Below are 57671 nucleotides of genomic sequence, written 5' to 3'. Positions count from 1 at the left end.
AGATCAAGATTGGTCGAGTGCGGTTCTTGAGGCGATGGCTGAACAGTCATACAAGAAAGCGGCTCAGTTAGCGTCTCAAGAATACAGCCGCAGCAAGGATCTTCAAGCTCTCCACCAGCAGTTGATAGCGTTGTACCGGGACAATAGGCTCTTCGACTTTGAAAAAGTGGTCGAGAACAATAGGTCATGCTTACTTGAGGAAAAGCTTACTCAATCTGCTGAGTTGTATGAGCTGATTGTTAAGGCGAATCTGCAGTTAAGAAATATTAATCAAGCTCAATTTTGGTTGCTTCAGAGAAAGCAAGTCGGAGGCGAAAACTCCGCGACCATGTATCTAGAGTCTTCCATTCTTGGTCTTGAAGCCAAGTATCCAGAAGCGAGAGCATTGTTAGAAAAGGTTAACCAAGCCACGCCAAGAAAGCTTCACGTGCTCACTCAATTGATTCAGGTTTGTGAGCAAATGCGCGATTACTCTGGAGCGGTCGGTTATCTCAAAGCTACGCTGCGAATGTTCCCCGATTGTGCGCAACTGGCTGATAAGAAAAAACTGTATTCGAACCTAGGTTTACTCTAATGCGTTTTTAACTCACGTTGTAGTGGCACACTGAATTTGGTCACTTAGTTAGAGGTGATATCATCACCTCAGCTGTCGAAGATCTGCTTCTTGCTATTAAAGATATCTATGAACCCAGACATAACGAGTTATAAGTAAGGAAAACAAATTGGCAATATATTGTGGCGACAAGAATTCTACCCATTTACTATCCAATATGTCGGAGTTCAAAGAGCGTTGTTTAATTCAAGGTCGCTCTCTTTTCACGGAACTCACCGTGTGGAATTCACCAACGTGCCAAGAGCTCATTGATTACTTCGTTGAAAACTTAGATGAAGGTGACGGTGACTTTTTTGAAAAATTAGAAACTCAACTGGCAGATGCTTCCCCAGAAGCCAAAGTACTTGCGTCTGAAATGCTGTGGTTGATGTTTCTTTGCCCGAGCAATACGGGACCTGAGTCTAAGCGTAATAGTATTGAACGAGTATTTTCCTGGAGTGGGGACGAGATTACCCCAGAGCCCAAGCAAAAATTTCTTTCTGACAGCGCTTTAACTGGAATTGGCAGTGCTGGAACCGCATACAATACAGGTCGCTGGCGTGAGCTTGTTTATGTTATCCGGTTGGTTGAAGCTTTGCTAAAGCTCTCTGAACTGGAGAGAAAAGAGCTTTTGAATGATGTTGAGCGCTTGCCTCAGTGGCTGGAGTCTATTCCAGAAAATGGCACGAGACAGTTTCGTCATATGTTTTTATATCTGCTGTTTCCAGAGGGCCATGAGCGTATCTTCGGTAACACGGACAGAAAGTCTATTTTAACGACTTTAGCCGATATCACGAGTGCCCAATATAATCGAATGGATACAAAAGATGCTGACGCTAAACTGTTGGCACTAAGGCAATCTTTTGAAGCGGAGTTCGGGACCAAAGAACTTGACTACTATGTCGAGCCGTTGCGGTCTAAATGGAAGGTACCGAAGCCATCGTCCACCAATGAGGTCAATGATCCAGCACAGGAGTATGATGTGAAGAGTAATGATAAACCTCAACCGCTTAATACGATTCTTTACGGACCTCCAGGAACAGGTAAAACCTACAATACGATCAATAAAGCTCTAGAGATTGTTGATCCTGAGTTTTACTATTCACATAGCGATGATCGAGTCGCTATCAAAAAGCGATTCGATGAACTTCTAAAAAGCAATCGCATTGGTTTTGTTACCTTCCACCAGAGTTTTAGTTATGAAGATTTTGTGGAAGGCTTGAAAGCGACGACAGAAAACAATCAGGTCAACTACGAAATCGAAGATGGTATTTTTAAACGCTTGTGCGAATCTGCTCGTGCCAAACCAACAGTAAAAGCAGAGCAAGATTATGTTGATATTAGAGGTCGTAAAATCTGGAAGATGTCGTTAGGTGACATCGCTGGTGAAGATGCCTTTATCTATCAGCAATGTGTCGATAACGGCTACGTTCTTTTAGGTTATGGTTATGATATCGACTTTAGCCAGGCTGATAATCGTAAGCAAGTGGCTCAAACCTACCGTAGTCATAACGTAGTAATTGAGAACGAAAGCTATGACTATCAAGTTACATCAGTAAACAAATTCAAAAATGAGATGGCTATCGGTGACCTCATTGTCGTTTCAGATGGTAACCGTAAGTTTCGTGCTATTGCTGAAATTACCAGCGATTATTATTTTGATAACTCAGCTATTGATGATGTTAGCTATTCTCAAGCAAGAAAAGTTATTTGGCACAGAGTGTACGAACCATCACTACCAGTTGATGAATTGTTGAAGAAGAACTTGTCTCAAATGACTTTGTATCGACTATACGATTCCACCATCGATACTGAAAAACTCCAAACTATATTACAAGGTAGTGCTGACAGGGGGAACGTAGCGCCAGGGCGCACGCTAGGTAAGTATCAGATTGAATCAATTTCTGATGAGCTGATTACTATTCGCAAGCCTAATGGTTCTGATCTGCCAATGCCCAAATCGATTGTTGACGAGCTTTGTGATTTAGTTCGATCTGGTGATATTTCCATTGAAGATATCAAGCAAAAAAGGGTGTTTGATAAAGTAGATACGTTGATGGAGAAGTACCTAGTAAATGGCTACCCTAATGTATTGGGGCCATTAGTTGATGAGATAGTTAGCAAAGGAATGTCGCTATCGAATCAAGCATCCTCGGATAAGAGAGTGCTGATTATTGATGAGATTAACCGAGGTAATATCTCCAATATCTTTGGTGAGTTAATCACTTTGATTGAGCCAAGTAAGAGGGCGGGTGCTAAAGAAGCGCTATCGGTGAAATTGCCATATTCAAAAAAGCCTTTTTCAGTTCCTGATAACTTACACATTATTAGTACGATGAACACGGCTGATAAGTCACTCGCTCAGATCGATATTGCGTTGCGTCGTCGTTTTCAGTTTGAAGAAATGATGACTAACTACGAACTGCTTGCAGAAATTCCATTAATTAATGGTATTGACATTGAGCAGGTGGTTCGGGCTATTAATAAGCGAATAGAGTTACTGTACGACCGTGAGCACACGATAGGCCACAGCTTCTTTCTATCACTAAAAGATAACCCGTCGATTGAACATCTGGCTGAAATTTTTGAATTACAGATCCTTCCATTGCTGGAAGAGTATTTCTTTGAAAACTGGGAACGAGTAGCAATGGTATTGGGCGATCATCTTAAAACAGATGAGAGCTTACGCTTTGTTGTTGGACAATTTGACGCGAACGAAATTGCTCAGTTGATGGGAGATGATTGGGACCAAGTGGGCATACAGCCTTATGTTAGAAACGATCACGCTTTTAAAGTCGCCGCAGCTTATATCGGTATCTATTCTTAATGTTTGGTAGGAATCATGACTTCGTAATTGCCGTTCGTGAATTCGGCTTATTACTCAATGGTGGTAATGAGTCGAGTACCGACTGCCACTCAATACCAAGTAAAGCGTTTGAGTGGTTAATGGTTAACGGTCAAAGTAATAACCAACATTCAGTTGATCTTATAAAGGTCAAAAAGCATGGTAGATCGATTGCTTTGCAAGTGATCAATTATGTTGGAGTGTTAGAAACCCCTTGTGGTACCCGCATTGAGATTCTTCCTAAGATATCAGAACAGGAAGACAGTCAATCAGCAACGAAAGTGCTTCTTAAGATGCTTTCAACGGTTCATAAGCTGAACATGCATAGGTTTGAAAACACTTCCCTTCAAACGTTAAACAGACCTCTATTTGAAGCATTGATTGGTTTTTTCTTGAAAGAAGTCTCGGATGTAATTAAGAAGGGTATCCGTAGCCAGTACACTAGAGTTCAAGAGCGTAAGCCATATTTAAAAGGGCAGCTACAAACTTCAAAGCAACTCAACCAGAGGCCGGGTTGTCTCAATAGCTTCCACATTTCTTACGATGAGTTTTCACCGGATAGAGCGGAAAATAGATTGATACGCTCTGCGCTTAATCAAGTAATGAAGTGGTCTAAAAATAGCGATAACTTGCGTTTAAGTAGTGAATTACAATTTGCACTTGATGATATCCCTTGCTCTAAAAATTATGCATTTGACTTTCGACAGTGGTCCAAAGAACGTTCTCTGGTTCACTATCGCACTGTGAAGCCTTGGTGTGAATTAATTTTGAGTTATTGCTCTCCAGTATCACTATCAGGGTTGCACAATGGTATTTCGATGCTTTTCCCGATGGAAAATCTCTTTGAGCGATATGTTGCAATAAGGCTAGGAAAGTCACTACAACCTTCTCTTAAATTGAAAACTCAAGCAAACAGTTGTGCCCTAGTGACCCATAAGCCCCGTAGCGGAAAGTCTCAAGAGTGGTTTAGGCTCAAGCCTGATATTGTTGTTAGTGATAAGACTTCGCATGAGCCGCTTTATGTAGCCGATACAAAGTGGAAGCGAATTAACGAGAAGCAAGCTACAGCTAAGCAGAAGTATGGCATTAGTCAATCTGACATGTATCAGATGTTTGCTTATGGACAAAATTATTTAGGTGGGTCAGGCGTGGTATATCTTATCTATCCAGCATATGAGAACTTTAATAAGCCTCTGCCACCATTTAGATTTGATGAAAATCTAGTGGTGAAGGTTATCCCTTATGATCTCGTGGATGATGAATGTGAACTATTGGGTGTTGAATGCTCAGGAAAGTTATCATTTCCTGAGCTTTCGTGCTAAATCGCGTATCTTATTATCAACTCGATTAGATTGAAGTATCAAATCAAGTGCATCTTGTTCTCTGCTGTTTTCAAAGATCAGCTTTGCGTTACCAACCCTAATTGCGGCCCCGGCTTCGTTACTCACTTTATTCGTCACTAGAGTTTCGATTGCATCTGCTCGTGAAATTCTGCCATTAGTGAAATCTCGGAAAAGCTCATAGTGAGATACGAATGCGGCTTTGCCGACGGATTTTAGTTTTTTGTCTAAATCGGTATCATCCATGAAAATTGCCCACTTCTTGTAAGGTGCATTAGCAATGCTAAGATTATAGACATTGCTAGAGGAGCTTTGGATATTAGGAGAAGAAAAAGTGAAGATGCTTTTTATAGCATTTTAAAATGTAATGGCTTTCCTTAAGTAATACCCATGGTAATACTTTTATTTATGTTTTATTTATATGTTCAATTAAATCAAATGGTTGCATTTTTAAGTCTGCCGTCTCACTCCCGCCACATTCTATAAGGTCTGATTTATCAGGCCTTTTTTCATATCTGCACTAAAGTAATGCATCATTGAAAGTACATAAGAGTACTCAGAGTGCAAACGCAACTCTATCTACAAGCCAACTGTTCATATCTCACCTCGATACAACGCCAAAATTGAAGAAGCTATACAGAGGCAGCCATAATCTGATTGGTGCGGGTTAGCCCATCCGCTTTAATCTAGAATTTAGCACCCATATCACATGAGGTATGAATACGGCCACAAGAATGAACGTATTGCTACTAGATGCTAAGCAAAACAGCCATGAACACGAATACAACAGCAATCATAACAAAGAGATCTGTGTTTGGATTGAGGTCATCTGGGTTAAATTTTTCAATGCTTTGCGTCGTTTCGCATCGTATCTTCATGTTCTTGTCCTTATTTCATGTACTATTTCAACAGCAACATAACATGCAATTGAGTGTTCACAAGTCATAAAAAAGCATAAGTATACTTGCACCTCATTGAGCGCAAAAAAAATACTCAAAGCGTTTTAAAGTGGCGGTCTACCTTTTGTAACATCAAATGTTCTTTCTGTTTTTGTGCCTGTATCGCTATAGTTGAGAAACGGTTATCTCGTTCTAGTTAGGAACAAACTACTGGCTGCCGCTACATTCTCTCAGCGTTCCCACTCAGTCGCCTTGGGTAGATACTTTAGTCGTTGAGTACTGCAAAAAAAACGCCGCATGAGCAGCGGCGCTTTGTTGAGGAATTCCCTTTCCTACTTGTAGCTAAGTTCTGTCGCTTTGCCTTTGAAGATCCGGTATACCACAAAGGTGTAAAGCAATATCACCGGCATAACAATCATCACACCGTAGCCCACGATTATTAACGTCGCAGGCGAGGAGGCAGCTTGTTGTGCGGTCATTAATCCCGGCACAACTTCTGGGAAGAAGCTATACGCAAGCCCGAGAAAGCTCAACGCGAAAATGACGGTGACACCAAAGAAAGGCCAGCGCACACCCAGATCATTCACCATTGGAACCTGACGCAAATAGCGATCAACTAGGAAGATGGTTGCCAATACAATTAACGGAACTGGGGCAAGCAACAAGATTTCTGGGAAGCTGAACCAACGCAAGGCAACTTGTTGATTTACAATTGGGTTTACAACGCTAACCACCAAGATTCCTAAGGCTGCTAACCAACCAGCACGGCGAGACCAACGGGCCGAGCGTATTTGCAAATCACCTTCCGTTTTTAGTACTAACCATGCGCCACCGATGTAAACGTACGCCGCCGCTACACAAAGTGCGCTTAACCAAGCAAAGCCAAATGCTTCGGTTGATTGTTCAAATCCCATGATGTAACGACCCACCATGTAACCCTGAGTTAGTGCGGTGATTAGCGAGCCAATTCTGAAGCACCAATCCCAATGAGGTTTATGATCCGAGTTCGCTTTGGCTCGGAAATCGAACGCCACGCCACGCATTATCAGTGCGATAAGCATGATGGCGGTCGGCATATAGAGCTCCGTTAAAATCAAACTGTGAGCGGTAGGAAAGGCAATCAACAAAATACCAACGGCTAACACCAGCCACGTTTCGTTCGCGTCCCAGAAAGGGCCGATAGAGGCTATCATTCGGTCACGTTGCGCTTCATTATCACTTGGTAAAAGGATACCGACGCCAAGGTCGTAGCCGTCGAGCACGGCATACATAAAGACCGAGAAGCCAAGCAGCAGAAGATAAATTTCTGGTAGATAGTTGAGCATGATTAGGCCTCTTGTTGTGTCAGTGGGACTTCATGGGCTGCAACGTCTTTGCGCGCCAAATAGAATAGGGTATGGATGTACGCAACCAGCAATGCAGCATAAATGGCTAAGTACATAATGAGCGAAGTCATCACGCTACTGCTCGCAACCGTGGTGACGGCTTCGGATGTTCGCAATACACCGCTGACCAACCAAGGTTGTCGACCAATCTCAGTAACATACCAACCCGCCAGTGTGGCTATCCAACCAGAGAACGTCATGGCTAATACCGTGTACAGGTAAGGTTTAGGTAGCGCTTTTTTGCGTGCTAGCTTCACCGCGCCATACCAGCTAACCAGCAGCATAAGGACACCTACACCAACCATCACGCGGAAGCCAAAGAACAAGGGCTTGACTGGCGGGTGGTCAGGCGCAAACTCGTTGAGGCCTTGGATTTCTCCGTCTAAGTCATGAGTAAGAATCAAACTCGCTAACTTCGGGATGCCCACTTCAAAATCATTGCTACGAGTTTCTTTATTTGGCATCGCAAACAGTAGAAGAGGCGCGCCTTGCTCGGTCTCCCACACACCTTCCATCGCTGCAATTTTTGCAGGTTGATGTTCAAGCGTGTTTAACCCGTGAAGGTCACCGACAAAGATTTGTACCGGGATGAACCCAGCCGCCGCGAACAGCGCGACTTTTAGGCCAAGTTTGGCTGAGCGGTGATCTGGCTTTTTCATTATTTGATAAGCTGAGATACCCGCAATCAAGAAGCTGGCAGTCAGCGCCGATGCTAATAGCGTGTGCAGAAGACGGTAAGGTAAAGAAGGATTGAAAATAACTTCCTTCCAACTGGTTACATGAACAATGCCGTCAATCACTTCATAGCCACTTGGTGTGTGCATCCAGCTGTTAAGCACTAGAATCCAAAATGCGGACATACTTGTCCCAACAGCAACCAGAACGGTGGCGAGAGTATGAACCCATTCCGGTACGCGTCCTCGTCCAAAAAGCATTACACCCAGGAAGGTGGCTTCCATAAAGAAGGCGGTCATCACTTCGTATCCGAGCAATGGTCCAGCTACGTTTCCGACTCGTTCCATAAAGCCTGGCCAGTTGGTACCAAACTGGAAACTCATCGTAATGCCGGATACCACACCCAAGGCGAAAGTGAGAGCGAATATCTTGACCCAGAAGTAATAAACATCGAGCCATACGGGGGCTTGTGTGCGGTTATATCGCCACTTGAAAAACACCAACATCCATGCCAACGCGATGGTGATGGTCGGGAAGAGAATGTGAAAGCTGATATTGGCCGCGAACTGGATCCGCGACAGCATGAGGGTATCTAACATCTTGGTTCCTCAAAAACGTGCCATACTAAAAATCGTGTCTATCTGTAATTTAGTTACGAAAAGTCGGGCAGTTTGGATTTATGTATCGAGAAATACAGGTGATTCTGTTTTCTTCTAACAATGATTTATATCAACTAAGACAAAGAAAGGAGTGTAGGAAATTGTCTCAAAATGCCACTAATAGTCGCGAGAAGTGAGTAAAAGAAAGCAAATGTAACTGAAGGAGCATGGAATAAGATTAGTTCGAATTATCCTTATGATGGTTTCGATAATCCTGAAATAAAATTACAGAAACAATATTTTTAGTAAGGAAATTTGCCTTGCCTTCACTTTGAACCTCCATACTATTTATACACTAGTCATGTCGAGATCATCTCAAACACAGCAAGCTTACTGACAGTTAAGGTGGGAAACTTTAGCTAATTGATAAACTTAAAATTGCACCGCTAATGACATATGCATCATAAGTTTGTTAGGACTCGACCAGAAGTGCGATAGGCTACATTTTTATACTAGCGAACGATTTAAAGCTAGGTAATTCGGCTTTCACTAGATCAGCAAGTCGACTGCGGACCATTTTCGATTCCTGATGAGTTTCAATCCAAACTGACACTTACTTTTCAGCAAGTGTGCTAGTGTCTTTCTTGTTATTTATTAAATAATTAATAAATGCCGATATGGTAAAGAGAGTTGTGGACAGCTATCTCGAGCAGTAGACTGACGCTAGCCAGAGAGTCTGACTTTGAGGGGGGCATTCTACATGAATCTTGGATTCTGCCACCGCAAAGCTGATATTGAATTTGATGGAGATGGATAATGAACGACAGTTGGGCTAATTTCTTTCCTTACTTTGCTGGAGCTTTTAAGCTTATTGTATTAGGGATAGGAGCCTACTTAGCCATTAAATGGCATTTTGACGAAGAGCGAAGGGTAAGAGAAGCGGAAGGTGTGGTGTTTGATAACCCAAGTCTCATGAAAAAGTTTGCGAAGACGCTAACTCTGCCATTCCTTTTGTGTCTTCTAGTTCTTCTTGTTATATATGCTACCAACAGGTTCCTGTACTGACGGCTTTATTGTTTGTTGTAGTAAAGTTGAATGCTGCCACCTCTGAGAGTCGAGCCGTAGTTGAAGTTAACGCCTATGCCGAAATTGTCCAACCAATCAAAGGGCTTTGGTGCATAAAATAGCCATCCTATAGAAGCTTCGTAGTAATGCGGACTTCCAAGTTCGTCGCTTAAATCATGCGAAAGGTCGACTCTTTTAATCCCAGTAAATAAAGCTTGCTCACCGTGATAAATATTGTAGTAACCGGTGATTTCATTAGATAGGTACCAACCTTTAGGGTTGCCTATATTGCCGTTATTTGCGCTTCCCCAGCTGTGCCCAATGAATGAATTCAATGTCGAACTGGCATGCCATTTCCCCCAACTTGTGGGAGACGTGTATTTGGCTTTGATGGATGGTTGAACTATTGCCGCCCATGCTGAAACGTTAACGGCACGGCCGTCTAGGATTCTTCCAATGATGGAGGAAAGTTTATTATCGGTAGAGAATGAGTTTTCATAACGCATAAGGTGAGTCGTCGTTCTGGTGCTAAGGGTGACGTTTTCACTTGCTTTGTATCGATACCCATAACCAATCGATGCACCGTATGTCCTTTCCTTGAGAAGATCCTTACTTGTGCCGAATAGTTTGAGATCATTCTCTGTTTGTATCGTAAATGCCTTAAACGACAGCTCATGTAAATCCTCGCTGCCCTCTATGTCAAAGTTAGTCGTGTAAGGGAGAACATATACGGATTTGCTTCGACGTTCATTGATTGACTCGTCAGTCCCGAACTCTGGGTTGGCGGTATCAAATAATGCATTCGGATCAAAGTCGCCAATACCAAACGCAATTGCGTCAGTATCGGACAGCAACACCGCGATAGAAAAACGTTGTTGGAGAAGGTTGCTAATTTCCTTATCTAGTGGATCCGCTTGAGCAGTGTGAGGAAGTGAGAGTAGGAGAGTGAGCGAAACGACTCGCCACTCCACTGAGGCGAAGTTGGGTTGGAACATTTTGGCTCTTTCAAATGGTTCATGCATGGAGTTTTTGGACGTACCGGTACGCTAACATTAGTTTAATCGTTGAATGGTCGGTGTAACTTTGAGAAATCTATGTTTTCTCATATTGATATGAAAAAGTTCCTTAAACGAGTTTAGCTTCAATGTGTATGCTGCACCAGATTTGTTTAGCAACATCATTCTTTTCTGAAGATGTAGCAAAACTTTGTGACTAGGTTGCATTATTTTCTTGAATGCGTCTCTTGAGAGGAAAATAGCAAACTTTTTTATTGCCTTGGCGCTCAAGAAAATCTGAATCGTTCACTGTGCTACAGGTTACTTCGAAAACTTGTAAGCACCCTGTCTGCCAACATCACGACTAACATCATCAAGGATTACCCTTAAATACGTCAGATAAACAATGGTTTTTTTGAGCTTTAGAAGAAATGTTCGGACTTTTGCATATTCCGCGGAGGTGCTCAATCCAAGAACTGTGTTTTGTATGTGTTCTCAGTAAATCATTGAGTCGATCTATTCTTCAAAATGTGGTCCCTTTTAATTCACTTTCTGTTACATATTTTTCGTTTTGAAAGAGCATTTTAATTTGCATCTTTTGAAAAGATCTCTTTGTTAAATTTTGTATAAAATCAACTAATTGTTGAAATTAGAACCCTTGTCAAAAAGTCATTAGATTTCATGTTGAATAGCCTCTTTTACCTAATAGTATACTCTATTTGTTTGATATAATTTCCGGCAGTTTGTATACCATAAATAAAGAGAGTCTATTCATGTTCCAGAACTTAACGATCAAGCAGAAGATAGTGATTCCGCTGTCATTGATTATTGGATTGTTTATTGTGAGCTCTGTATTAAACGTTATGACAAGTTGGAAGCAATCTGAATTGAGTGAGACACTCAACGAACAGATCGTGCCGAACTTATTAACGATTGAGGATGCTTACCGCGATCTTTACCAAGCTACATCTGCAATCCAAGGTGTTGCTCTTTCTGATACTCAAACCGATATTGATCACCACATCGGTGAATACAAAGACAACGCATACAAAGCGCTGCCGCGTATGGAACAAATGATTGAGCTATCGCAAGCCGGTGTGACGCCTTCTACACATGGTAATGAAGTTCGAACGCTTGTCTCTTTGGGTGAAAAATGGTTAGCAAGTTATGAGGCGATGCTACGTTTACCTCAATCTCAATGGCGTGGTTACTACAATGAGCACAAACATACCTTTGAAGACCAATTTATCGAGGTTAGAGCGCAGCTTAACGTTGTAAAAGATGCAATAGAAGAAAAGCAAAGCCAATTGAAGGACGAAATATCAGCGGCTGCAACAAGAGCAGAACTCATTCTTGAGGCTGGCATTGTGATTGTTATTTTTGCCGCTATCGCGATGGCTTTTTTGTTGTTACAAACGGTTGTGAAGCCTATCAATGATATTAAAAATGCGATGACAGAAATTGCGTCCGGTGAAGGTGATCTAAGTCAGCGAATCGATGTAAAAACACAAGACGAAATTGGCAATTTAGCAGACGCATTTAACCAGTTTGTGTCCAAAATTCAAATGACAGTCGCTCAGGTAATTGAAAGCTCAAATACCTTACGTAACGAAATGGCAAATCTTAGCTCGTTGACCACGACCATCGCGAACTCGACCGTTTCTCAGCAAAAAGATAGCGAGGCGGTAGCGGCGGCAGTGCATGAAATGCAAGTCACCAGCAGAAATGTAAGCGATAGCGCTAACGAAGCTGCGGTTGCGAGCCAAACAGCGAATGATGAACTTACCAATACCAATGTTATTTTGGATCAAACGGTTAGCTCAATTCGCAGCCTCGCAAGTGAAATCGAAAGCGCAAGCCACGTCATTAACACATTGGATCATGATGTGAGTAACATTGCGTCCGTACTGGATGTAATTCGTGGTATTGCCGAGCAAACAAACTTATTAGCGCTTAACGCAGCCATTGAAGCGGCTCGCGCTGGAGAGCAAGGGCGAGGCTTTGCTGTGGTAGCGGACGAGGTTCGTTCTTTAGCCAGTCGTACGCAACAGAGTACGGGAGAAATCCAAACCATGATTGAAAAGCTACAATCTGGTGCAGGACAAGCTGTAGAAGTGATGCGCGGTAGCCAAAATAGCAGTGATGAAACGATCAAGTCCGCTGGCCGAGCGAGTGAATCCCTTTCTGAAATCTTGAACGCGATTTCACGTATGAACGAGATGAATACACACATTGCAACGGCTGCGAGCCAGCAAAGTACAGTAAGTGACGAAGTAAATAGCAACGTACAAGGCATTGCAGACAGTAGCACTTCAATTGTGGAAATCGTAAACCAAGCGCAAGCTTCTTTAGCCATGTTGTCAGAGCAAACTCAACGTTTAGATCATCAGGTCAGTCAGTTCAAAGTATAAGCTTGAGAACAGCAATCTCACTGACGAAATAACCCGCTTCTTAGCGGGTTATTTTTTAGATAAGTGGCGAACCTGACTTGTGAAATTTCGACTATATTTACATTCCTTTCTCACTTTAGTTCGTATACCAGAGTGGGCAAATAACCCTAGACAGCGGTAACAAACTCTGTACAGCGTGATGATGCTTTTATCATCACTTTTGCTGCTTTTTAACCATTGCAATTGCACACAGGAAAATGTGATTTCCAACCCAAAATCTTCAAATTTGAGAACTTCATAACACCTTTACCATAAACGTTTTTCGTAAGCGTATAGAACTGTAAATTTTGTTGTATGTACAACACTGGGTATTTATCATCCTAATTAATTTGTTCTGGATATACATCCATTAGTCATTATTAAGTCATTCTAGAAGCTTTTAATAAGGAATCTTGAAGGCTTGTCGGTAGATAAGAGAGAAAAATTCATGAGACGTAAAACCACGCTATCTCTGCTGATTGCGTCGAGCCTTTTTGTGGTTGGATGTCAACCTAGCGAAGAAGGATCGAGCCAAGGTGGGGGGCCTGCGCCCGTAACCGAAGTAGAAGTGTTAACAGTGCAGCCAACGCGCCAAGCATTGACAGTAGAGTTGCCGGGTCGTAGCCGAGCATTCAAAGAAGCAGAAGTTCGTCCGCAAGTTACTGGCATTATTTCGGAACGAAATTTTGTTGAAGGTGGATTTGTTGAACAAGGACAGTCGCTATATCAAATTGATGATTCGTCATTTCAGGCGGATTTGCTGAGCGCTGAAGCGGAATTAATCCGTGCGCAAGCTGCGGCAGAGTCGACCTATGCCACGGTGAAGCGTTACAGAACCTTGATCACCAAAAAATCCATCAGCCAACAAGACTTGGATGAAGCAGAAGCGGCATACAAAGAAGCGAAAGCGCAGGTCCTAGTCGCAAAAGCCAAGATCAACACAGCAAAAATCAACTTAGATTATACGCAAGTCAAAGCTCCGATTAGCGGGGTGATCGGTAAATCGAGTGTGACAGCGGGTGCGTTGGTTACGGCTAACCAAGCTGCCAAATTAGCGACCATTCAGCAGCTTGACCCTATCAATGTTGATATTGTGCAATCATCCGCGCAACTGCTGCGTTTGAAAGCATCACTCTCCCAAGGCCATATGCAAGAAGATGATTCTGCGCAAGTTACATTGATGCTTGAAGATGGCAGCACTTACGAACACAAAGGCACAATGAAATTTACTGAGGTCAATGTGAACGAAAGTACGGGCAGCGTGACGCTTCGTGCCGAATTCCCAAACCCTGACGGTTTGTTGCTACCTGGAATGTTTGTTCGTGCGACGGTCATTACTGGTGTCGACCCTGATGCGATTCTAATACCACAAAATACGGTATCTCGTGATGCGACAGGTAAAGCGACAGTGATGACGGTTAATGGCGAGAACAAAGTGGAAGCGAAACCAGTGAAGACAGCTGAAGCGATCAATAGCCAATGGCGCATTATTGATGGTTTGAACGCGGGTGATAAAGTCATTACCGCCGGTTTACAAAAGGTAGGGCCAGGCAGTTCGGTAACTATCCAAAACGGTGAACAGGAGTAATCATGGCACGATTTTTTATCGATCGTCCGGTATTTGCTTGGGTTCTCGCGATTCTAACGATGTTGGCGGGGGTAATGTCATTATTCAATTTACCCGTCTCGCAATACCCAACGATTTCACCGACGACGATCACCATCAGTGCTCGCTATCCAGGTGCATCAGCAAAAACCGTTGAAGACTCGGTAACGCAAGTTATCGAGCAAAACATGACGGGATTAGATTACCTTCGCTACCTATCATCGAGCAGTGATGCATTTGGTAATGCGACAATTACCCTGACGTTTGATAGCGAAGCTGACCCTGATATCGCGCAAGTACAGGTTCAGAACAAACTGCAATTGGCATTGACTTCATTACCGATGGAGGTACAAAACCAAGGTATTGTCGTAAATAAATCCAATACGGCATTTCTCATGGTTGTCGCAGTTTATTCTGAAGATCCAGACTTTACAGAAAACGATATCGGCGACTTTGTTGTAACGAATATTCAAGACCCGATAAGTCGTGTAACTGGCGTAGGACAAGTGCAGGCGTTTGGTGCGCAGTATGCGATGCGAGTTTGGCTGGATCCATTTAAGCTTACGCAGTTCAACTTGACCGCAATCGATGTAGCGAACGCGATCAGTGAACAGAACGCGCAAGTTTCTTCAGGTCAACTTGGTGCAGCACCTGCGCAGGAAGGCCAGTTGTTGAATGCAACGATTTCGTCTGCAAGTCGTTTGAGCAGTGTGGAAGAGTTCCAAGACATCATTCTTAAGTCTGACGCCAGTGGTTCTAATGTTTATTTGAAAGATGTTGCTCGTGTTGAACGTGGTGCAGAAAGTTACGATATTCGAGGCCAATATAATGGCTTCCCAGCATCGGGTTTAGGTATTTCATTAGGTACTGGCGCAAACGCGCTTGAGACAGCCAATGCGGTAAAAGAGCGCTTAGAACAACTGAGTGCAACGTTCCCAGAAGGGTTGCAGATTGCTTACCCATTTGAAACAACGCCATTCGTCAAAGCCTCGATTCAAGAAGTGGTTAAAACGCTATTAGAAGCCATTCTTCTTGTGTTCTTAATCATGTACCTGTTCTTGCAGAACTTCCGTGCGACGATCATTCCAACGATCGCAGTGCCTGTCGTATTGCTCGGAACCTTCGCTATTTTGTACGCGACTGGATTTAGCGTAAACACGTTAACCATGTTCGCGATGGTTCTGGCTATCGGTTTGCTGGTGGATGATGCCATCGTTGTGGTGGAAAACGTCGAGCGTGTGATGCATGAAGATGGTTTAGAGCCCAAAGAAGCGACCAAAAAATCGATGGGGCAGATCACTGGTGCCCTGATTGGTGTGGGGTTGACGCTTTCAGCGGTATTCGTCCCTATGGCGTTTATGTCTGGTTCTACCGGGGTTATTTACCGTCAGTTCTCGATAACTATTGTGGCGGCTATGACGCTTTCAGTTTTGGTGGCGATAATTCTGACTCCGGCATTGTGTGCTACGTTGCTGAAAAAAGGCGATGCTGAGCTTCTAGAGAAGAAAGGCTTCTTTGGCTGGTTTAACCGCAAGTTTGATGCGATGACAGCAGGCTATGAAACCGGCGTTGCCAAACTTCTAAAACGCACAGGTCGCATGTTGGTTGTATTTTTGGCAATGAGTGCAGGTGCTGGCTGGTTATTTATGAACCTTCCAACGTCATTTTTGCCAGATGAAGACCAAGGCACAGTATTCTCAATGGCTATTTTGCCGCCTAACTCAACACAAGAACAGACGGAAAAAACACTTGAGAAAATGCGTGACTTTTACCTAGTAGACGAAAAAGACAATGTAAAATCCGTCTTCTCTGTTGCTGGATTTAGTTTCGCAGGCCAAGGCCAAAACATGGGGATGGCATTTATCGGCCTGAAAGATTGGTCTGAGCGTGAAGCGCCTGGCGCTGATGCGGCTTCCATTACGGGCCGAGCGATGGGGTACTTCTCTACCATTAAAGAAGCTTTGGTGTTTGCGTTCGCCCCTCCAGCGATTCAAGAGCTAGGTAACTCGACAGGTTTCGATTTCTATCTCCAAGACTCGTTGAATAAAGGGCACGATGCATTAGTTGCGGCTCAAGGGCAACTTCTGGGCATGGCAGCACAAAACCCGAAACTTGTCGGTGTTCGTCCAAACGGTCAGGCAGATGCGCCAATGTACAAAGTGAACATTGACCACGTCAAACTTCGTGCTTTGGATGTCAGTATCAATGACGTAAACCAAATCCTGTCAGCTGCATGGGGCGGGGCTTACATTAACGATTATATTGATCGCGGTCGTGTGAAGAAAGTGATGGTGCAAAGTGATGCGGAATACCGCATGCAGCCAAAAGACTTTGATTCATGGTACGTACGCAATGCTAAGGGAGAGATGGTGCCTTTCTCTGCTTTTGCGAGTGGCGAGTGGACATATGGTTCTCCTCTTTTGCAGCGCTTTGATGGTTTGCCAGCAATGAATATTCAAGGCGGTGCAGCTCCTGGTGTAAGTACTGGTGAAGCCATGGAAGAAATTGAAGCAATGGTAGAAAAGCTACCAGAAGGTTTCACGGTGAACTGGAATGGTATTTCGTATGAAGAGCGCCTTTCCGGAAACCAAGCGCCGATGCTATATGCGCTATCTATCCTCGTCGTATTCTTAGTTCTTGCCGCTTTGTATGAAAGTTGGTCAGTACCTTTCGCCGTGGTGTTAGTTGTTCCTCTTGGTGTGCTTGGTGCTGTGCTTGCGGTAATGACGCGCAGTATGGATAACGATGTGTTCTTCCAGGTGAGCTTATTAACTACGGTCGGCTTGGCAACCAAAAACGCCATTCTGATTGTTGAGTTTGCAAAGGACTACTATGAGAAAGGCGCTGGGCTTATCGAAGCAACCTTACATGCTGTTCGCGTTCGTCTGCGCCCAATTATCATGACATCGCTTGCTTTTGGTTTGGGTGTGGTACCACTTGCTATCAGTTCAGGTGTGGGATCGGCAGGTCAAAACGCAGTGGGTACCGGCGTACTTGGTGGCATGATCAGTGCCACGATATTGGGTATATTCTTCGTCCCAATCTTCTTTGTAGTGGTTGAGCGATTGTTTGATCGACGTGCGAGAAAAGAGTCGGAGGCAGAGTTGTCTGAGACCAGCACTAAACCCACTCAGCAAAGCGAGTAGGACTTGGTTGTTTTAACTGAGTTATACTAGTGATAATAAACACGATTAAAGGGCGCTTCGGCGCTCTTTATTTTATGTTTTCACTTGGTGGTTACCGTCTATGACGCGAGCCTGAAAGACGGCGTGTTGTGTGCAGTATCAGCACAGCCTTTTCGGCCGAATGAAAGCCTAAAGAAGAAAAACGACGATGAAAGATCAGAAAATTTCCCCAATTTCCGTTTTGGATCAAAGTCCTATGTTTGTTTGTGGTGTGATGCAGCGCATGTACCGCAATCGTGCCCAAGCTGAGCTCTCTCGGCAAAATTTGATGACACTAGAAATGGCAAGTGCACTGGCCGCTTTAGAAGAATTTCAGCCTATGAGCCAGCAAGCGTTAGCTGATGCGGTTCGAACTGAGCGAAGTGTAGCAAAGCGGATGGTGGACAATCTGGAAAAGAGAGGGTTTGTTCAAGTTTCTAAAAGTAAATCGAATCAGCGCCTTAAAATGCTAAGCATGACAAAAGAGGGGGCAAATGCTTTAAAGCAAGTTCATCAAATCATGACGAATTTACAGAAAGAGTTTTTTTCTTGTTTGTCGGAATCTGAAGCGAATGAATTTTTTCGTCTGGTAAGAAAGCTCACTTTTGCGAATCACGACCAGTAACTGACATCAATGCCGTTTAGCGTCTTTATTTTATCGCGGACCAATTATATTAAGCTGTAGAACTTAAGAAATAGGATGCCCAACGTACAGGTCACGGTAGAAAGCACCGTAGTGAGTGCGATGATATTTGCAGCTAACGTGGCATTGCCTCCCATGGAACGCGCCATGACATAGCTGGCAGCAGCGACTGGAGAGGCGTTCATAAAGAAAAGAATACCTAGCTCAATTCCTCGAAATCCTACTAAGTAAGCTCCCATGGTGATGATGACTGGCGCTACGATGAGCTTGTAACTGCTCGCAAACCAAGATGGACCTTTCTCTTTTCTCATCAAGCTAAAGTCAAGTGAGCCACCCGTACACAACAGCGCCAAAGGCAATGTCATTTTGGACAAGTAGTCTCCTGCGTCAATAACCACATTCGGTACTGGAATAGCGAGTAAATAAAAAGCCATTCCTAGAACAATGGAGATTATGAGTGGATTCCTAGTCAGTGTTCGGCCCATCATCTTTGCTGCTTGCGAGGCAGACGTTGCTCCTTTGGGAGATAAGCAAATTACCGCTTGGACGTTATAAATAAATGTGGTGACCGCGACATAGAGAGCCGCTAACGCCACACCTTGAGAACCATACGCATTGGCAACGTAAGCGATGCCAATAATACCTGTATTTGCTCGGAACCCACCTTGGATGAGAACGCCTTGATCAGGCGATGCTTTGAACAGAAGTTTGACGGAAAGATAGGTGAAAATGAAAAACGAAATACTAGCGATGACGCCGAAATTGACGAATCCACTTGCCGCGGAAAAGTCGTGTTCTGAAGCCACAATGCTGACAAATAACATTGCAGGCAAGGTAACTTGAAACACCAGTTTAGAGCCTACTTCGATAAAATTATCGTTGATTAGACCAAAGCGCTTAAAAAGAACGCCAAGTACCAACATCAAACAGATAGGTCCGGTTATCGACAAAGAGAATTGCAACTGATGTAAAACAGCTTCCATGTAAGTATCCGCAGCAAAAGAAAAAAGTGTTCCTGTTGCCTATTAAGCCACAAACCCGGAGGGTAGGACAGTAACGTGATGAAATTTTCTTCTGTTGTAGGTTCCGGAGTCATTTACACTCCAAGTTATGGACGAGGTCCCAATTTAACAAAGCGGTACTGGTCCTACGTGCGATATGTTGGTTAACTCGTTGTCGTGATGCATCCACATGCGTATTAGATGTGAGGGCTGGTCATCGTAGTTATAGATAGGAGTTCATCAATGAAAAGGAAACACAACAAAACTGTACTGTGTGCGTTTGTCTCTGGTTCGGTATTTGGTGCGGTTTTGGTCATTGCGATGTCTTTACCAATGTAATCCTCTTAATTGGCTGTTGGAACACTCACACTAATTCAGTACAAAACAGATTGAGTTCTGCGGTGTGTGCTGTTAGTTTAAAAAACATGAAAATACACGTTCGCCCTTCATTAACAACCTTCTCTTGGTGGCGCTCTAAATAGAGCGGCGCGGAATACTTACATTCTTAAGCTGCTGGATGGTAGCTAAGAGTGTTTGATCTTTTTATCTCCAGTAGCGATCTATTAAATACTTGGAGACAAATATGAATAGCCATAAAAATACATCTCAGCGTGAAATTATACTTACCGGAGATCGAGCAACAGGTCCATTACACCTCGGGCACTATATTGGTTCATTGCAACAACGAGTCAAATTGCAAACGGAGCACGAGCAAACGATCTTGGTCGCGGACATGCAAGGGTTGACGGATAACGCGCATAATCCATCAAAGGTATCCTCTAATATTCTCAATGTCGTTGCAGATTATTTGGCTGTTGGTATCAACCCCGCTCAAACTACGATCACGTTGCAATCTCAAATTCCAGCGTTAGCCGAGTTGACAATGTATTACAGTAATCTTGTTTCTATCGCACGATTAGAGCGAAACCCCACGGTTAAAAATGAGATTCAAAGTAAAGGCTTTGAACGCTCTATTCCCGCAGGCTTTTTAACGTATCCAATTTCTCAAGCTGCTGATATTACGGGGTTTCATGCGACGCTAGTACCAGTGGGTGATGACCAGCTGCCGATGTTAGAGCAAACTAATGAAATCGTGAGAAAAATAAACCATCTGGGTGGGAAAGAGGTTCTTAGGGAATGCCGTCCATTACTTAGTGATGCACCTCGTTTGCCGAGTACTGATGGCAAAAATAAGATGTCTAAAAGCATGGGGAATGCAATCAACCTAGGGACGTCTGAAAAGGAGATTTCTGCGGCGGTGAAATCTATGTATACCGATCCCAATCATCTGAAAATTGAGGACCCTGGCCAAGTCGAAGGGAATATTGTATTCATCTACCTCGATGCTTTTCATCCTGATAAAAATTATGTCGAACAGCTAAAAGACCATTATCGACGAGGTGGGTTAGGTGATGGTTTGACCAAGAAAGTGTTAGAAGAATGCTTACAAGAGATGCTTCGCCCTATTCGAGAAAAGCGCGCTATGTATTTGAATGATAAAGCGCAGCTGATTGATATTTTAAAACAAGGTAGTGAGCGTTCTCGCGAGAAAACCGAAAAAGTGCTATTTGATGTGAAAGATGTATTTGGTTTAAATTTGTTCTGAATTAAAAGTAGAGAGTTGAACATAAGGCACGACGACTGGTTAGCAACGTGCCTTTTTAAGTTCCCAGTCAGTCAAAGCGCATTGTTAAGAAGAAAAAAATTCACGACGAAAATCCGCGACTTCTTGTTGGTAATAGCTTTGCCATTCCGGTTCTGACAAATGTGAATGGCTAGAGGCTCTTTGCGTTCTTAGCTTGGACTCAAGTTGTTGTAATGCTTGTTGGTAATCTTTGACTTGTTTTTTTTGCTCTGTAATTTGCTGCTGACGAGCATGAATGTTTTTACTTTCTTCTTTCGTTAAGTAAGTTCGTTCTAGCTCTGCGATGATCGCCAAGCGATCTGGTAGGCTCATACTATTAGGAATCAGGGTGACCGCACGCTCATATTTTTCCTGGTTGCTTGTTAGCCCGATAGCACCTGCATGTTCTTGCCAGTCAATGGTGAGTTGCTCGAAAGCTCGCAAAAAGTTATCTGGGCTTTGAGTGTCCAGCTTTTGGGCTTCTAAGTTGAAATCGTACAGCGCGAACTCATCCGCGAAAACAACATCAGCCAATTCTCCCCAGATGCTTCTTGCTTCGTTCTTCAGCTGTGCAATACGCGACGCCAGTGATTGTTGCTTATCAAATAACAAATTTCCTACACTCTCTTGCCATTGGCTGCTGAGCTGAGGGTAGTTCGCCAAAAGCTGGAATCGAGCTGAAGATAAATGCGCCTCAAACAAGGCGATCTGCTCTTCACAACTACGGTTCAACATACACTCATGCCAAAACGTCTCAAGTTCAGCGACAAGTTTCCTGCCTTTGAGTTGAGTTAATCGCTCAGTCGTTATTTGAACTGTGGAAGGGAGGTTAGCTGTTTGTGGTGAAGTATCCGTATCGGGCACGATGCTGCTTGTTTGTGGTGATGTACTGGAGACACTCTGATTTTTTGTCTTAGGGAAAGGAGAGGAAGCGAGCTCTTCTTTTTGAACATCGTGACTGAAAGTTAAAAATATCATGCCCGCCATAATGGCGGACATGATTATCAAAGCGATTTTCTTCATGGCTTGATTGTTGCGCTTACTGGGAAATGGTCAGAAAGGTTATAGTGTTTCCATAAACTCTCTGCGGTTGTGCGCGGCACGTCTACACGGTTGTCATTGAATGATTTCACCCCGTATTCACTACTCACCATAACATAGTCAAGGTATTCCACGTTTTCGCCACCTGATAACGCTTCACCTGCGAAGTTATTGATACGGGGATCAAAGGTTGACTCCGTGTAACCAGAGTAGTGAGGCTCTATGGCACTTAAGTTAGCGATCATTTGTTGGTAGTCACCAGGGAACTTTCTTTTGTTTACGTTAAAGTCGCCGCTGTATACCACAGTTTCGCTCGAAGGAATGTCAAGAGATTGGGCGAGTGTGCGGATTTGTTTGAACTGGCGCTGACGATACTCACGGGCGGTGTCTGTATCGAAAGATGCGGTATGGGTAGCAAACACATGGTAAGCCTGACCACCTTTAATTATTTCCGCATAATTTACGCCTTTATCGGCAAAGCAGTCTGTACCAGAGCAATCGGGAAAGACATATTGCGCTTCGTTCACGATAGGGTAGCGACTAACTATGATTACGCCACCATCATGAATATTAACGCCTTCTTTATCTAACATCTTTGTTTGGTAAGGATATTCCTTGGCTAACTCACGTAAGAATGCTTCACGGCCGCTGGCAAACACCTCTTGCAGCGCCAAAACATCGTAACCTTTTACATGTTGAGGAATCAGTTCGTAACGATCTCCAATGTGCGATGCAATAGCCGTCAACGCCCAGATGTTATAAGTCATCAACTTAAGGTTTTGTTCTTCGTTGTCGACAGACTCCGCTACCTTGCTTGGCGTGATGGTGTAGTAAAGATCATCATATCGAGCGGTACTGTCTGACTTAAATGCCAGTTCGGTTTCTCTCGTACCAAAAGCGTTAGTGTTGGCACGATGAATGTTACGATCATCTTTGAGAGATAACTCGACATCGGCTGCGGATAAGCCGTATTCAATGGTCGAATTGTACCAATGGCCTTCCATTATTTGATTGAGTGTTATGCTTTCACCTTCGGGGCTAGAAACCACAGTTTCAAAACGGTAAGTTTGATTTGATTTCACGCCCTCCCAGCGGTTGAAGCTTAATACAGATTTAGTTTCCCACGGACCAAGTACCTGCACATGTTGTTGCCACTCTTCTCCGTATTGAAGCAAATCACTGCCTTCATGTTTTACTTGAATAGTTAACGGTTGATCAGAGTTATTCGTTAGGTAAACGTCGGTATCTGCAATGCTGGGTAACGCTATCAAGCTACTTACTAAAAGGCTCCACTGCGAAAATTTCATCTTATTTTTCCATCATTTGAACTAGAGCAATCATTCTTGTTTATAAATGTTACTTGCACGTTAAATATGGATGACATCTAAGTCAGTGCTGAAAATTGTTATCAGAATGTGATCTTTATTCAATGGTGAGGGTGGAGGTATTGAGTGTGTTGCCGTTGAAGCGGTGGAAAATAATACCAACAGTCAACGAATTGCATTCACTGCAATCAAGCTGTCATCTTTGCTCTATAAGTTGTGCGGCGTCATTCATCTAGCCATATGGCTAGAACTCAAATTGATAGATGGAGCACCATGGCTAGAGCAGTAAATCCAACCGATGAAACCATCATTAAATTGTTACAAGAGCAAGGTCTGATTAGAAGTGAAGCAGAAGCGCGTTTAAAGAAAGAGGTGTACCGCTTGCAGCCTAATGAGATAGCAAAAGTAAAAAATTATGCCCAGCATTTTGGGATAAACGCGAAAGAAAAGCTCATCGATGAGATCTTGGATCTGCGCCGAGAAGCGCTCATGAAAAGATGTAGACACAATACGGAGCATACGAGCCTATCTCTAAAATAGCATGTGATAAAACTATCAATTACTGGTCAAGATTTGATCTCTCAAGCCGATGTATATAAGAGCGTTCAATGATATCGAGCGCAAAAACAGTGTGTTTTAGAGGTTAAGCTTTCACTTAAGTGAGAGGTTTGGAAAGGCTGCGGGGAGAAAGTGCATGCGTATTAAAGACTTAAGTGTCGTAAAGAAAATATCGGTTAGTTATTTAACCGTTTTTGCCGTGTTTGGTTTAGTGTCAGTAATGTTGGTGCAAGGTTTGTTAACACTGAATAAAGACATCTCAGTGTTAACAGATAAAAGTTTACCTTCTGTTGCGATTTTGAAAGGTATCCAAGTTGATATTACTAAAGTGCGTAAAGATGAGTTCTCTTTATTGCCAAACGCAAATCACCCCAAAATTGGTGAGTGGTTAAAAGGCCTCGACCAATGGCGTTCTGATGTGCAGGCTGGTATTGCAGAATACGAAAAGCTCGACCTTAATAAGCGTGAAACGCAGTCTTTTAGCGTTTTTAAAGAAACTTGGAATCAATACATCAAAGAAACGAAGACTTACAACGCACTGCTAAGCCAAGGTGATGCTGAAAGTGCAAATGATGTGATTTTATCGAGTTTCGATACCTACTCAAAAGCGTTGAGCAGCTTGGATGATACCCTCGCGTTGAACGATGAGTTGGTGAATTTGATTGGTGAAGAAGTACAAAGTGAAGCGGCATTTACACAATACAGCGCTGCTGTTGGTGCGCTCGTCGTCGCATTGGTCATGGTAATGTCTGCCATGTTGCTTTCTCGAGTCATTTGCGGGCCTGTTGATCGAGCACTGGAATTCGCTTCCAAAATCGCCAAGGGTCAATTGAATAATCAAATCGACGAAAGCGAATTGAGCAAAGACGAGTTAGGAATGCTGCTCAAAGAGCTTGTCGGTATGCAAACAAACTTACATTCGTTGGTTTCTGAGATTAATGACTCAACGATTCAGCTAACGGCAGCAGTAGAGGAAGTGAGTGCTATTTCTTCTCAGACCGCCTCTGGTATGCAAAATCAACAAATTGAACTTAGCTCGGTGGCTTCTGCGATGACAGAAATGCAAGCTGCTGTAAGTGAAGTGGCACAAAATACCGAAGTTGGCGCAACCTCTGCTTATTCGGCTGCGGAAGTGGCAAAGCAAGGAACGGCGACGTTAAAACAAACTATCGCAGTAATTGAGCGTGTATCACATACGATCCAAGAGTCAGATGAACTGGCACGTGAGCTTGAATCGAGCTCAAACAATATCAATGTGGTCGTCGATGTGATCCGCGGGATTGCGGAGCAAACAAACTTGTTAGCACTGAACGCCGCAATTGAAGCCGCTCGGGCAGGTGAACAAGGACGTGGGTTTGCTGTTGTGGCAGATGAGGTTCGTTCTCTGGCGCAACGCACTCAAGACTCCACTTCACAAATTGTGGAAATTGTTAATCAACTACAAGAGAGCAGCAGTAAAATAGGGCATTCAAGCCGTGATTGTCAGGAGGGTATTTCTCAGTGTGTTGAGCAAGTTAATGACGCTGATAGCCAGATAAAAGAAATTGAACATTCTGTCGATAACATAGCGCAAATGAGCACACAAATCGCAACGGCGTGCAGTGAGCAGAATTCTGTATCCGAAGAGCTGAATCGCAGTGTGGAGCATATTAATAGTGCTTCAACAGAGATGGCTGAGGGAGCTTCACAAACGGCTGTGGCTTGTCAGCAGATCAGTAGCCTAGCGCACAACTTGAAAACTCGAATGGGTTCATTCCAGCTCTAGTTGTTGTGTTTCAGCTTTATTCCTAACCTCATTGCTACAATAAATAAGCCGGACGGAGTGTCCGGCTTATTTATTCTCTGTCTATATAAGTTCAGAGTATGCTCAACCTTGGGAGAATATGCTCGCTAGGCTGGAATACCACTGTGAAACTTAAAATCTGTATCTGGCGTAGAAATTAAATCTGCCTCGATACGTCCAAAGTAGGCGATGCGCTCGCTGATATCTTTGCCTGCGATTTGCTCCGCTAATACAAGATAATCCTGGTAATGGCGTGCTTCTGAACGTAATAAAGAAATGTAGAACTTTGCGATATCGTCATCCATATGTGGTGCTAGTTTGGCAAAACGCTCACAAGATCGGGCTTCGATGTACGCACCAATGATGAGTTTATCGATCAGCGTTTCCGGCTCATGAGTCTTCATATGCGAAATCAGTCCTTTAGCATAGCGACTTGCTGGAATATTTTTATACTCAATTCCACGACTTTCCATGATCTCTAAAACTTGATAAAAGTGGTGTAACTCCTCTTTTATCAAAAGCACCATCTTATCGATCAAATCTTGGCTGTATGGTGAGTCGGACTTAGCCATGATTGCCTTGGAAATATTGCTCTTGCCTTTTAAAGTTTCCAATGAGCCTACGTTACGGTAAGCAAAATCTTCGTAGGGCTTAAACCAGTCAAGTAGAGCATGTGAACTGGATTGGTCAACGGCATACTTACGAATTAAAAACATGGCAGATTGGCCAGCTTTTAGTTCGCACAGTAGGTGGTCTAACAAAATGGTTTGAAGGTTCTCTGGTTTCTTTGCTTCCTCTACCCATTCATCAGGTGTACTGCATTGCAGAAATTGGTTAATGGGAGCAAGAAGATCTTGATAGGCGTCTAGATTCATCATTTTAGTTTTAGTACTTCACATTTTTATTGGGCATATCCGTTGTCTTGCGGATAGAAAAAAGGCTGCAATTGCAGCCTTTCTTGACCTGAAGTGAATGTTACCACTTTTTCTTCTCGCCGAAGAGTGCTTCCATGTCATTGTCACGCTCTTTGTCAGCAATCTGCTGCATTTCGGCATCGCTTTTATCTTGGCGCTTTTTATCTAAGTCACCCAACATCTCTTCAAGCTTTTGTTTCGCTTGAATAGAATAAGGATCGCTCTTAGTGCTCAAAGCATCGATACCTTTACGCAGCAGTTGAAGCGCGGTGCCTGGTTGGCCACGAGCGATAGAGTCGTTTGCTCTTTTGATGACATTTTCAATGTTGATGCGAATTTGCATCGTTTCCAAGCGCGCATTTTCGGTGACGTAAGTCTGGGTATCCAATCGGCCTTTGTTGTGCTCGTTACGGATAGTGTCGCGAAGTCGTTTAACCAGCTTAAGCATGACGATAGCTTGTTTATCACTACTCGGCATCTTGAAAGTGGTACTCTCGCCAGTAGGGCCATTCTCTTTTAGCTGCGTAATCTGCTGCTTCATATTTTCGATACGTTGAGCAAGTTGCTTGTTCTTCGGGTCCAGCTCATGCATGCTCTCTAGCGCGTCAAGAATACGATTGTTTAGACACAGCAACAGCTCTTTACTAAAAGGGATATGGTGCGCATGACCAATCAACTCTTCAGTACCATCTATCAAGGCTACATATCGCGCTGATTCCTGCCTTTTTGCGGTTTCAACTTTAACCTTATATTGCAACATAATGTTATAGCCTAGGATTAACACCAGTAGGATGGCTACCAAAGCGATTATTAAACCAATATTCATATCTTTGCGTCTGCTTTACTTTTCTGCGGCTAGCGTTAAAGAATACATGAATCTTATCTTACTCGGCACCTTATTTGTTTGATTATTTTGTCTCTCCCACGTTTTAGTTACTGATAGAAGTCACATCATAGAACTTCGGTCATTTATTGGCTCAACTTTGTGCATATTGTTTCTTGCTTGAAGATTATTAGTATGTGATTGAGGTATAAGTTAGAAATTGCTGTTCATTTCGATTTGAACGCGTTATAACTAATTATTATATCGCTCGCTTGAGTGGCCAATAAACTCTCTCATGAATAAGTAAGGGATTACGATGAAACTGCAGCAGCTGAAGTATATTGTTGAGGTTGTAAACCATAATCTGAATGTATCTGCAACGGCGGAAAGCTTATATACCTCTCAGCCAGGTATCAGTAAACAGGTTCGGTTGCTGGAAGACGAGTTAGGCATTCAGATTTTTGAACGTAGCGGTAAGCACTTAACGCAAGTGACGCCAGCTGGAGAAGAAATTGTACGTATCTCTCAAGAAATTCTCGCTCGTGTAGAAAGTATCAAAGCGGTGGCTGGAGAGCACACCCATCCAGAAATGGGGACGCTGAATATCACCACGACACATACGCAGGCTCGTTATGCACTGCCAGATGTCATCAAAGGTTTTACTTCTCGTTATCCAAAAGTGTCGTTACACATGCACCAAGGTACACCGTCACAAATGTCTGAGGCGATAGCTAAAGGCACAGCGAATTTTGCGATTGCGACAGAAGCGCTTCACTTATATCAAGATGCCATCATGTTGCCTTGTTATCACTGGAATCGTTCAATAGTTGTGCCTAAAGACCACCCACTAGCGAAGAAAGACAAAGTAACGATCAGTGATCTTGCCGCTTACCCATTAGTCACTTACGTGTTCGGTTTTACTGGCCGTTCAGAGCTGGATACAGCATTCAACCGCGAAGGTTTAACCCCGCGAGTGGTGTTCACTGCAACTGATGCAGACGTCATTAAAACTTACGTTCGTATGGGTATTGGTGTGGGTGTGATTGCAAGCATGGCTGTGGATGAAGAGCAGGACGGTGACTTGATTGCAATAGATGCGAGCCATTTGTTTGGCGCGAGCACCACGAGCATCGGCTTCCGCCGTGGTACATTCTTACGCTCTTACATGTTCGATTTTATGGAGCGTTTTGCACCGCACTTGACGCGTCCAGTGGTTGAGCAGGCGATTTCGTTGAAGTCTAATGCAGAAATCGAAGAGATGTTTAAAGACATCGATCTTCCGGTCAGATAACACTTCATTGATGTTTCGATTCCCTCTACAATGCGCTCGTTGTAGGGGGAGCTATGAAAACGCAATTTCAATTTATTAATGACTGCTTAATCGAAAACCAATCTTTGTGGCGATTCGAGCCTTTTAAAAGCAGCATTCACACATCATTACCTTGGCAGGAGCAACATCCTCGACTGTGCCAATGGCTAGCGTCTCTTACTCCCTCTCAAATCGAAGAATACAAAGCAGCACCAGAACTCGCGTTAAAAGCACTTAGTCCGTTTTTGCCTGAGCTTGAACAACTCGCAGAACCGACTCATTTAGAGCTTTTGTCGTTAAACGGCTTGGAACTCGCTCGTGGTTTAGATAACGGTATTCCGGGACGTAAGTTGGAGCAAATTAGCTCGATGGGTGAAGCTGCAATTCAACAACACTGTGGCGAAGAATGGCTAGAATGGTGCTCAGGTAAAGGTTACTTGGGGCGAATCCTGACAACGCAAACCGATCAGCCTGTAACCAGCTTTGAATACCAACAAGCACTGTGCGATTCGGGGCAACAAGCAGCCAATGAACATCATTGGAAGATGACGTTTATTCAAGGCGACGCGTTTGATAGCAAAGCGAAAGCCGTGTTTAAGCCAACGCAACACGCAGTAGCACTGCATGCATGCGGTGACCTTCACGTTCGTCTAATGCAGTACGGCAGTGAAAATGGGATTGCTGCGATGACCATATCACCTTGTTGTTACCACTTGATTCAGTCGGAACAATACCAGCCGATGTCGGAATCGGGCAGGGCTTCTTCTCTCTCATTGTCTAAGCAAGAACTGCGTATCCCATTACAACAAACGGTGACGGGAGGAGAGCGCGTGCGTCGTCATCGTCAGCAGGAAATGATGTTTCGTCTTGGGTTTGATTTGATCACGCGACAAGCTTTGGGAATGGCAGAGTATCAGCCTGTGCCGAGTATCCGTAAGTCGCAATTAAGTGATGGTTTTGAAGCCTTATGTCGCTGGGCAGCGGAGCAAAAAGGCATTGTTCTTCCTCAAGAAATCGATTTCTCTCATTTTGAAAAGTTAAGCGAACAACGCTTCTGGCAAATGGAGAGAATGAGCTTAGTGCAACTTGTTTTTCAACGTCCGTTGGAGATCTGGCTCGCATTAGACAAAGTGCTTTATCTTGAAGAACGTGGTTACCGTGTTAGATTGTCAGAGTTTTGCCCTAAATCGGTCACGCCTAGAAATATTTTAATTTGTGCATATAAGATTTAGTTATTCTTTATAGCCAAACGCTCTATATGAAAAAGCCCACTTATGAGTGGGCTTTTGTAAACAAAACGTGACAAGTTATGTTTTATTTTGTCATTAATTAAACATAGCGATAGCTTGAGTTGGTTCAACGTATTCCAAGTCAAAGCTTTCTGCTACTTCTTTACACGTTACTTTTCCGTGAATAACGTTTAGACCTTCAAGGAAGCCTTTATCTTCTAGAAGTGCTTCGCGGTAGCCTTTATTTGCTAACTTCACGATGTATGGAAGTGTAGCGTTGTTGAGTGCAAATGTTGAAGTGCGAGCAACTGCGCCAGGCATATTTGCTACACAGTAGTGAACCACTTCATCAACGATGTAAGTTGGATCTGCGTGAGTTGTCGCGTGTGAAGTTTCGAAACAACCGCCTTGGTCAATTGCCACGTCAACCACTGCTGCACCAGGCTTCATCTTAGCAATGTGCTCTTTAGTGACCAGTTTAGGTGCTGCTGCGCCAGGAATTAGAACGGCACCGATAACCAGGTCCGCTTCTAGAACATGCTTCTCGATAGCGTCTTCAGTAGAATAAACCACTTTTGCGCGACCTTGGAATTCTTCGTCAAGCTTACGAAGTGTGTCTACGTTACGGTCTAGAATAGTGACGTCAGCGCGAAGGCCAACCGCCATACGAGCAGCGTTTGCACCAACAACGCCACCACCAACGATAACGACTTTTGCAGGTTCAACACCAGGTACGCCGCCTAGGAGTAGACCACGACCGCCGTGCGATTTTTCCAACGTTTGCGCGCCAGCTTGGATAGACATCCGACCTGCCACTTCTGACATTGGTGCTAACAGTGGCAAACGACCCATATTATCTGTTACAGTCTCATAGGCTATACAGACAGCTTTGCTCTTGATTAGCTCATCAGTTTGTGGAAAATCTGGTGCTAGGTGTAAATAAGTAAATAAAATTTGCCCTTCGCGGAGCATTGCTCTCTCTACTGCTTGGGGTTCTTTTACTTTTACAATCATGTCTGCTTGCGCAAATACGTCAGCAGCATGAGGGAGAATGGATGCGCCGACAGCGATGTAATCATCGTCTGAAAAACCAATGCCGGCACCTGCATTGGTCTCAACTAAAACTTGGTGACCATGTGAGATGAGTTCTCTCACGCTAGCTGGGATCATACCAACACGATATTCGTGATTCTTGATTTCCTTAGGTACGCCAATGATCATCCTGTATCCTCTTTCTATAATGGTTGTATTAACTGTTAGTAGGGTGTTATTGTCGAATTAATAACTAGTATAGTTATAGATTTGTAAAATTTGGCACCAAATATTAAAAAGTTGTAGTATATTTTTTTGCAAGGAAGTAATAAGGTGGAATAAAAAATGGCAGACAACTATAAAAAGCCGTCCAAGGAACTAGACCGTATCGACCGCAACATTCTTAATGAGCTGCAGAAAGACGGTCGTATTTCAAACGTTGAGCTTTCAAAACGTGTGGGACTTTCTCCAACGCCATGTTTGGAGCGTGTACGTCGCTTAGAGCGTCAGGGTTATATCACAGGGTATACTGCATTATTGAATCCGCAGTTCCTGGATGCATCACTATTAGTATTCGTTGAGATTACGCTAAACCGTGGTGCGCCGGATGTGTTTGAGCAGTTTAACTCAGCTGTTCAAAAGCTAGACGACATACAAGAGTGTCATCTTGTTTCAGGTGACTTTGACTATCTTCTTAAAACCCGTGTATCAGATATGGGTGCTTACCGCCGACTATTGGGCGATACGTTACTACGTCTACCTGGCGTAAATGACACTCGCACATACGTTGTTATGGAAGAAGTGAAACAATCTAACCAGCTTGTGATCAAAACTCGTTAATTTCTTGCAAAGAAAGCGGTATATGCTTCCGCTTTCGCCAGAGAGTAATTGGGTTTTTCTCCTTGATATGGTTAAATCAATTTACCGAGCGGCTTGATGCCGCTCGGAATGTTTTGCAATTTCCTATTTCATTTCCATATTCAAGTTGATTTATGTTCAAAGAGAACGCAAAGAAAGTCGAAACCATTATCAAAACCAGTGAAGAGCCCCAGTCTTCACGCTTAAATGGCTTCCAACGCTTAAAAGAGTGCTGCTTTATCGTTGGCGTTCTTAGCTCGGTATTGCTTGCGGTTGCACTATTTACCTTCAGTCCGGCCGATCCTTCTTGGTCCCAAACCGCATGGGGAGGGGATATCGATAATGCTGGTGGCCTTTTCGGCGCTTGGCTAGCCGATACTCTATTCTTCACATTTGGCTCTCTCGCTTACCCAATCCCTTTCTTGCTAGCGGCTGCTGCATGGGTGATTTGCCGTAAACGGGGAGAAGATGAGCCCATTGATTTCATGCTATGGGGTACAAGGCTGCTCGGTCTTGTCGTCCTTATTATGACCAGTTGCGGTCTTGCCGATATTAATTTTGATGACATTTGGTATTTTTCATCCGGAGGTGTGGTCGGGGATGTGTTGTCTAGCCTCGCTTTACCTACATTGAATGTACTCGGTACCACATTGGTACTGCTGTTCTTGTGGGGAGCGGGCTTTACGCTCTTCACTGGCATCTCATGGCTTAACATCGTGGAATGGCTTGGTGATCGTGCATTAGCACTAATTGCCGCGCTTGCAAATAAGGCAAGAGGTTCAGAGCAGGAAGTTTTAGAACCTCAGCTTGATGAGTTTGTAGAAGACAAAGTCTCTACGCCTAAACATAATGTAGACCATGAAATTGATGATGAGCCGCTTCCTCATTTAACGGCGTACGATGTCGATGAACCGAAAGGGCCGGCGCCAACGCATGAGTATCCTATTTATATGCCGCAAGCTAAACCTGATAAGCCTGCGGAACAGGCGATGGTAGAACCGACGCCACCACAACGCAAGGCTACGGTTAATGCTGCGCCAGTTTATGCTGAACCTGAGCCTCAAACACAACCTATCCATACGGTTAACACGGATAACGTTGATCCGCTCTTGGAACGCACCAAGCAACTGAATGTTACGATAGAAGAGCTTGAAGCAGCGGCGCAACAAGCAGATGACTGGGGAACTGAAGAACAGGCAGCACCATCATTTGCAGACACTTACTCTTCCTATGTAGAGCCACATACAGCTACAGAAGAACCGATCAGTGTTGAACCAGATTATGCGGAGTACGAACAATTTGAAGCAGAGCAAGTACAGCCGCCAAGTATTGAGCATCCTGTACATGAAGGGCCTGCAATTGATTCTGCTGTATTAGATAGCATCACGGCGCAAACAGAGTCGAGCCAACATATTGAGCCTACGATCTCTGACTTTGATGTGTTAGATGATGAAGATGAAGTGGAGTCTCAGCCTGTACAGCAAGTACAGCCAACAATGCCTCATCAGCAAGCAGCAACACCTTCAACAACATTTGAACCTGCACCTCAAAAAGTGGAAGTAGAAGAGGTCCAAGACAACGACCAAGACGTTACCGCATTCCAAGATATGGTTTCCAATGCGCAAGCCAAAGTCGCTGCAACACAGAACCCATTTTTGGTACAGAAAGAAGAAAACTTGCCAGTTCCGGAAGAGCCACTCCCAACGCTCGAGTTGCTTTATCATCCAGAAAAACGTGAAAACTTTATCGACCGTGATGCGCTAGAGCAGGTCGCTCGATTGGTAGAGAGCAAACTCGCTGACTACAAAATCAAAGCCGATGTGGTTGGTATTTATCCTGGTCCAGTGATCACTCGTTTTGAGCTTGATTTGGCGCCGGGGGTGAAAGTAAGTCGTATTTCTGGTCTTTCAACTGACTTAGCGCGTGCATTGTCTGCGATGGCGGTACGTGTTGTGGAAGTAATCCCTGGCAAGCCTTACATCGGTTTGGAACTGCCAAACATGAGTCGTCAGACGGTCTATTTATCTGATGTCATCAGTAGCCCTCAGTTTGAGCAAGCAACGTCACCAACAACGGTTGTGTTAGGTCAAGACATTGCGGGCGAAGCTGTGGTGGCAGATCTTGCGAAGATGCCTCACGTGTTAGTAGCAGGTACAACAGGTTCTGGTAAGTCGGTGGGTGTGAACGTGATGATTTTGAGCATGCTGTACAAAGCAGGTCCAGAAGATGTACGCTTCATCATGATTGACCCGAAAATGCTAGAGCTTTCTATTTATGAAGGTATCCCTCATCTTCTTTCTGAAGTTGTGACTGATATGAAAGACGCATCAAATGCTCTACGTTGGTGTGTGGGCGAGATGGAACGTCGTTACAAATTGATGTCGGCATTAGGTGTACGTAATGTGAAGGGCTTCAACGAAAAATTGAAGATGGCAGCAGAAGCGGGCCACCCAATCCATGACCCGTTCTGGCAGGAAGGCGACAGCATGGATACTGAACCGCCATTGCTAGAAAAGCTGCCTTACATCGTCGTTGTTGTTGACGAATTTGCTGACCTAATGATGGTGGTAGGCAAGAAAGTTGAAGAACTGATTGCTCGCTTGGCGCAAAAAGCGCGTGCGGCAGGTATTCACTTAATTCTTGCGACTCAGCGTCCATCGGTTGACGTAATTACCGGTCTAATTAAAGCGAACATTCCAACTCGTGTTGCGTTTACGGTATCGACTAAAACGGACTCTCGTACAATCCTAGATCAAGGCGGCGCAGAATCACTACTTGGTATGGGTGATATGTTGTATCTACCGCCGGGATCAAGTCATACAACTCGTGTTCACGGTGCATTTGCATCAGATGATGATGTTCATGCAGTTGTAAACAACTGGAAAGCGCGTGGTAAACCGAACTACATTGAAGAGATCATCAGTGGAGATCAAACTCCAGAAAGTCTATTGCCAGGTGAGCAAATGGAAGCGGATGAAGATGTAGACCCGCTCTTCGATCAAGTTGTTGAGCACGTGGTTCAATCACGTCGAGGTTCGGTTTCCGGTGTTCAGCGCCGATTTAAGATAGGTTACAACCGTGCCGCCCGTATTGTAGAGCAGCTTGAAGCGCAGGGCATCGTAAGTGCTCCGGGTCATAACGGTAACCGTGAAGTACTGGCACCTGCGCCACCAAAAGATTAATGAACTTGTTTTACTCACCTCAGTCCAACTGAGGTGAGTGGTTCTAATAATAGGTATCTGAATGAAAAAACTATTTTCAGCGAAACTTTTCTCTGCGCTTGTTTTAAGCTTTTCCCTCTTTTCTACCGCACACGCAGCATCTCCTAAAGATGAATTAAACAAACGCCTTTCTATGAATGATGGCTTTAGTGCGGATTTCTCTCAGCAGGTTATCAGCCCTGAAGGCGAAACGGTTATGGAAGGAGAAGGTACGGTTGAAATCGCTCGGCCAAGCCTGTTCCGTTGGAGTACAACATTCCCTGATGAGAACCTATTGGTCTCTGACGGTAAGACATTGTGGTACTACAGCCCATTCATCGAGCAAGTGAGCATCTACTGGCAAGAGCAAGCAACAGAGCAAACGCCATTTGTTTTGCTAACGCGTAACCGAGCAAGTGATTGGAATAACTACAAAATATCTCAAAAAGGTGACCAGTTCACTCTCATTCCTACTGCAGTAGACTCCACACAAGGTCAATTCCAGATTAATATTGATGCCAAAGGTGTGGTGAAAGGCTTCAATGTGGTTGAGCAAGACGGCCAAAAAGGTTTGTTCACCTTTAACAACGTGAAGCTGGGTAAACCAAAAGCAGACAGATTCACATTCACAATTCCAAAAGGTGTGGAAGTGGATGACCAAAGGAATTAATTGGTAGTGAGTAATTACACATTAGATTTCTCGGGGGACGAAGATTTTCGTCCCCTTGCTGCTCGTATGAGACCGGAAACGATCGAGCAATATATTGGACAGCAGCACATTTTAGGCCCTGGTAAGCCACTGCGCCGTGCGCTAGAGGCGGGTCACATTCACTCTATGATCCTTTGGGGACCACCAGGCACAGGCAAAACGACATTAGCGGAAGTGGCTGCAAACTATGCCAATGCTGAAGTAGAGCGTGTGTCTGCCGTAACGTCTGGTGTGAAAGAAATCCGTGCAGCAATCGAGAAAGCACGTGAGAACAAAATGGCGGGCCGCCGCACCATCTTATTTGTGGATGAGGTGCATCGCTTCAACAAATCTCAACAAGACGCGTTTTTACCGCATATCGAAGATGGCACGGTTACCTTTATTGGTGCGACGACAGAAAACCCGTCGTTTGAGTTAAACAACGCATTGCTGTCACGTGCACGTGTCTACAAGCTGACGTCTCTCGATAAAGATGAAATCTCACTGGCGCTGAACCAAGCGATCAGCGATAAAGAACGTGGCTTGGGTAACACACCTGCACACTTCGCTGATAACGTATTAGACCGCCTAGCAGAACTGGTAAACGGTGACGCTCGCATGTCTCTCAATTATCTTGAGCTGCTCTACGACATGGCAGAAGACAATGCGCAAGGTGAAAAAGAGATCACGCTTAAGTTGCTTGCGGAAGTAGCAGGGGAGAAAGTCTCTCGCTTTGATAACAAAGGTGATATCTGGTACGACTTAATCTCTGCGGTCCACAAGTCGATTCGTGGCTCTAACCCAGATGCGGCGCTTTACTGGGCTGCACGTATGATTGCTGCGGGTTGTGATCCTCTTTATATTGCCCGTCGATTACTTGCGATAGCATCGGAAGATGTCGGCAATGCGGACCCTAGAGCCATGCAAGTGGCACTCTCCGCGTGGGACTGTTTTACACGCGTTGGTCCAGCAGAAGGTGAACGTGCGATTGCTCAAGCTATTGTTTATCTCGCGTGCGCTCCAAAGAGTAATGCCGTTTACGTTGCTTGGAAACAAGCGCTAACGGACGCTCATAACTTACCTGAATATGAAGTGCCGCATCACCTTCGAAATGCGCCAACCAGTTTGATGAAAGACATGGGTTATGGGGCTGAGTATCGTTATGCTCACGATGAGCCTGGTGCTTACGCAGCAGGTGAGCAATATTTGCCGCCTGAAATGGGCGATCGTAGGTACTATCAGCCGACAAATCGTGGTCTGGAGACCAAAATCGGCGAAAAGTTAGATTACTTGGCTACTTTAGACGCAAATAGCCCACAAAAGCGCTATGAAAAGTAGGCGTTTTTGGATACATTTGTTTAGTAAATTTTTTTAACGCGTACGCTTGGAAAGTGCGCGTGATTTCACAACAAAAAGCATAGGATTAACAATGCTGGATTCTAAATTACTTCGTACAGAGCTGGATGAAACAGCTGCTAAACTGGCGCGTCGTGGCTTTAAGCTAGACGTAGATACTATTCGTAAACTTGAAGAACAACGTAAGTCCATTCAAGTAGAAGTAGAAAATTTACAATCCACGCGTAACTCCATCTCCAAGCAAATCGGCCAAAAAATGGCGGCTGGCGACAAAGAAGGCGCAGAAGAGATCAAGAAACAAATCGGTACGCTAGGTAGCGATCTTGATGCGAAGAAAGTTGAACTTGAGCAAGTAATGGCTCAACTAGACGAATTCACGCGTTCTGTACCAAACATCCCAGCAGATGAAGTGCCAGATGGCAAAGATGAAAACGACAACGTTGAAATCTCTCGTTGGGGTGAGCCAAAGTCTTACGACTTCGAACTGAAAGATCACGTTGACCTAGGCGAAATGGGCGACGGTCTAGACTTCGCAAGTGCAGTTAAGATCACTGGCGCACGTTTCATCGTAATGAAAGGCCAATTTGCTCGTCTACACCGTGCAATCGCTCAGTTCATGCTGGATCTTCACACTGAAGAGCACGGCTACACAGAAATGTACGTACCTTACCTAGTAAACTCTGACAGCCTATTCGGTACTGGTCAGCTTCCTAAGTTTGGTAAAGATCTTTTCCACACTGAGCCGCTAGTAGAAAAAGTAAACGACGAAGAGCCACGTAAACTGTCTCTAATCCCTACTGCAGAAGTACCTGTAACGAACCTAGTTCGTGACACGATTTCTGACGAAGCGGATCTACCAATTAAGATGACAGCTCACACGCCATGTTTCCGTTCAGAAGCAGGTTCTTACGGTCGTGATACTCGTGGTTTGATTCGTATGCACCAGTTCGACAAAGTTGAGCTAGTACAAATCACTAAGCCAGAAGATTCAATGAACGCACTAGAAGAGCTAACAGGTCACGCTGAGAAAGTTCTACAACTTCTTGAGCTTCCTTACCGTAAAGTGGTTCTATGTACAGGTGACATGGGCTTCGGCGCTCGTAAGACTTACGACCTAGAAGTTTGGGTTCCTGCTCAAGAAACTTACCGTGAAATCTCTTCATGTTCTAACATGTGGGACTTCCAAGCTCGTCGTATGCAAGCGCGTTTCCGTCGTAAAGGCGAGAAGAAACCTGAGCTTGTACACACGCTAAACGGTTCTGGTCTAGCTGTAGGTCGTACAATGGTTGCTATCCTAGAAAACAACCAAGAAGCAGACGGCCGTATTGCAATCCCTACAGTACTTCAGAAGTACATGGCGGGCGCAACGCACATCGGTTAATTCATTAACCACTAGAACACCAAAACCCAGCCTTAGTGCTGGGTTTTTTGTTATCTGCGTCGAGTGAAAATTGATTATTACTAAGCTGCAATAGTGTTTTCGAATTTACCCTAATTATCTTGTTATTTGTAATCGATATAATCATCCACCTTACCACGGTAAGTAGATTTTCTCATTCAAGTAACGAGGAGGGCTTATGGCCGTAGGGTGGGCCAATGACGATAGCGTCAGCCAACAAATTCAAAACACAATAGACGACGAGATTTCCCGTGTTCGTGGCAGTATCGCAAGGGGTGAAAGCGCCCATTATTGCGATGAGTGTGGTGATGAGATCCCAGAAGCACGTCGTTTTGCTATGAAAGGCGTTCGTTTGTGTATCGAATGTCAGTCAACAATCGAATTGGTGTCTCAACGCCAAGCATTGTTCAATAGACGAGCGAGTAAAGACAGTCAACTCCGATAACTTTACTGCTCTAATAAATAACGAGACGGTTTGAGTCTCATACTCAAACCGTTTTCATGTTCAATTGAACTATGAAGCGAAGCAGTCTTTACGTTGTAACGCAGCATCAATCGCATTCACTAACTTTTCAATATCTTCTGGCTTGCTGATGAACGGCGGCATCATATAAATCAGTTTGCCAAATGGACGAATCCACACTCCGTGTTCAACAAACAAGGCTTGGATGGTTTCCATATTCACAGGGCGATACGTCTCCACTACGCCAATGGCACCTAACCAACGGGTGTTTTTTACCAACTCGTGTTCTTCAAGTTTTGGCAGTAACTCAGAAAACAACGCTTCGATTTGTTGGGTTTGCTGTTGCCAGTTACCTTGTTCAATCAATTCCAAACTTGCAGTGGCAACAGCGCAGGCAAGTGGGTTACCCATAAAGGTTGGGCCGTGCATAAAACAGCCTGCATCACCACCACAAACGGTGTCTGCTACGTGTTTGCTCGCCAGGGTCGCAGAGAGGGTCATGTAGCCGCCAGTGAGTGCTTTCCCGACACACAGAATGTCTGGTTGAATGTCTGCATGTTCGCAGGCAAACAACTTACCGGTACGACCAAATCCGGTAGCGATCTCATCTGCAATCAATAACAAGCCGTATTTGTCGCAAAGCCTACGCACGCCTTTGAGAAATTCTGGATGGTAGATGCGCATGCCGCCTGCGCCTTGAACAATAGGTTCTAGGATCACCGCAGCAAGTTCTTGATGGTGCGTATCAATCTTATGCTCGAAGTCAGTAAGAGCTTCTGGATCCCATTCATCCCAATAACCACAAGTTGGGGACTCCGCAAAGATATGTTCAGGTAAAAAGCCTTTGTAGAGAGAGTGCATTGAGTTGTCAGGATCGGTAACCGACATCGCCGCAAACGTATCGCCGTGATAACCGTGTCGCAAAGTAAGAAACTTCGGTCGGCGTTCGCCTTTTGCATGCCAATATTGCAGTGCCATTTTTAAGCTGACTTCTACGGCAACGGAGCCTGAATCGGCAAGGAATACATGTTCAAGATTACTTGGGGCTAGGGATAGCAACTTCTTACACAAACTGATTGCTGGCTGGTGGGTAATCCCGCCAAACATCACGTGAGAGACCTGATCGATTTGCTGGTGAGCGGCTTGATTTAAGTGCGGATGGTTATAGCCGTGGATCGTCGACCACCAAGAAGACATTCCATCGACCAGCTCTGTACCGTCTTCCAGTTTAATGTGAACACCATTTGCCGATGCCACTGGGTAGCAGGTCAGAGGTGTCAATGTCGAAGTGTAAGGATGCCAGATATGCTGGCGGTCGAAGGCGAGATCCATGTGCGATTCCAATAACAATTAAGATTAAAAAATAAACAGATGTAAACTTTGTTCCTTTGTGTTGTGTTGACAGTTTATCGAGACTCAGTAGACTGTCAACACAACAACAAAAGTGACTAAAGGAATACACGTGGAAGTTCGTCATAACTGGACGCATGCTGAAGTGCGCGATCTCATGGAAAAACCATTCATGGATCTCCTATTCGAAGCGCAGCTTGTACATCGTCAATATCAACAAACCAACCATGTTCAAGTAAGCACGCTTCTGTCGATTAAGACAGGTGCTTGTCCAGAAGATTGTAAGTACTGTCCTCAGAGTGCTCGTTACACCACAGACATCGAGAAAGAGCGTCTGATGGAAGTAGAACGCGTACTCGATGCTGCGCAAAAAGCCAAAAATGCTGGTTCTACTCGATTCTGTATGGGCGCAGCATGGAAAAATCCAAAAGAGCGTGACATGCCGCATTTGACCGACATGATCAAAGGCGTGAAGGGCATGGGTTTAGAAACGTGTATGACATTAGGCATGTTGACACCAGATCAAGCAAAACAACTGGCAACCGCAGGTTTGGATTACTACAACCACAACCTAGATACGTCTCCTGAATTTTACGGCAACATCATTACCACACGTACTTATCAAGACCGTTTAGATACTTTGTCTCATGTTCGTGATGCTGGCATGAAGATCTGTTCCGGTGGCATCATCGGTATGGGTGAAAGTGCTAACGACCGAGCAGGTTTGTTGGTTGAATTAGCTAACTTGCCAGTGCATCCTGAAAGTGTGCCAATCAACATGCTGGTTAAGGTGAAAGGCACACCACTGGAAGAGGTGGACGATGTTGAGCCATTCGATTTCATTCGCTTGATTGCGATTGCGCGCATCATGATGCCTCAATCAGCGGTTCGTCTATCGGCTGGCCGTGAAAACATGAACGAACAAATGCAAGCGCTGTGTTTTATGGCGGGTGCAAACTCAGTCTTCTATGGCTGCAAACTTCTGACGACTCCAAATCCTTCTGAAGATAAGGACATGATGCTGTTCAATAAGCTCGGTATTAACAGCCAAGAGGTGTCTCAAAAGCCTGATGAAATCGAAGAAAACGAGTTACTCGATCGCGTCGTAGAGCGCGTTGCTGCCCGTCCGACAAAAGACGACCTTTTCTACGATGCCAGCGTTTAAATCTCGTATCGAGTCCGCCCTTGCTGAGCGTAAAACGCAAGGGTTGAATCGTTCTATGAATGTGGTGTTTGCCGGTAACCAGTCCGTTTTGGAACACGAAGGTAGACGCTACATTAATTTCTCAAGTAATGATTATTTGGGATTGGCTAATGACCAAGCGCTTGTTCGGGCTTGGCAGCAAGGTTTAAGCGTATATGGTAGTGGCAGTGGAGCATCACCGATGGTGACTGGCTTTAGTGCCGCGCACAGCAATTTAGAAGCCGCACTGACCGAATGGTTGGGTTACGACAGAGCAATTCTGTTTGGTTCTGGATTCAGTGCTAATCAAGCCTTGTTGTTCACCTTGTTGGAAAAATCAGACGTATTGATCCAAGACCGTTTGAACCATGCCTCACTGATGGAAGCGGGGGCGTTGTCACCAGCTAAGATGAAGCGCTTCAAACACAATGACATCGAGCACCTAAAGTCGCTGATTAATAGCGAAGACAACCATCTAGTTGTGACTGAAGGGGTATTCAGCATGGACGGCGACTGTGCGCCGCTTAGCGATATAGCTGAAGTCACTCGTAGTCATGATGCTTGGTTTGCTGTCGATGACGCTCATGGTATTGGCGTTCTTGGTCAATCCGGTGGTGGTTCTTGCGAGTTGGCAACGGTTAAACCCGAGATACTGATCGTTACTTTCGGCAAAGCGTTTGGTATGTCTGGCGCGGCTATTTTATGTGACCACGCAACGGGAGACTTTTTGACTCAGTTTGCTCGTCACCATGTGTATTCCACAGCGATGCCTCCGGCACAAGCCTACGCGCTCACGCATGCGGTTTCTATGGTTCAAGAGCAGTCTTGGCGACGTGAAAAGCTCTCTGAGCTTAGTGAAGTGTATCGAGATAGCCTTAGCGACCTTGAGGGGTTTGTTGAGACTCAAACTTCGATTAAGCCCTTTTTGATTGGTGAATCTGAATTGGCTTTGCGAGTAGCAGGTGCTTGTCGCCAAAACGGTATTTGGGTGACTGCTATTCGCCCTCCGACGGTGCCTAAAGGAACGTCTCGTCTTCGAATCACACTCACTGCCAATCACACTAATGAACAAGTTAAAACGCTTTCAATCGCATTGAAGCAAGCATTAGGAGCGCTGTAATGGATAATGCAACTACCGCATTAGCGCAAACGCTCGCGTTAGAGAGTTTCCATCAAGATAAAGACGCGATTGCCTCTTCGTTTGGTAAAGCAGCAGAAACATACGATAAACATGCGGCTTTTCAACGTGATGTCGGGCATCAGATGCTTGATAAACTTCCTGAAAACTTGACGGGAAAACGTGTATTGGATTTAGGTTGTGGCACGGGTTATTTCTCCCAACTACTTCAACAACGCGGTGCGGAAGTAGTCTGCGGCGATATCTCTCAAGCCATGTTAGATAAAGCAGAGCAGCGTTGTGGTGCAGTACGAATGCACTACCAAGTTGCTGATGCTCAAAACTTACCATTTGACGATGATAGCTTCGATTATGTGTTTTCAAGTTTAGCGCTGCAATGGTGTACAGATTTAAGTTACCCACTAAAAGAAGTGCGCCGCGTGCTAAAAAATGGTGGGAAAGCGTGGTTCTCTACACTGGTTGATGGATCACTGTATGAGCTGCGTGCATCATGGGAAAAAATTGATGCATATCAACACGTCAATAACTTTCTAACGCTCAATCAGGTAAAAATTGCGTTAGCGCAATCTCGATGTGACAGCCATCAACTAGACTTGACCACCATCACAGTTTGGTACGACTCTGCATTTTCAGTTATGCGTGACCTCAAAGGTATAGGTGCAAATCACGTAAGCGGGCGCTCACACGGTTTAACTAGTCGCGAGACTTTGTTAAAAGTTGAGCATGCGTACCAAGCGTTTAAAAACGATCAAGGTCTTCTACCTGCAAGTTATCAGGTTTGTTTTGGAGTAATACATCTATGATTGATGCTTTTTTTATTGCTGGTACGGATACTGATGTTGGAAAGACGGTAGCGTCTAAAGCCATTTTGCAAGCGATCGCCGCAAAAGGACTAAACACTATTGGTTATAAGCCAGTGGCAGCAGGGAGTGACAAGACTGAAGCCGGATGGCGTAACTCTGATGCTTTACACTTACAAGACGCCGCAACACTCGATGTGGCCTATGATGATGTGAACCCATACGCTTTAGAGTTGCCTGCTTCTCCCCACATTGCAGCGAAGCATGAACATGTCGAAATAAGTTACGATGTTCTGAGTCAAAAACTGGCTCAACATAAGCAGCAAGCCGATGTTGTTCTCGTTGAAGGTGCTGGAGGCTGGCGTGTGCCAGTATCCGATACGGACTGTTTATCTACATGGGTAAAAGAAGAGCAGTTACCTGTTGTACTGGTGGTTGGCATTAAATTAGGCTGTTTGAGCCACGCTTTACTCACAGCAGAGAGTATTAAAGCGGATGGTTTGAATCTTGTTGGCTGGGTGGCAAACCGCGTCAACCCAGGCACAGAGCACTACGCTGACATTATCGAGATGCTAGAAGCACGTATCGATGCACCTAAGCTTGGGGAAATTCCATATATTCCAAGTGCTAAACGTAAAGAGCTAGGCAAGTACATTAATGTAGAGCCGTTGCTAAACACTGACTAATGGTGTTTAGGGTAAAAGACTAAAAAACCAAAGGGCTGCGCAATGCAGCCCTTTCTTGTTGGTGTAACCTAAAAAGTCAGATTACTTATCTTGGCTGAGCCCCATCAATGCTTGTTGTGTTTCTGCAACACGCTGAGACATATGATGATCGGTTGAAATACCAAGTTGTTGCTTTGCCTCGTCCTCTGAGATGCCTAGGTGACAACGCAGTAAATCAATAGCCATTTGATAGTCGTTAGTTTCTACCATGGTTTTTCCCTCAATACATGGAGTTTTTGAGCTCACCCAATGCACTTTTTGCAATGTACTTAGAGTGGCTCTGTTTTGTTCATCTCATTCGAATTTAGCATGTCCATGTAGCCGCACAATAAGACCAAAGTCTATAGCAGAGCTAACGTACTGTTTTTGGTCTATTAAAAAATTTCTAGCTAAGTTGCTAAGAGGTGATAGATTTAACACCAAGATCATCTATCAATAGATGATGGGTAGCTCAGAGCTTATTTTATCATTTTGATAAATGTATATGAACGGAGGTTCCGGCTCCTACCAAAGCATGTTTTGAAATCGCTTGAATCAAATATTTCAGTCCCGAAAACAAATGTTGCAATTTATTGCTTAACCTTGTTTTTATCGCGGATAGACTATATCTATAACGCACGGAACATGAAAATCAACGGAATTGGCTTTTATAGCGATTACCATTTGTTCCTTATAACAATCCGTTTTAAAAAAACGATAAGCTTCCTCGGAGAAAAGTAATGAAGCGAATTATGTTATTCCTAGCAACTAACCTAGCTGTCGTGCTAGTGCTTAGTGTTGTTCTGAATATTGTTTACGCTGTAACTGGAATGCAACCAGGCAGTCTGTCAGGTTTACTTGTAATGGCTGCTGTATTTGGTTTTGGTGGCGCATTTATTTCGTTGATGATGTCAAAGGGTATGGCGCTACGCTCGGTTGGTGGTATGGTCATTGAAAGCCCGCGCAACGAAACGGAGCATTGGTTAGTCGAAACTGTGGGTCGTCAAGCTCAACAAGTGGGTATTGGTATGCCAACGGTGGCTATTTATGATTCACCAGATATCAATGCATTTGCGACAGGTGCAAAACGAGATGACTCTCTTGTCGCCGTTTCTACTGGTCTTTTACACAATATGACTCGTGATGAGGCAGAGGCAGTACTTGCACACGAAGTGAGCCATATTGCAAATGGTGATATGGTCACGATGACGTTGATGCAAGGTGTCGTGAACACGTTTGTTATCTTCCTATCACGCTTTATTGCCAATATCGTGGCATCGAACGATGATGAAGAAGGCCAAGGTACAAATATGATGGTTTACTTTGGCGTATCCATGGTGCTTGAACTGGTATTTGGTTTCCTAGCTAGCTTCTTGACTATGTGGTACAGCCGTCATCGCGAATTCCACGCGGACGCAGGTGCTGCGCGCCTCGTTGGCAAAGAAAAAATGATTGCGGCTCTAGAGCGTTTGAAGGTGAGTCATGAATCTCAACTGGATGGCACCATGATGGCGTTTGGTATCAATGGCAAGCAGTCGCTGACTGAGCTATTAATGAGCCACCCTCCGCTAGATAAACGTATTGCAGCGTTGCGAGGCCAGCAATACTAATTGTTCCTACTTAAATAATTGTTAATCTGCTGAAAAGGCTTGGTTTTGACCAAGCCTTTTTTTTCGCCGATTGATCGCGTGCGAACTTCATCACGTACTACTTACAGAAATAAAGTTATACAAAATTATTTTTGTACAACTTTGGTGGAATGAACTATCTTGTACATATAATAATTTTGTACAACTTAATGGGCGTGTAGGAGTAAAAAATGGACATACAGTCTGTTGGCAATATCTATCAAAAGCTCAACAAAGCGAACTTACATCTGCTTAAGGATATATATCACCAAGATGTAGTATTTGAGGACGCAGCGCATCGTTTAGAAGGATGGCCAGCACTTTCGGATTATTTCACCTCATTATATGCCAACGTCATCAGTTGTGATTTTGTAATCCATGAGCATCAACAAGTCGGAGATACAGGCTTCCTAACTTGGACAATGGACCTTCAGCATCCCAAACTTCAGAAGGGTGCGCCTATTCTCGTCAATGGTGTTTCGCACCTCAAATTTAGCGAAGGTCAGGTCATTTATCACCGAGACTATTTTGATCTCGGAGAGATGCTCTATGAGCATTTACCGTTACTTGGTTCAGTCGTTAAAACCATCAAGCAGAGGTTAGGACAATGAACAACACCATCTTAATCACAGGCGCCACCTCCGGAATAGGAAGGCAGCTTGCCCTAGATTACGCGAACTCAGAATGGAATGTGATTGCTTGTGGTCGGAATCAAGATGTTCTTGCAGAACTGGAGGCAGTTTCCTCCAAAATTCATACATTGCAGTTTGATGTGACAAATTATGAGGAAACTCAGCAGGCGCTCTCTAATTTGCCATTTACGCCAAACACATGGGTTTTTAACGCAGGCGATTGTGAGTACATGGATGAGGGAGTGGTCGACGCGAAACTCATGGCGCGTGTGATGAACGTAAATGTTGTCGGTGTTGCCAACTGCGTTGAAGGCTGCCAAGTGCATTTAGAGAGAGGGCACCGCATTGTTATTGTTGGCTCTATCGCATCAGAAGTGGCATTGCCTCGTGCTGAAGCTTACGGCGCATCCAAAGCGGCAGTCAGTTATTTTGCACGCACGCTCGCCGTCGACTTGAAAAAGAAAGGGATCAAAGTGGTAACGGTGTTTCCTGGTTTTGTTGAAACGCCGTTGACTGACAAAAACGACTTCGAAATGCCAATGATCATTTCTACTCAGCAAGCGTCGGACTCTATCAGGAAGCAGTTAGCCGCCAACAAGACCTATATCTATTTCCCGGCGAGATTTACCAGTATTTTACGTTTTATCTCGTTACTTCCATACAGTTGGCAAGCTCGCCTAACTGCTAAACTCGTATCATAAGAAGGAATAAAAATGAAAACAGCAGGAAGAAAGAAGATAGCGATTGTGGGAACGGGAATCTCTGGCCTTACTTGTGGTTATTACTTGCATAAAGAACATGATGTAACGCTGTTTGAAGCGAACGATTACATCGGTGGCCATACTGCAACCGTTGATGTGAGCCTTGATGGTAAAGAATACGCGATAGATACTGGGTTCATCGTCTATAACGACCGTACGTACCCTAATTTCATTAAAATGATGAGCGAGATTGGCGTTGAAGGTCTGCCGACTCAAATGAGCTTCAGTGTCAGAAATGATGGGAACGGACTAGAGTACAACGGCCACACAGTGTCGACATTGTTTGCTCAAAAACGTAACTGGGCAAACCCTAAATTTTATCGATTTATCTTCGAGATACTTCGTTTCAATAAACTTGCCAAGCGCTTCGCTAGCGAGCAATCCTCGCACTCTCAGACGTTAGGTGAGTTCCTTGATGAACACAAATTCAGTGCTTTCTTTACCGATAACTACATATTACCGATGGGTGCTGCGATTTGGTCGTCGACTTTAGCTGACATGCGTGCATTCCCTCTTATGTTCTTCTTACGTTTCTTCCTCAACCACGGTCTGCTAGATGTGACTAACCGGCCACAATGGTATGTGATTAAAGGTGGTTCACGTTCATACATTCCACCATTGACCAAAGGCTTTGCGGAGAATATTCGTCTTAATAGTCCTGTCGAAAAAGTGGTTCGCAACGAAAAAGGGGTTGGCGTTCAAGTTCGCGGAGAAACGCATTGGTTTGATGACGTTATCTTTGCTTGTCACAGTGATCAAGCAATGAGAATGCTAGAGGATATCAGCCCAATTGAGCAGGAAATCTTGGGGGATATGACATACCAAGCAAATGAAGTTGTTCTTCATACCGACTCTGCCGTACTACCAAAACGTAAGGCAGCATGGGCATCATGGAACTACCTATTGGAAGGAAGTGAAGAGGAACAGCAACGCCTCCCTTCGCTCACTTATAACATGAACATTCTTCAGCATATTCAATCAGAACACACGTTTTGTGTAACGTTGAACAGTACTGAGCAAATTAACTCAAATAAAGTCTTGCGTTCGTTCACTTATCATCATCCAGTATTCACCACTGAGTCTATTGCAGCGCAGCAGCGCAAAGATGAGATACAGGGCAAAAAAAGTACCTGGTTCTGCGGCGCTTATTGGTACAACGGTTTTCATGAAGATGGCGTGCGTAGCGCGCTTGATGTTGTGAAAGAACTAGAAGAAAAGTACCGCGAACAAAATGTGGTTCCTTTCGAAAAAGGCGCAGCGTGATATGGATAGCGAAATGAACAGCCGATTGTTTATAGGCAACGTTCGTCACCGTCGATTCACGCCGGTGAATCATGAGTTGAACTACTCTTTATTTATGCCCGCCATCGATGTAGACGAGATCGATGCTTTAGAGAAAAAAGTATGGGGTTTTGGTTCGCGTTGGTGGCATTGGGCTCGCTTCAAGCGCAGTGATTACATTGGTGAAGGTAGCGTCAAGTCGGCAGTGCACAGCAAAATTGAAGAACTGACAGGTGTTCGCTGTACCGGCAAGGTAATCGCAGTCTGTCACTTGCGTTATCTAGGACTTTATTTCAGTCCCGTTAATTTCTACTACGTTTATAACACGGAAGGAGAATGGAAGTATCTCCTCGCAGAGGTGAGTAACACTCCTTGGAATGAACGACATTACTACGTGGTGTCAGCAGATAAAGAAGAAGAAAAATTTGGTTGGGAACAAGATAAAGCATTCCATGTTTCACCATTCAACCCGATTGACCAACTCTACCGCTGGAGAATTAAACCTTTGACAGACAAGTTGAATATTCATCTTGAATGTCACAAAGGAGAGAAACACTTTGATGCCACCATGGTTATGAAAGCAAAGCCACTTTCAAGCAAAACCTTATTGAGGTGTTTGATCGTTACACCAATACAAACGGTAAAAGTAATGGTTGGTATTTATTGGCACGCATTAAAACTTTGGGTGAAAGGCGCACCTTTTTATTCTCATCCTAAATATTCAACGCATGAAGAAATAGAAGCCGATATTGAAAAAACAGACAAAAAAAATAAAAAGCACAAGGAGAATTCTGCATGTTAAATACTAGTTCTATGACATTGCCGCGTAAATTGACGACAACGCAAAAAGCGGCTCGCGGAGTTATTTTTCAATGTCTGCAAAAAATGGAAATCGGCTGCTTAACAGTTATTGAAAGTTTTAAGACGGAAACGACAGAGCGAAGCGAGCGTTTTAGTGCGCCAAATGGGGAGTATAGTGGTCAACCTGTTGTCGCTACTATAGAGGTAAAACATCCAGGCTTTTATTCACGGATCTTGCAGGGCGGTAGTATTGCTGCTGGTGAGGCTTATATGGATGGGTGGTGGGATAGCCCCGATTTAACCTCATTAATGAAACTGATGGCCCTTAACATGCGTGCTCTAGATAAACTCGAAGAGCAAGGCAGTTGGTTGACTAAAATACTGTACAAGTTCAGCCATTGGTCAAACAGAAACTCTGAAGAGAACTCACGTAAAAATATCCATGCGCATTACGACTTGGGTAACAACCTATACGAAGCGTTCCTTGACACCAATATGCTGTACTCGTCGGCGCTTTACAATCATGCGGATGACTCTCTAGAGCAGGCTCAAATCAACAAAATGGATCGTCTATGTCAGCAACTTGAGCTGAAATCTACCGATCATGTTGTTGAAATTGGCACTGGGTGGGGCGCTATGGCGATTTACATGGCTGAACAATACGGTTGTCAGGTCACCACAACAACGATATCTGAAGAGCAACACGCGTACGCGGAGCAAAAAATCAAAGAGCGTGGCTTAGAAGACAAAATCACTCTACTCAAAGAAGATTACCGAAACCTAACCGGCACTTATGACAAGCTCGTTTCTATTGAAATGATTGAAGCTGTGGGCAAACAATTCCTGCCTTCGTACATTAAGGTCTGTGAGTCTTTATTGAAGTCTGGTGGCTTGATGGCGATTCAAGCGATTACGATTGCCGATCAGCGTTACGATTACTACAGTAACAACGTCGACTTTATCCAAAAGTACATTTTCCCGGGTGGTTTTTTACCGTCGGTAACCTCACTAACCCAAGCAACAACAAAGTACAGTGACTTAGTGACGCGAGACTTGTTCGATATTGGTTTGGACTACGCCAAGACGCTGAACGAATGGCACCTTCGTTTTAATCGAGCAGAGAGTGAAGTGCGCTCGTTTGGCTACGACGACCGCTTTGTGCGTATGTGGCGCTACTATTTGAGCTACTGTGAAGGTGGCTTTTTGGCTCGCACGATCAGTGCAGTTCACATGACGTTTCAACGCCCGTAGTTCGTTATGAAGGTATTTCTTGCTTCGACATGGTTCCAACTCTGCTGGTTTGCAGCGGTGCTTGGAACCTATCAATGGCAATGGGTCACGTTATTCCTTACTTTGGCAACCCTACTATATTGTTTGAAAACTGACGCATCTTCGCTCAAAAGTATTGGTGTGATCGCCACGATTGGTCTCGTGCTTGATACATTAAATCAGCAATTTTCAATTTTCATGTTTGCCACTCAATGGTTACCCCTTTGGCTTTTGTGCCTTTGGGTTCTGTTCGCCTGGTATGCCTATCAACTCAAGTCAATTTTGTACCGTTTCCCAAAAACCTACGTATCAATAGTAGGCGGACTCGGAGGAACGGCGAGCTACTTTGCTGGCCATAAACTCCAAGCCGTTGAATTTGGATTCAGCACTGGCGCTACACTGGCAATGTTGTTTGTCGAATGGTGCGTCATGATGCTCTTGATACTCAAGGTGTACGGAAATGAAAAGCTTGAAGAGAGACTTAACTCAGAGACTGACTAGGTTGCTTGCGTTGGTAATAGTAACTGGTTCTTTTGCTCTGCAAGCTCAACCTGTTGGAAATAGCGAAGCTGCCAGCAACATTGCGAATTGGAAGGGGTGGAAAACTGTTGGAGAAGCCCAACTTACTTGGTTCATCTTCGATATTTATCACTCAAGATTAAAAGCGCCTGATGGAAAGTTCATCGTAAGCGATGACGTATCGCCACATCCCCTTGCATTGGAAATTAATTACAAGAGAGACATCAGTAAGCAACAGCTGCTTGATGTGACGGATGAGCAGTGGGCGAAACTGGGTTTTACTGACTCATATCGAAAAACTTGGATCAGCGAGCTCGATCGTATGTTTCCTGATATTCAAAAAGGTGACGAGCTTACTTATCTAACAGATGGAAAATCTGGTCAGCTGTTTTATAAGCAGGTTGGGGACGTGCAAGTAAAGAACGTTGGCATCATTGAAGACGAACGAATGAACGATGCATTTTTAGCTATATGGTTATCACCCAACACAGAATTCCCGAAACTCCGAAAACAATTGATAGGGCAGGTTAGATAGTGCTTAAACGAATTTTTAAATCAGCGACTTTAGTGGCAGCTGTTTTTCTTTCGGCATGTTCCGCAGACATTGATAATTACCGCTCTTCTACACCGACTTTTGACGTATTCGGTTATTTCGAAGGCGACATAAAGGCGTGGGGGATGGTGCAAGATTATACCGAACAGCAAACCCGTCGCTTTGAAGTCGATATAGTGGGTACTGTAGAAGGTGATACGCTGACGCTGGTGGAAGACTTCGTGTTTGATGACGGAGAGGTGGACCAGCGAATTTGGGTTATCACTAGATTAGAAGACGGTAGTTATGAAGGTAAGGCAGACGATATTATAGGTGTAGCAACAGGGGAAGAGCAGGGCAATGCGCTACAGTGGCAATATGACTTTGAGCTACAAATGGAGGATTCATCAGTGACGGTTGCTTTTGATGATTGGCTTTATCGTCAGGATGACAGACACGTTTTCAATCTAACGAAAATAAAAAAGTTTGGTGTGGAAGTAGGAACAATAACCTTGTTCTTCCAAAAGCAGCCATAACAAATGGGGCTGATCTTCAATTAATAATCCATTCCATATAACTAAAATTATTTTCTCCCGACCTAACTCTCCTAACTAAAAAAGGTTGACGCTTTCGCGTCAACCTTTTAGGTATCTGGTCGTTACAGGAGGATTACAGCTTATCTGTCAGCTCGATTGCTTGACCGATATAGTTCGCTGGCGTCATCTCTTTCAGACGTGCTTTCTCGTGCTCAGGAAGCTCAAGACCGTCGATGAAGTTACGCATTGCTTCGCCGTCTACACGCTTACCACGAGTTAGCTCTTTCAGCTTCTCGTATGGCTTCTCGATGCCGTAACGACGCATAACTGTTTGTACTGGCTCTGCTAGTACTTCCCAGTTCTTGTCTAGTTCAGCAAGAAGCGCTTCACGGTTTACTTCTAGCTTGCTGATGCCTTTAAGCGTAGAAGTGTAAGCGATGATAGCGTAGCCAACACCAACACCAAGGTTACGTAGAACCGTTGAGTCAGTTAGGTCACGTTGCCAACGAGAGATAGGCAGTTTCTGTGCTAGGTGGCCGAATACAGCGTTCGCAAGACCTAGGTTACCTTCTGAGTTTTCAAAGTCGATTGGGTTAACTTTGTGAGGCATTGTTGAAGAACCGATCTCACCCGCAATAGTTTTTTGCTTGAAGTGGCCTAGTGCAATGTAACCCCAAACGTCACGGTCGAAGTCAATCAGGATAGTGTTGAAACGAGCGATAGCATCGAACAGCTCAGCGATGTAATCGTGCGGTTCGATTTGAGTTGTGTAAGGGTTCCAAGTTACGTCTAGAGACTCTGTGATGAACTCTTCAGAGAACTTGTGCCAATCTAGCTCTGGGTAAGCAGAAAGGTGTGCGTTGTAGTTACCTACTGCACCGTTGATTTTCGCTAGGATCTCAACGTTTTCGATTTGCTTGAATTGACGCTCCATACGGTACGCCACGTTAGCCATTTCTTTACCCATAGTAGATGGAGAAGCAGGCTGACCGTGTGTACGAGATAGAAGAGGAATGTCGCGGTATTCCACTGCTAGTGCTTTGATAGCGTCGATTAGGTTACGGATTTCTGGAAGAATCACGTTCTCACGCGCTTCTTTAAGCATTAGAGCGTGTGATGTGTTGTTGATGTCTTCAGAAGTACATGCGAAGTGGAAGAACTCGTTTACTGCGTGCAGTTCAGGAACGTCTGCTACTTTCTCTTTTAGGAAGTACTCAACCGCTTTTACGTCGTGGTTAGTTGTACGCTCGATCTCTTTGATACGGCGTGCATCTTCTTCAGAGAAGTTTGCAGCAAGGTCGTCTAGGAATTGGTTTGCTTCTGCGCTAAACGCTGGCACTTCTGCAATTTCAGCAGTAGCAGCAAGCTTTTGTAGCCAGCGGATTTCAACGATAGTACGGTACTTTAGTAGACCGTATTCACTGAAAATTTCGCGTAACGCAATTGTCTTGCTTCCGTAACGGCCGTCTACTGGTGAAACAGCAGTCAATGCTGACAGTTCCATGATGTTCTCCTGAATTGGGTTTCTAAATTTCGTGAGCTTTATACCAATAACTGTGGCAATTGTCACGAATATTGCGCAAACGTTTGCGCGAGATTTGTTTTAGTCGAAAAAAATGAGCTCGCGATAAACGCGAGCTGCTTATTTGATATTTTACTACAGACGAGCAAGAAGGATTTGTGCTTGCTCTACCATCTTCTTGCGCCCGAAGATTAGGTGGCGACGCTTACCACCAACTTGACGCCAAAGAACTGCACTACGAATGCCAGATAACAACAGCGCACGAACTTTGTGTTGGCTTGCCGTCTGCTGCAGTACAGATGGCGTGCCCGTTACTTGAATGCGTGGGCCAATAGGGCTAACGACATCCAGATAGATGCTCGCTAAATTGCTGATCATTTGATCGTCTAGTAGCTCAAAGTGCTCTGACTGACGCTTGGCCATTTGAATACGATCACCAAGCTGAGACATAGCATCGTTACGAGAGCTTAACTTACGTTCTAACGCCATTAAACTAATAATGTAACGAGTAATTTCACTGCCTGATGGTGTGCTATCAATCCCTTTAACCAAGCATTCTAGGCCGAGCTTTAGATCGGCTTCGCGACCGAATACGCCAACTGTGTTAGCAGGGTTCGTGCTCAAAATAGCGTTGATTGATGTTTCAAAAGCATCTTGATCACAATGTCCGTTTCTCGCTACCTGTTGAACTAAAGCAACAGCTTGGCAAATCCCAGCGAAAGCGATAGTACGGTCATAAAGTGTATTCGCCACGTAACGACTCCTAAGCTTGAGAATATTTAATGCGTTGCTCGATGATGCCGCCACCTAGGCACACGTCACCTTTGTAGAACACTGCTGATTGACCTGGAGTTACAGCAATTTGTGGCTCGTCAAAGATAACTTTAATGTTTTCATCATCGATAGGGATGATTGTACAAGGAATATCTTCCTGACGGTAACGAGTTTTCACTGTGCACTTCATAACATCGCGAATTGGCTCACGATCTACCCAATGAAGTTGTGATGCAAGTAGACCTTCTGATTTCAACATCGGATGGTCTTTACCTTGAACAGCAATCAAAACGTTACGTTCTAGATCTTTCTCACCAACGAACCATGGGTCCTCGTTACCACCGCCGCCTTTACGGCCACCGATGTGTAGACCTTTACGCTGACCAAGTGTGTGGTACATCAGGCCTTGGTGTTGACCAATCACTTCGCCTTCTGGAGTCTCGATATTACCAGGCTGAGCTGGAAGGTAGCGACCGAGGAATTCTGTAAACTTGCGTTCACCGATGAAACAAATACCAGTTGAGTCTTTCTTCTTAGCGGTAATTAGATCTTGTTCTTCCGCAATGCGGCGCACTTCTGGCTTCTCTAGATCACCAACAGGGAATAGGCTACGTGCGATTTGCTCGTTGCTTAATGTGTACAGGAAGTAGCTTTGATCTTTGTTGCCATCTAGACCACGTAGCATCTGTGGTTTTTCACCATTTTCTGGGAAAGAGCGACGCACATAGTGGCCCATTGCAATGTAATCAGCATCAAGTACTTCATCAGCGAATTCTAGGAATGCTTTGAACTTGATTTCTTTGTTACAAAGAATGTCAGGGTTCGGAGTACGGCCAGCTTTGTATTCAGCAAGGAAGTACTCAAATACGTTATCCCAGTATTCGGCAGCAAAGTTGATAGTGTGTAGGTGGATGCCTAGCTTGTCACATACTGCCTGAGCGTCAGCAAGATCTTCTGCCGCTGTACAATATTCTTCGTTGTCATCTTCTTCCCAGTTCTTCATGAAAAGGCCTTCTACTTGGTAGCCTTGCTGCTTTAGAAGATACGCGGAAACAGATGAATCAACGCCGCCGGACATACCGACGATGACTTTCTTTTGGCTGTTATCAGACATTACTAAACACCACTTAAATAAACGGGATGCAGATTCTATCAGAATCCACAGACCGGTGACAGATCCGAGATCGAAATCACAATTCGTTTCGCTGGATTTTTCTTCAACAAAGATTCGAACGAGTAATTTCGCAAGTATAGAAGAGGTATATATGGCATAGTTGGCCAAAATCCAAGAGGAAACACCAAATGACAGAAGAAAACCAATTTATGCAAGAAAGTGAGTTGATTGAAATTGTGGAAAATCAGCTCGAAGATGGCAACCCGCTTAAAGTAAAAGAAACCCTTATGCGTTTAATGATGACTGGCACACCACGTGAAGATGCGGTTGCGATGATGGCATGTGCGATGTCAATTGAGATTTTTGATGTAATGAAGAATGAAGGTGAGTTCAACCTAAAGCGTTATAGCGAGCACCTTGAGCAACTACCAGATCTCAGCTTTATGGAAGGTGAATAAGCCACCTAAAAGAAAAAAGCTGTCAGCAAACGTTTGCTATAATCGCTTTTATTGCTGCTTTATTATTAGCGGTATAGAATCCGCTCTCCTTTTTATCCCCTTACTCAGACTGACAATATGAAATTTCCTGGACAACGCAAATCGAAGCACTATTTTCCTGTTCATGCTCGTGACCCGCTGGTGAGCCAAGCACAAGAAAGCAAGAAGATGACGCGCACTCACATCATTGGTATTGACCAAACCTTGGTTGATATTGAAGCAAAAGTTACAACGGATGTGATTGAAAAGTACGGTCTGAGTAAAGGTCACTCTCTGGTTATCGATGACGAAAGAGCAGAAGAGTTATACCAGCAACTGAAAGAAGAGAACTTGATTACCAATGAGTATGCGGGCGGTACAATTGGTAACACGCTACATAACTACTCCGTGCTAGCGGATGACCGCTCCACACTACTTGGAGTGATGAGCCAGGATATTAAGATTGGCAGCTACGGTTACCGTTATCTTTGTAATACATCAAGCCGCATGGACTTGAACTACCTACAAGGTGTAGATGGTGCAATTGGCCGTTGTTTTGCTCTTATCACAGAAGACGGTGAACGTACTTTTGCTATCAGCGAAGGGCAAATGAACCAACTCCATCCTGATAGCATTCCAGAGAAAATCTTTAAAAATGCATCAGCACTTGTACTGACGTCATATCTAGTACGTTGCAAAGACGGCGACCCAATGCCGGAAGCAACAATGAAAGCAATTGAGTACGCGAAAAAGAATGATGTGCCTGTTGTTCTGACTTTAGGCACAAAGTTTGTTATTCAAGATGACCCTAAATATTGGCAAGAATTCATTCGAGATAACGTTTCAGTCGTTGCGATGAATGAGGATGAAGCAGAAGCACTGACGGGGGAATCTGATCCACTTGCTGCGTCTGATAAAACATTGGAGTGGGCTGATCTAGTATTGTGCACGGCGGGTCCTGTAGGTCTATTTATGGCTGGGTATACGGAGGATAGCGCGAAGCGCGAAACTTCTTTGCCATTACTTCCAGGGTCAATTGCTGAATTTAATCGTTATGAATTCAGTCGTCCGGCGAAAAAAGACTCATGCGAGACGCCAATAAAAGTGTACTCGCATATCTCGCCATATATGGGTGGCCCAGAAAAAATTAAGAATACAAATGGCGCAGGTGATGCTGCGTTATCTGCTGTTCTTCATGATATGGCAGCAAATAAATACCATAAAGAAAATGTGCCTAATTCAAGCAAGCACAGTAACGAGTATTTAACTTACTCTTCTTTTTCTCAAGTCTGCAAATACGCAAACCGTGCTAGCTACGAAGTTCTCGTGCAACATTCACCACGATTGTCGCGCGGACTTCCTGAGCGAGAAGATAGCCTAGAAGAAGCATACTGGGAACGTTAATACGAAGCGATTTAATTAACTATTCTGTAACTAAAGTAAAAGGCACATTAAGAAACGTGCCTTTTTTATTTGTAATGGTTTAAATAAAAAAGGCTCCCTATGGGAGCCTTTTAAAAATAGCACGGATCTAGATTAGGAACTCATCCAGAGATTTACCTGCATCAAGTTGCTCTTGAATCGCCGAAGGTGTACGACCTTGGCCAGTCCAAGTTTTCTCATTACCGTTTGAATCTGTGTATTTGTATTTAGCAGGGCGAGGTGCGCGCTTCGCTTTGCCTTTCGTCTTAGTTTCGCCAGATAGCGCAGTAATAAGTGCTTCTACGTCAATACCGTCTTGAGCGATTTTCTCAGCAATCTCTGCAAGCTTAGCTTCTTGCTCTGCTTGTGCTGCGCGTTCTGCTTCTTCT

General features: G+C 44.2%; 51 protein-coding genes (2 of these 51 running past the window's edge). 34 read left to right on the top strand and 17 right to left on the bottom strand.

Annotated elements, in window-relative coordinates; translation table 11 throughout:
• From R8O70_RS09170 to R8O70_RS09160, 3 genes are all read left to right on the top strand, one after another.
• Positions 1–574, top strand: partial view of a serine/threonine-protein kinase gene (locus R8O70_RS09170; RefSeq protein ID WP_017188274.1) — the 3' portion only. Its footprint begins 896 nt before the window's first position; 574 of the gene's 1470 nt are visible here — the last part of the coding sequence; its start codon lies beyond the left edge, outside the window; the stop codon is at positions 572–574.
• A 148-nt stretch (positions 575–722) separates the two neighbouring features.
• Positions 723–3419 (top strand): AAA family ATPase, encoded by a 2697-nt coding sequence (locus R8O70_RS09165; RefSeq protein ID WP_318184147.1) that lies wholly within the window; start codon positions 723–725, stop codon positions 3417–3419.
• A complete protein-coding gene (locus tag R8O70_RS09160; protein WP_258645941.1) occupies positions 3419–4759 on the top strand; it encodes an McrC family protein in 1341 nt (446 codons plus the stop codon). The genes R8O70_RS09165 and R8O70_RS09160 overlap by 1 nt, the downstream gene beginning before the upstream one ends.
• Here R8O70_RS09160 and R8O70_RS09155 read toward each other — a convergent pair.
• The 4 genes from R8O70_RS09155 to R8O70_RS09140 all read right to left on the bottom strand — a co-directional run bounded on the left by R8O70_RS09155 (position 4736) and on the right by R8O70_RS09140 (position 8335).
• Positions 4736–5023 carry a hypothetical protein gene (locus R8O70_RS09155; protein WP_258645939.1) on the bottom strand — a complete coding sequence of 96 codons (288 nt, stop codon included), beginning with the start codon at positions 5021–5023 and terminating at the stop codon, positions 4736–4738. The genes R8O70_RS09160 and R8O70_RS09155 overlap by 24 nt on opposite strands.
• Positions 5024–5526: 503 nt before the next feature.
• Positions 5527–5655: a hypothetical protein gene (locus R8O70_RS09150; protein ID WP_257789285.1), complete on the bottom strand. Its 129-nt coding sequence runs from the start codon at positions 5653–5655 to the stop codon at positions 5527–5529.
• 353 nt (positions 5656–6008) lie between these two features.
• Positions 6009–7001 carry a cytochrome d ubiquinol oxidase subunit II gene (locus R8O70_RS09145; protein ID WP_033905058.1) on the bottom strand — a complete coding sequence of 331 codons (993 nt, stop codon included), beginning with the start codon at positions 6999–7001 and terminating at the stop codon, positions 6009–6011.
• 2 nt (positions 7002–7003) lie between these two features.
• Positions 7004–8335 (bottom strand): cytochrome ubiquinol oxidase subunit I, encoded by a 1332-nt coding sequence (locus R8O70_RS09140; RefSeq protein WP_033905059.1) that lies wholly within the window; start codon positions 8333–8335, stop codon positions 7004–7006.
• An 816-nt stretch (positions 8336–9151) separates the two neighbouring features.
• Between R8O70_RS09140 and R8O70_RS09135 the strand changes: the two genes are divergently transcribed.
• Positions 9152–9400 (top strand): hypothetical protein, encoded by a 249-nt coding sequence (locus R8O70_RS09135; RefSeq protein ID WP_033905060.1) that lies wholly within the window; start codon positions 9152–9154, stop codon positions 9398–9400.
• Positions 9401–9405: 5 nt separating this feature from the next.
• Here R8O70_RS09135 and R8O70_RS09130 read toward each other — a convergent pair whose 3' ends face one another.
• Positions 9406–10395 carry a Solitary outer membrane autotransporter beta-barrel domain gene (locus tag R8O70_RS09130; RefSeq protein WP_033905062.1) on the bottom strand — a complete coding sequence of 330 codons (990 nt, stop codon included), beginning with the start codon at positions 10393–10395 and terminating at the stop codon, positions 9406–9408.
• A gap of 773 nt (positions 10396–11168) precedes the next feature.
• On the opposite strand from R8O70_RS09130, the gene R8O70_RS09125 reads away from it, so the two are divergent.
• From R8O70_RS09125 to R8O70_RS09110, 4 genes are all read left to right on the top strand, one after another.
• A complete protein-coding gene (locus tag R8O70_RS09125) occupies positions 11169–12806 on the top strand; it encodes a methyl-accepting chemotaxis protein (protein WP_033905064.1) in 1638 nt (545 codons plus the stop codon).
• A 466-nt stretch (positions 12807–13272) separates the two neighbouring features.
• Positions 13273–14412: an efflux RND transporter periplasmic adaptor subunit gene (locus R8O70_RS09120; protein WP_033905065.1), complete on the top strand. Its 1140-nt coding sequence runs from the start codon at positions 13273–13275 to the stop codon at positions 14410–14412.
• A gap of 2 nt (positions 14413–14414) precedes the next feature.
• Positions 14415–17576, top strand: a complete 3162-nt coding sequence (locus tag R8O70_RS09115) for an efflux RND transporter permease subunit (protein WP_005378264.1) — start codon at positions 14415–14417, stop codon at positions 17574–17576.
• 187 nt (positions 17577–17763) lie between these two features.
• Positions 17764–18219, top strand: coding sequence for a MarR family winged helix-turn-helix transcriptional regulator (locus tag R8O70_RS09110; RefSeq protein WP_033905066.1), 456 nt, complete (start codon positions 17764–17766; stop codon positions 18217–18219).
• A gap of 44 nt (positions 18220–18263) precedes the next feature.
• On the opposite strand, the gene R8O70_RS09105 is transcribed toward R8O70_RS09110, so the two are convergent.
• Positions 18264–19220 carry an AEC family transporter gene (locus R8O70_RS09105; protein ID WP_025766898.1) on the bottom strand — a complete coding sequence of 319 codons (957 nt, stop codon included), beginning with the start codon at positions 19218–19220 and terminating at the stop codon, positions 18264–18266.
• Positions 19221–19821: 601 nt separating this feature from the next.
• On the opposite strand from R8O70_RS09105, the gene trpS reads away from it, so the two are divergent.
• Complete coding sequence (gene trpS, locus R8O70_RS09100) at positions 19822–20844, top strand: tryptophan--tRNA ligase (protein WP_033905067.1); 1023 nt, start codon at positions 19822–19824, stop codon at positions 20842–20844.
• An 84-nt stretch (positions 20845–20928) separates the two neighbouring features.
• On the opposite strand, the gene R8O70_RS09095 is transcribed toward trpS, so the two are convergent.
• Positions 20929–21885, bottom strand: coding sequence for an ATP-dependent dsDNA exonuclease (locus R8O70_RS09095; RefSeq protein ID WP_258623629.1), 957 nt, complete (start codon positions 21883–21885; stop codon positions 20929–20931).
• Positions 21882–23210: a sphingomyelin phosphodiesterase gene (locus R8O70_RS09090; protein WP_258623627.1), complete on the bottom strand. Its 1329-nt coding sequence runs from the start codon at positions 23208–23210 to the stop codon at positions 21882–21884. Before R8O70_RS09090 ends, R8O70_RS09095 begins: the two co-directional genes overlap by 4 nt.
• A gap of 291 nt (positions 23211–23501) precedes the next feature.
• Here R8O70_RS09090 and R8O70_RS09085 point away from each other — a divergent pair, with 291 nt between their 5' ends.
• The gene (locus R8O70_RS09085) at positions 23502–23768 is read left to right on the top strand and encodes a hypothetical protein (protein ID WP_005388970.1); all 267 of its coding nucleotides are present in this window, start codon (positions 23502–23504) and stop codon (positions 23766–23768) included.
• Positions 23769–23922: 154 nt separating this feature from the next.
• Positions 23923–25551, top strand: coding sequence for a methyl-accepting chemotaxis protein (locus R8O70_RS09080; protein WP_213901066.1), 1629 nt, complete (start codon positions 23923–23925; stop codon positions 25549–25551).
• Between the two features lie 125 nt (positions 25552–25676).
• Here R8O70_RS09080 and miaE read toward each other — a convergent pair whose 3' ends face one another.
• Positions 25677–26447, bottom strand: a complete 771-nt coding sequence (miaE, locus tag R8O70_RS09075) for a tRNA isopentenyl-2-thiomethyl-A-37 hydroxylase MiaE (protein ID WP_047100806.1) — start codon at positions 26445–26447, stop codon at positions 25677–25679.
• 97 nt (positions 26448–26544) lie between these two features.
• Entirely contained in the window at positions 26545–27309 is a 765-nt protein-coding gene (locus R8O70_RS09070) for a hypothetical protein (protein ID WP_005378247.1), read from the bottom strand.
• A 313-nt stretch (positions 27310–27622) separates the two neighbouring features.
• Here R8O70_RS09070 and cysB point away from each other — a divergent pair, with 313 nt between their 5' ends.
• Together cysB and R8O70_RS09060 are read left to right on the top strand one after the other, a co-directional pair.
• A complete protein-coding gene (cysB, locus tag R8O70_RS09065; RefSeq protein WP_005378244.1) occupies positions 27623–28597 on the top strand; it encodes an HTH-type transcriptional regulator CysB in 975 nt (324 codons plus the stop codon).
• Positions 28598–28650: 53 nt separating this feature from the next.
• The gene (locus R8O70_RS09060; protein WP_258623615.1) at positions 28651–29847 is read left to right on the top strand and encodes a methyltransferase; all 1197 of its coding nucleotides are present in this window, start codon (positions 28651–28653) and stop codon (positions 29845–29847) included.
• Positions 29848–29940: 93 nt separating this feature from the next.
• Here R8O70_RS09060 and ald read toward each other — a convergent pair whose 3' ends face one another.
• A complete protein-coding gene (ald, locus tag R8O70_RS09055; RefSeq protein WP_005378241.1) occupies positions 29941–31065 on the bottom strand; it encodes an alanine dehydrogenase in 1125 nt (374 codons plus the stop codon).
• 156 nt (positions 31066–31221) lie between these two features.
• Between ald and lrp the strand changes: the two genes are divergently transcribed.
• From lrp to R8O70_RS09025, 6 genes are all read left to right on the top strand, one after another.
• Complete coding sequence (gene lrp, locus R8O70_RS09050; protein WP_005378234.1) at positions 31222–31716, top strand: leucine-responsive transcriptional regulator Lrp; 495 nt, start codon at positions 31222–31224, stop codon at positions 31714–31716.
• A 152-nt stretch (positions 31717–31868) separates the two neighbouring features.
• Positions 31869–34916 (top strand): DNA translocase FtsK 4TM domain-containing protein, encoded by a 3048-nt coding sequence (locus R8O70_RS09045; RefSeq protein ID WP_258495762.1) that lies wholly within the window; start codon positions 31869–31871, stop codon positions 34914–34916.
• Between the two features lie 61 nt (positions 34917–34977).
• Complete coding sequence (lolA, locus tag R8O70_RS09040; RefSeq protein ID WP_005388103.1) at positions 34978–35604, top strand: outer membrane lipoprotein chaperone LolA; 627 nt, start codon at positions 34978–34980, stop codon at positions 35602–35604.
• A complete protein-coding gene (locus R8O70_RS09035; protein ID WP_038889531.1) occupies positions 35605–36960 on the top strand; it encodes a replication-associated recombination protein A in 1356 nt (451 codons plus the stop codon). It abuts the gene before it with no gap.
• Positions 36961–37051: 91 nt separating this feature from the next.
• Positions 37052–38359, top strand: coding sequence for a serine--tRNA ligase (gene serS, locus R8O70_RS09030; protein WP_170890556.1), 1308 nt, complete (start codon positions 37052–37054; stop codon positions 38357–38359).
• A 196-nt stretch (positions 38360–38555) separates the two neighbouring features.
• Positions 38556–38822 (top strand): DksA/TraR family C4-type zinc finger protein, encoded by a 267-nt coding sequence (locus R8O70_RS09025; protein WP_017634396.1) that lies wholly within the window; start codon positions 38556–38558, stop codon positions 38820–38822.
• 69 nt (positions 38823–38891) lie between these two features.
• Here R8O70_RS09025 and bioA read toward each other — a convergent pair whose 3' ends face one another.
• Positions 38892–40172, bottom strand: a complete 1281-nt coding sequence (bioA, locus tag R8O70_RS09020; RefSeq protein ID WP_054575124.1) for an adenosylmethionine--8-amino-7-oxononanoate transaminase — start codon at positions 40170–40172, stop codon at positions 38892–38894.
• 130 nt (positions 40173–40302) lie between these two features.
• On the opposite strand from bioA, the gene bioB reads away from it, so the two are divergent.
• The 4 genes from bioB to bioD are packed head-to-tail and all read left to right on the top strand — an operon-like array spanning position 40303 to position 43997.
• Entirely contained in the window at positions 40303–41355 is a 1053-nt protein-coding gene (gene bioB / locus R8O70_RS09015) for a biotin synthase BioB (RefSeq protein WP_005378222.1), read from the top strand.
• Positions 41342–42493 (top strand): 8-amino-7-oxononanoate synthase, encoded by a 1152-nt coding sequence (gene bioF / locus R8O70_RS09010; protein WP_017821706.1) that lies wholly within the window; start codon positions 41342–41344, stop codon positions 42491–42493. Before bioB ends, bioF begins: the two co-directional genes overlap by 14 nt.
• The gene (gene bioC, locus R8O70_RS09005) at positions 42493–43314 is read left to right on the top strand and encodes a malonyl-ACP O-methyltransferase BioC (protein ID WP_318184146.1); all 822 of its coding nucleotides are present in this window, start codon (positions 42493–42495) and stop codon (positions 43312–43314) included. The genes bioF and bioC overlap by 1 nt, the downstream gene beginning before the upstream one ends.
• Positions 43311–43997, top strand: a complete 687-nt coding sequence (gene bioD / locus R8O70_RS09000) for a dethiobiotin synthase (protein ID WP_005378217.1) — start codon at positions 43311–43313, stop codon at positions 43995–43997. Before bioC ends, bioD begins: the two co-directional genes overlap by 4 nt.
• Before the next feature lie 81 nt (positions 43998–44078).
• Here bioD and R8O70_RS08995 read toward each other — a convergent pair whose 3' ends face one another.
• Entirely contained in the window at positions 44079–44246 is a 168-nt protein-coding gene (locus R8O70_RS08995) for a hypothetical protein (RefSeq protein WP_005378215.1), read from the bottom strand.
• A gap of 509 nt (positions 44247–44755) precedes the next feature.
• Between R8O70_RS08995 and htpX the strand changes: the two genes are divergently transcribed.
• The 9 genes from htpX (at position 44756) to R8O70_RS08950 (ending at position 51974) form a co-directional block, all read left to right on the top strand.
• Complete coding sequence (gene htpX, locus R8O70_RS08990) at positions 44756–45625, top strand: protease HtpX (protein ID WP_005388085.1); 870 nt, start codon at positions 44756–44758, stop codon at positions 45623–45625.
• Between the two features lie 209 nt (positions 45626–45834).
• On the top strand, positions 45835–46254 hold the full coding sequence (locus R8O70_RS08985; protein ID WP_005378211.1) for a nuclear transport factor 2 family protein: 420 nt from the start codon (positions 45835–45837) through the stop codon (positions 46252–46254).
• Entirely contained in the window at positions 46251–46976 is a 726-nt protein-coding gene (locus R8O70_RS08980; protein WP_047100788.1) for an SDR family oxidoreductase, read from the top strand. The genes R8O70_RS08985 and R8O70_RS08980 overlap by 4 nt, the downstream gene beginning before the upstream one ends.
• Positions 46977–46988: 12 nt before the next feature.
• Entirely contained in the window at positions 46989–48299 is a 1311-nt protein-coding gene (locus R8O70_RS08975) for an NAD(P)/FAD-dependent oxidoreductase (RefSeq protein ID WP_213870921.1), read from the top strand.
• A 1-nt stretch (position 48300) separates the two neighbouring features.
• A complete protein-coding gene (locus tag R8O70_RS08970) occupies positions 48301–49119 on the top strand; it encodes a DUF1365 domain-containing protein (protein ID WP_172563321.1) in 819 nt (272 codons plus the stop codon).
• Positions 49113–50369: an SAM-dependent methyltransferase gene (locus R8O70_RS08965; protein WP_132936558.1), complete on the top strand. Its 1257-nt coding sequence runs from the start codon at positions 49113–49115 to the stop codon at positions 50367–50369. Before R8O70_RS08970 ends, R8O70_RS08965 begins: the two co-directional genes overlap by 7 nt.
• A gap of 6 nt (positions 50370–50375) precedes the next feature.
• Positions 50376–50888 (top strand): DUF2878 domain-containing protein, encoded by a 513-nt coding sequence (locus tag R8O70_RS08960; RefSeq protein ID WP_054576397.1) that lies wholly within the window; start codon positions 50376–50378, stop codon positions 50886–50888.
• Positions 50848–51441 (top strand): chalcone isomerase family protein, encoded by a 594-nt coding sequence (locus tag R8O70_RS08955; protein ID WP_138939996.1) that lies wholly within the window; start codon positions 50848–50850, stop codon positions 51439–51441. Before R8O70_RS08960 ends, R8O70_RS08955 begins: the two co-directional genes overlap by 41 nt.
• Complete coding sequence (locus R8O70_RS08950; RefSeq protein WP_005378200.1) at positions 51441–51974, top strand: DUF3833 domain-containing protein; 534 nt, start codon at positions 51441–51443, stop codon at positions 51972–51974. Before R8O70_RS08955 ends, R8O70_RS08950 begins: the two co-directional genes overlap by 1 nt.
• A 133-nt stretch (positions 51975–52107) precedes the next feature.
• Here R8O70_RS08950 and purB read toward each other — a convergent pair whose 3' ends face one another.
• From purB to mnmA, 3 genes are all read right to left on the bottom strand, one after another.
• Entirely contained in the window at positions 52108–53478 is a 1371-nt protein-coding gene (purB, locus tag R8O70_RS08945; protein WP_186584338.1) for an adenylosuccinate lyase, read from the bottom strand.
• 153 nt (positions 53479–53631) lie between these two features.
• A complete protein-coding gene (hflD, locus tag R8O70_RS08940) occupies positions 53632–54249 on the bottom strand; it encodes a high frequency lysogenization protein HflD (protein ID WP_005378194.1) in 618 nt (205 codons plus the stop codon).
• Positions 54250–54259: 10 nt separating this feature from the next.
• A complete protein-coding gene (gene mnmA, locus R8O70_RS08935; RefSeq protein WP_005378192.1) occupies positions 54260–55384 on the bottom strand; it encodes a tRNA 2-thiouridine(34) synthase MnmA in 1125 nt (374 codons plus the stop codon).
• Positions 55385–55572: 188 nt separating this feature from the next.
• On the opposite strand from mnmA, the gene R8O70_RS08930 reads away from it, so the two are divergent.
• Positions 55573–55842 (top strand): hypothetical protein, encoded by a 270-nt coding sequence (locus R8O70_RS08930; RefSeq protein ID WP_005378190.1) that lies wholly within the window; start codon positions 55573–55575, stop codon positions 55840–55842.
• Between the two features lie 117 nt (positions 55843–55959).
• Complete coding sequence (locus R8O70_RS08925) at positions 55960–57264, top strand: inosine/guanosine kinase (RefSeq protein WP_005378187.1); 1305 nt, start codon at positions 55960–55962, stop codon at positions 57262–57264.
• Between the two features lie 127 nt (positions 57265–57391).
• Here the strand turns inward: R8O70_RS08925 and R8O70_RS08920 are convergent, their stop codons facing one another.
• Positions 57392–57671: the 3' portion of an H-NS family nucleoid-associated regulatory protein gene (locus R8O70_RS08920; RefSeq protein ID WP_005378185.1), read on the bottom strand. Its footprint extends 128 nt past the window's final position; 280 of the gene's 408 nt are visible here — the last part of the coding sequence; its start codon lies off the right edge, out of view; its stop codon occupies positions 57392–57394.

Source organism: Vibrio sp. 779(2023) (genome assembly GCF_033344285.1).
In the GTDB taxonomy this organism is placed as follows: Bacteria; Pseudomonadota; Gammaproteobacteria; order Enterobacterales; family Vibrionaceae; genus Vibrio; species Vibrio alginolyticus.
Note: the sequence above shows the minus strand (reverse complement) of the source record. Positions and strands in the feature narration are given on the sequence as shown.

Bases quoted from the DNA above. Each gene is read 5' to 3' on its own strand.
- R8O70_RS09160 (WP_258645941.1), top strand. From the start codon at position 3,419: ATGTTTGGTAGGAATCATGACTTCGTAATTGCCGTTCGTGAATTCGGC.
- R8O70_RS09155 (WP_258645939.1), bottom strand. From the start codon at position 5,023: ATGGATGATACCGATTTAGACAAAAAACTAAAATCCGTCGGCAAAGCC.
- R8O70_RS09150 (WP_257789285.1), bottom strand. From the start codon at position 5,655: ATGAAGATACGATGCGAAACGACGCAAAGCATTGAAAAATTTAACCCA.
- R8O70_RS09145 (WP_033905058.1), bottom strand. From the start codon at position 7,001: ATGCTCAACTATCTACCAGAAATTTATCTTCTGCTGCTTGGCTTCTCG.
- R8O70_RS09140 (WP_033905059.1), bottom strand. From the start codon at position 8,335: ATGTTAGATACCCTCATGCTGTCGCGGATCCAGTTCGCGGCCAATATC.
- R8O70_RS09135 (WP_033905060.1), top strand. From the start codon at position 9,152: ATGAACGACAGTTGGGCTAATTTCTTTCCTTACTTTGCTGGAGCTTTT.
- R8O70_RS09130 (WP_033905062.1), bottom strand. From the start codon at position 10,395: ATGTTCCAACCCAACTTCGCCTCAGTGGAGTGGCGAGTCGTTTCGCTC.
- R8O70_RS09125 (WP_033905064.1), top strand. From the start codon at position 11,169: ATGTTCCAGAACTTAACGATCAAGCAGAAGATAGTGATTCCGCTGTCA.
- R8O70_RS09120 (WP_033905065.1), top strand. From the start codon at position 13,273: ATGAGACGTAAAACCACGCTATCTCTGCTGATTGCGTCGAGCCTTTTT.
- R8O70_RS09115 (WP_005378264.1), top strand. From the start codon at position 14,415: ATGGCACGATTTTTTATCGATCGTCCGGTATTTGCTTGGGTTCTCGCG.
- R8O70_RS09110 (WP_033905066.1), top strand. From the start codon at position 17,764: ATGAAAGATCAGAAAATTTCCCCAATTTCCGTTTTGGATCAAAGTCCT.
- R8O70_RS09105 (WP_025766898.1), bottom strand. From the start codon at position 19,220: ATGGAAGCTGTTTTACATCAGTTGCAATTCTCTTTGTCGATAACCGGA.
- trpS (WP_033905067.1), top strand. From the start codon at position 19,822: ATGAATAGCCATAAAAATACATCTCAGCGTGAAATTATACTTACCGGA.
- R8O70_RS09095 (WP_258623629.1), bottom strand. From the start codon at position 21,885: ATGAAGAAAATCGCTTTGATAATCATGTCCGCCATTATGGCGGGCATG.
- R8O70_RS09090 (WP_258623627.1), bottom strand. From the start codon at position 23,210: ATGAAATTTTCGCAGTGGAGCCTTTTAGTAAGTAGCTTGATAGCGTTA.
- R8O70_RS09085 (WP_005388970.1), top strand. From the start codon at position 23,502: ATGGCTAGAGCAGTAAATCCAACCGATGAAACCATCATTAAATTGTTA.
- R8O70_RS09080 (WP_213901066.1), top strand. From the start codon at position 23,923: ATGCGTATTAAAGACTTAAGTGTCGTAAAGAAAATATCGGTTAGTTAT.
- miaE (WP_047100806.1), bottom strand. From the start codon at position 26,447: ATGATGAATCTAGACGCCTATCAAGATCTTCTTGCTCCCATTAACCAA.
- R8O70_RS09070 (WP_005378247.1), bottom strand. From the start codon at position 27,309: ATGAATATTGGTTTAATAATCGCTTTGGTAGCCATCCTACTGGTGTTA.
- cysB (WP_005378244.1), top strand. From the start codon at position 27,623: ATGAAACTGCAGCAGCTGAAGTATATTGTTGAGGTTGTAAACCATAAT.
- R8O70_RS09060 (WP_258623615.1), top strand. From the start codon at position 28,651: ATGAAAACGCAATTTCAATTTATTAATGACTGCTTAATCGAAAACCAA.
- ald (WP_005378241.1), bottom strand. From the start codon at position 31,065: ATGATCATTGGCGTACCTAAGGAAATCAAGAATCACGAATATCGTGTT.
- lrp (WP_005378234.1), top strand. From the start codon at position 31,222: ATGGCAGACAACTATAAAAAGCCGTCCAAGGAACTAGACCGTATCGAC.
- R8O70_RS09045 (WP_258495762.1), top strand. From the start codon at position 31,869: ATGTTCAAAGAGAACGCAAAGAAAGTCGAAACCATTATCAAAACCAGT.
- lolA (WP_005388103.1), top strand. From the start codon at position 34,978: ATGAAAAAACTATTTTCAGCGAAACTTTTCTCTGCGCTTGTTTTAAGC.
- serS (WP_170890556.1), top strand. From the start codon at position 37,052: ATGCTGGATTCTAAATTACTTCGTACAGAGCTGGATGAAACAGCTGCT.
- R8O70_RS09025 (WP_017634396.1), top strand. From the start codon at position 38,556: ATGGCCGTAGGGTGGGCCAATGACGATAGCGTCAGCCAACAAATTCAA.
- bioA (WP_054575124.1), bottom strand. From the start codon at position 40,172: ATGGATCTCGCCTTCGACCGCCAGCATATCTGGCATCCTTACACTTCG.
- bioF (WP_017821706.1), top strand. From the start codon at position 41,342: ATGCCAGCGTTTAAATCTCGTATCGAGTCCGCCCTTGCTGAGCGTAAA.
- bioC (WP_318184146.1), top strand. From the start codon at position 42,493: ATGGATAATGCAACTACCGCATTAGCGCAAACGCTCGCGTTAGAGAGT.
- bioD (WP_005378217.1), top strand. From the start codon at position 43,311: ATGATTGATGCTTTTTTTATTGCTGGTACGGATACTGATGTTGGAAAG.
- R8O70_RS08995 (WP_005378215.1), bottom strand. From the start codon at position 44,246: ATGGTAGAAACTAACGACTATCAAATGGCTATTGATTTACTGCGTTGT.
- htpX (WP_005388085.1), top strand. From the start codon at position 44,756: ATGAAGCGAATTATGTTATTCCTAGCAACTAACCTAGCTGTCGTGCTA.
- R8O70_RS08985 (WP_005378211.1), top strand. From the start codon at position 45,835: ATGGACATACAGTCTGTTGGCAATATCTATCAAAAGCTCAACAAAGCG.
- R8O70_RS08980 (WP_047100788.1), top strand. From the start codon at position 46,251: ATGAACAACACCATCTTAATCACAGGCGCCACCTCCGGAATAGGAAGG.
- R8O70_RS08975 (WP_213870921.1), top strand. From the start codon at position 46,989: ATGAAAACAGCAGGAAGAAAGAAGATAGCGATTGTGGGAACGGGAATC.
- R8O70_RS08970 (WP_172563321.1), top strand. From the start codon at position 48,301: ATGGATAGCGAAATGAACAGCCGATTGTTTATAGGCAACGTTCGTCAC.
- R8O70_RS08965 (WP_132936558.1), top strand. From the start codon at position 49,113: ATGTTAAATACTAGTTCTATGACATTGCCGCGTAAATTGACGACAACG.
- R8O70_RS08960 (WP_054576397.1), top strand. From the start codon at position 50,376: ATGAAGGTATTTCTTGCTTCGACATGGTTCCAACTCTGCTGGTTTGCA.
- R8O70_RS08955 (WP_138939996.1), top strand. From the start codon at position 50,848: ATGAAAAGCTTGAAGAGAGACTTAACTCAGAGACTGACTAGGTTGCTT.
- purB (WP_186584338.1), bottom strand. From the start codon at position 53,478: ATGGAACTGTCAGCATTGACTGCTGTTTCACCAGTAGACGGCCGTTAC.
- mnmA (WP_005378192.1), bottom strand. From the start codon at position 55,384: ATGTCTGATAACAGCCAAAAGAAAGTCATCGTCGGTATGTCCGGCGGC.
- R8O70_RS08930 (WP_005378190.1), top strand. From the start codon at position 55,573: ATGACAGAAGAAAACCAATTTATGCAAGAAAGTGAGTTGATTGAAATT.
- R8O70_RS08925 (WP_005378187.1), top strand. From the start codon at position 55,960: ATGAAATTTCCTGGACAACGCAAATCGAAGCACTATTTTCCTGTTCAT.